The 57,671-nt window shown below is 69.8% G+C and carries 45 protein-coding genes and 1 pseudogene (1 of these 46 running past the window's edge); 22 read left to right on the top strand and 24 right to left on the bottom strand.

Annotated features, from left to right (window positions below; genetic code table 11):
- Positions 1–227: 227 nt before the first annotated feature.
- Positions 228–1,634 (bottom strand): oligosaccharide flippase family protein, encoded by a 1,407-nt coding sequence (locus tag GGD89_RS14995; RefSeq protein ID WP_184046733.1) that lies wholly within the window; start codon positions 1,632–1,634, stop codon positions 228–230.
- Positions 1,635–2,519: 885 nt separating this feature from the next.
- Between GGD89_RS14995 and GGD89_RS15000 the strand changes: the two genes are divergently transcribed.
- Together GGD89_RS15000 and GGD89_RS15005 are read left to right on the top strand one after the other, a co-directional pair.
- Positions 2,520–3,566 carry a polysaccharide biosynthesis/export family protein gene (locus GGD89_RS15000; RefSeq protein WP_184046736.1) on the top strand — a complete coding sequence of 349 codons (1,047 nt, stop codon included), beginning with the start codon at positions 2,520–2,522 and terminating at the stop codon, positions 3,564–3,566.
- A 199-nt stretch (positions 3,567–3,765) separates the two neighbouring features.
- The gene (locus GGD89_RS15005) at positions 3,766–4,854 is read left to right on the top strand and encodes a hypothetical protein (RefSeq protein ID WP_246423145.1); all 1,089 of its coding nucleotides are present in this window, start codon (positions 3,766–3,768) and stop codon (positions 4,852–4,854) included.
- On the opposite strand, the gene GGD89_RS15010 is transcribed toward GGD89_RS15005, so the two are convergent.
- From GGD89_RS15010 to GGD89_RS15030, 5 genes are all read right to left on the bottom strand, one after another.
- A complete protein-coding gene (locus GGD89_RS15010; RefSeq protein ID WP_184046738.1) occupies positions 4,767–7,883 on the bottom strand; it encodes an efflux RND transporter permease subunit in 3,117 nt (1,038 codons plus the stop codon). The two genes, GGD89_RS15005 and GGD89_RS15010, sit on opposite strands and share 88 nt — an antisense overlap.
- A gap of 10 nt (positions 7,884–7,893) precedes the next feature.
- Positions 7,894–9,078: an efflux RND transporter periplasmic adaptor subunit gene (locus tag GGD89_RS15015; protein WP_184046739.1), complete on the bottom strand. Its 1,185-nt coding sequence runs from the start codon at positions 9,076–9,078 to the stop codon at positions 7,894–7,896.
- A gap of 119 nt (positions 9,079–9,197) precedes the next feature.
- A complete protein-coding gene (rpe, locus tag GGD89_RS15020; RefSeq protein ID WP_184046741.1) occupies positions 9,198–9,893 on the bottom strand; it encodes a ribulose-phosphate 3-epimerase in 696 nt (231 codons plus the stop codon).
- Between the two features lie 123 nt (positions 9,894–10,016).
- Positions 10,017–10,898: a phosphoribulokinase gene (locus GGD89_RS15025; RefSeq protein WP_184046743.1), complete on the bottom strand. Its 882-nt coding sequence runs from the start codon at positions 10,896–10,898 to the stop codon at positions 10,017–10,019.
- A 69-nt stretch (positions 10,899–10,967) separates the two neighbouring features.
- Positions 10,968–11,984 (bottom strand): class 1 fructose-bisphosphatase, encoded by a 1,017-nt coding sequence (locus GGD89_RS15030; RefSeq protein ID WP_184046745.1) that lies wholly within the window; start codon positions 11,982–11,984, stop codon positions 10,968–10,970.
- Positions 11,985–12,098: 114 nt separating this feature from the next.
- Between GGD89_RS15030 and GGD89_RS15035 the strand changes: the two genes are divergently transcribed.
- On the top strand, positions 12,099–13,019 hold the full coding sequence (locus tag GGD89_RS15035) for a LysR family transcriptional regulator (protein ID WP_184046747.1): 921 nt from the start codon (positions 12,099–12,101) through the stop codon (positions 13,017–13,019).
- Between the two features lie 70 nt (positions 13,020–13,089).
- On the opposite strand, the gene GGD89_RS15040 is transcribed toward GGD89_RS15035, so the two are convergent.
- The gene (locus GGD89_RS15040; protein ID WP_184046749.1) at positions 13,090–14,526 is read right to left on the bottom strand and encodes a catalase; all 1,437 of its coding nucleotides are present in this window, start codon (positions 14,524–14,526) and stop codon (positions 13,090–13,092) included.
- A 240-nt stretch (positions 14,527–14,766) separates the two neighbouring features.
- Here GGD89_RS15040 and GGD89_RS15045 point away from each other — a divergent pair, with 240 nt between their 5' ends.
- From GGD89_RS15045 to GGD89_RS15055, 3 genes are all read left to right on the top strand, one after another.
- The gene (locus GGD89_RS15045) at positions 14,767–16,359 is read left to right on the top strand and encodes a YifB family Mg chelatase-like AAA ATPase (RefSeq protein WP_184046750.1); all 1,593 of its coding nucleotides are present in this window, start codon (positions 14,767–14,769) and stop codon (positions 16,357–16,359) included.
- Between the two features lie 155 nt (positions 16,360–16,514).
- Positions 16,515–18,140, top strand: coding sequence for a response regulator (locus tag GGD89_RS15050; protein WP_184046752.1), 1,626 nt, complete (start codon positions 16,515–16,517; stop codon positions 18,138–18,140).
- A gap of 2 nt (positions 18,141–18,142) precedes the next feature.
- The gene (locus GGD89_RS15055; RefSeq protein ID WP_246423146.1) at positions 18,143–20,371 is read left to right on the top strand and encodes an alpha-amylase family glycosyl hydrolase; all 2,229 of its coding nucleotides are present in this window, start codon (positions 18,143–18,145) and stop codon (positions 20,369–20,371) included.
- 33 nt (positions 20,372–20,404) lie between these two features.
- Here the strand turns inward: GGD89_RS15055 and GGD89_RS15060 are convergent, their stop codons facing one another.
- The 5 genes from GGD89_RS15060 to GGD89_RS15080 all read right to left on the bottom strand — a co-directional run bounded on the left by GGD89_RS15060 (position 20,405) and on the right by GGD89_RS15080 (position 27,812).
- Positions 20,405–22,444 (bottom strand): ATP-binding cassette domain-containing protein, encoded by a 2,040-nt coding sequence (locus tag GGD89_RS15060; RefSeq protein WP_184046756.1) that lies wholly within the window; start codon positions 22,442–22,444, stop codon positions 20,405–20,407.
- Between the two features lie 39 nt (positions 22,445–22,483).
- Positions 22,484–24,226 carry an ABC transporter transmembrane domain-containing protein gene (locus tag GGD89_RS15065; RefSeq protein ID WP_184046758.1) on the bottom strand — a complete coding sequence of 581 codons (1,743 nt, stop codon included), beginning with the start codon at positions 24,224–24,226 and terminating at the stop codon, positions 22,484–22,486.
- 201 nt (positions 24,227–24,427) lie between these two features.
- Complete coding sequence (locus tag GGD89_RS15070; protein ID WP_184046760.1) at positions 24,428–25,198, bottom strand: SDR family NAD(P)-dependent oxidoreductase; 771 nt, start codon at positions 25,196–25,198, stop codon at positions 24,428–24,430.
- Between the two features lie 134 nt (positions 25,199–25,332).
- Positions 25,333–26,286 carry an EamA family transporter gene (locus tag GGD89_RS15075; RefSeq protein ID WP_184046762.1) on the bottom strand — a complete coding sequence of 318 codons (954 nt, stop codon included), beginning with the start codon at positions 26,284–26,286 and terminating at the stop codon, positions 25,333–25,335.
- A 188-nt stretch (positions 26,287–26,474) separates the two neighbouring features.
- On the bottom strand, positions 26,475–27,812 hold the full coding sequence (locus GGD89_RS15080; RefSeq protein ID WP_184046764.1) for a class I SAM-dependent RNA methyltransferase: 1,338 nt from the start codon (positions 27,810–27,812) through the stop codon (positions 26,475–26,477).
- 107 nt (positions 27,813–27,919) lie between these two features.
- On the opposite strand from GGD89_RS15080, the gene GGD89_RS15085 reads away from it, so the two are divergent.
- Positions 27,920–29,035 (top strand): CaiB/BaiF CoA transferase family protein, encoded by a 1,116-nt coding sequence (locus GGD89_RS15085; RefSeq protein WP_184046766.1) that lies wholly within the window; start codon positions 27,920–27,922, stop codon positions 29,033–29,035.
- Between the two features lie 19 nt (positions 29,036–29,054).
- On the opposite strand, the gene GGD89_RS15090 is transcribed toward GGD89_RS15085, so the two are convergent.
- On the bottom strand, positions 29,055–29,612 hold the full coding sequence (locus GGD89_RS15090; RefSeq protein WP_184046768.1) for a CinA family protein: 558 nt from the start codon (positions 29,610–29,612) through the stop codon (positions 29,055–29,057).
- Between the two features lie 737 nt (positions 29,613–30,349).
- On the opposite strand from GGD89_RS15090, the gene GGD89_RS15095 reads away from it, so the two are divergent.
- Both GGD89_RS15095 and GGD89_RS15100 read left to right on the top strand, forming a co-directional pair.
- Complete coding sequence (locus tag GGD89_RS15095) at positions 30,350–31,669, top strand: peptidoglycan DD-metalloendopeptidase family protein (RefSeq protein ID WP_184046770.1); 1,320 nt, start codon at positions 30,350–30,352, stop codon at positions 31,667–31,669.
- Complete coding sequence (locus GGD89_RS15100; protein ID WP_184046772.1) at positions 31,653–32,252, top strand: bactofilin family protein; 600 nt, start codon at positions 31,653–31,655, stop codon at positions 32,250–32,252. The genes GGD89_RS15095 and GGD89_RS15100 overlap by 17 nt, the downstream gene beginning before the upstream one ends.
- Positions 32,253–32,831: 579 nt before the next feature.
- On the opposite strand, the gene GGD89_RS15105 is transcribed toward GGD89_RS15100, so the two are convergent.
- Both GGD89_RS15105 and GGD89_RS15110 read right to left on the bottom strand, forming a co-directional pair.
- Positions 32,832–33,845: a glycosyltransferase family 9 protein gene (locus tag GGD89_RS15105; RefSeq protein ID WP_184046775.1), complete on the bottom strand. Its 1,014-nt coding sequence runs from the start codon at positions 33,843–33,845 to the stop codon at positions 32,832–32,834.
- Positions 33,838–35,073: a glycosyltransferase family 4 protein gene (locus GGD89_RS15110; protein WP_343058619.1), complete on the bottom strand. Its 1,236-nt coding sequence runs from the start codon at positions 35,071–35,073 to the stop codon at positions 33,838–33,840. Before GGD89_RS15110 ends, GGD89_RS15105 begins: the two co-directional genes overlap by 8 nt.
- Before the next feature lie 72 nt (positions 35,074–35,145).
- Here GGD89_RS15110 and GGD89_RS15115 point away from each other — a divergent pair, with 72 nt between their 5' ends.
- Both GGD89_RS15115 and GGD89_RS15120 read left to right on the top strand, forming a co-directional pair.
- Entirely contained in the window at positions 35,146–35,961 is an 816-nt protein-coding gene (locus tag GGD89_RS15115) for an alpha/beta fold hydrolase (protein ID WP_184046779.1), read from the top strand.
- A gap of 169 nt (positions 35,962–36,130) precedes the next feature.
- Positions 36,131–37,258 (top strand): glycosyltransferase, encoded by a 1,128-nt coding sequence (locus GGD89_RS15120; protein WP_343058620.1) that lies wholly within the window; start codon positions 36,131–36,133, stop codon positions 37,256–37,258.
- A gap of 58 nt (positions 37,259–37,316) precedes the next feature.
- Here the strand turns inward: GGD89_RS15120 and GGD89_RS15125 are convergent, their stop codons facing one another.
- Positions 37,317–38,090 carry an SDR family NAD(P)-dependent oxidoreductase gene (locus tag GGD89_RS15125; RefSeq protein WP_184046781.1) on the bottom strand — a complete coding sequence of 258 codons (774 nt, stop codon included), beginning with the start codon at positions 38,088–38,090 and terminating at the stop codon, positions 37,317–37,319.
- 84 nt (positions 38,091–38,174) lie between these two features.
- Positions 38,175–38,729, bottom strand: coding sequence for a hypothetical protein (locus tag GGD89_RS15130; protein ID WP_184046783.1), 555 nt, complete (start codon positions 38,727–38,729; stop codon positions 38,175–38,177).
- A gap of 653 nt (positions 38,730–39,382) precedes the next feature.
- On the opposite strand from GGD89_RS15130, the gene GGD89_RS15135 reads away from it, so the two are divergent.
- On the top strand, positions 39,383–40,912 hold the full coding sequence (locus tag GGD89_RS15135) for an alkaline phosphatase D family protein (RefSeq protein WP_221238501.1): 1,530 nt from the start codon (positions 39,383–39,385) through the stop codon (positions 40,910–40,912).
- On the top strand, positions 40,912–41,226 hold the full coding sequence (locus GGD89_RS15140) for a hypothetical protein (protein WP_184046787.1): 315 nt from the start codon (positions 40,912–40,914) through the stop codon (positions 41,224–41,226). The genes GGD89_RS15135 and GGD89_RS15140 overlap by 1 nt, the downstream gene beginning before the upstream one ends.
- 21 nt (positions 41,227–41,247) lie before the next feature.
- On the opposite strand, the gene GGD89_RS15145 is transcribed toward GGD89_RS15140, so the two are convergent.
- Both GGD89_RS15145 and GGD89_RS15150 read right to left on the bottom strand, forming a co-directional pair.
- Positions 41,248–42,417, bottom strand: coding sequence for an aminotransferase (locus GGD89_RS15145; RefSeq protein ID WP_184046788.1), 1,170 nt, complete (start codon positions 42,415–42,417; stop codon positions 41,248–41,250).
- Positions 42,418–42,452: 35 nt separating this feature from the next.
- The gene (locus GGD89_RS15150; RefSeq protein ID WP_184046790.1) at positions 42,453–42,791 is read right to left on the bottom strand and encodes a hypothetical protein; all 339 of its coding nucleotides are present in this window, start codon (positions 42,789–42,791) and stop codon (positions 42,453–42,455) included.
- 315 nt (positions 42,792–43,106) lie between these two features.
- Between GGD89_RS15150 and GGD89_RS15155 the strand changes: the two genes are divergently transcribed.
- The 7 genes from GGD89_RS15155 (at position 43,107) to GGD89_RS15185 (ending at position 51,087) form a co-directional block, all read left to right on the top strand.
- Positions 43,107–43,445, top strand: a complete 339-nt coding sequence (locus GGD89_RS15155; protein WP_184046792.1) for a P-II family nitrogen regulator — start codon at positions 43,107–43,109, stop codon at positions 43,443–43,445.
- A gap of 230 nt (positions 43,446–43,675) precedes the next feature.
- Positions 43,676–45,085, top strand: a complete 1,410-nt coding sequence (gene glnA / locus GGD89_RS15160) for a type I glutamate--ammonia ligase (RefSeq protein WP_184046794.1) — start codon at positions 43,676–43,678, stop codon at positions 45,083–45,085.
- Positions 45,086–45,725: 640 nt separating this feature from the next.
- Positions 45,726–46,745, top strand: a complete 1,020-nt coding sequence (locus GGD89_RS15165; protein ID WP_184046796.1) for an amino acid ABC transporter substrate-binding protein — start codon at positions 45,726–45,728, stop codon at positions 46,743–46,745.
- A 203-nt stretch (positions 46,746–46,948) separates the two neighbouring features.
- Complete coding sequence (locus tag GGD89_RS15170; RefSeq protein ID WP_184046798.1) at positions 46,949–48,163, top strand: amino acid ABC transporter permease; 1,215 nt, start codon at positions 46,949–46,951, stop codon at positions 48,161–48,163.
- Positions 48,164–48,166: 3 nt separating this feature from the next.
- Positions 48,167–49,294 (top strand): amino acid ABC transporter permease, encoded by a 1,128-nt coding sequence (locus GGD89_RS15175; RefSeq protein WP_184046800.1) that lies wholly within the window; start codon positions 48,167–48,169, stop codon positions 49,292–49,294.
- Positions 49,295–49,391: 97 nt separating this feature from the next.
- On the top strand, positions 49,392–50,120 hold the full coding sequence (locus tag GGD89_RS15180; RefSeq protein WP_184046830.1) for an amino acid ABC transporter ATP-binding protein: 729 nt from the start codon (positions 49,392–49,394) through the stop codon (positions 50,118–50,120).
- A gap of 82 nt (positions 50,121–50,202) precedes the next feature.
- Positions 50,203–51,087, top strand: a complete 885-nt coding sequence (locus GGD89_RS15185; protein WP_184046802.1) for an alpha/beta fold hydrolase — start codon at positions 50,203–50,205, stop codon at positions 51,085–51,087.
- 190 nt (positions 51,088–51,277) lie between these two features.
- On the opposite strand, the gene GGD89_RS15190 is transcribed toward GGD89_RS15185, so the two are convergent.
- Positions 51,278–52,060, bottom strand: a complete 783-nt coding sequence (locus GGD89_RS15190; RefSeq protein ID WP_184046804.1) for a 3-hydroxybutyrate dehydrogenase — start codon at positions 52,058–52,060, stop codon at positions 51,278–51,280.
- 262 nt (positions 52,061–52,322) lie between these two features.
- The gene (locus tag GGD89_RS15195; protein WP_221238502.1) at positions 52,323–52,514 is read right to left on the bottom strand and encodes a DUF1192 domain-containing protein; all 192 of its coding nucleotides are present in this window, start codon (positions 52,512–52,514) and stop codon (positions 52,323–52,325) included.
- A gap of 161 nt (positions 52,515–52,675) precedes the next feature.
- Here GGD89_RS15195 and GGD89_RS15200 point away from each other — a divergent pair, with 161 nt between their 5' ends.
- Positions 52,676–53,689, top strand: coding sequence for an NAD(P)H-quinone oxidoreductase (locus GGD89_RS15200; RefSeq protein ID WP_184046806.1), 1,014 nt, complete (start codon positions 52,676–52,678; stop codon positions 53,687–53,689).
- Positions 53,690–53,929: 240 nt separating this feature from the next.
- A pseudogene (locus GGD89_RS20190) lies at positions 53,930–54,448 on the top strand (DUF1013 domain-containing protein); the annotation flags it as partial.
- A gap of 390 nt (positions 54,449–54,838) precedes the next feature.
- Here GGD89_RS20190 and GGD89_RS15210 read toward each other — a convergent pair.
- From GGD89_RS15210 to GGD89_RS15220, 3 genes are all read right to left on the bottom strand, one after another.
- The gene (locus GGD89_RS15210) at positions 54,839–55,087 is read right to left on the bottom strand and encodes a hypothetical protein (protein ID WP_184046834.1); all 249 of its coding nucleotides are present in this window, start codon (positions 55,085–55,087) and stop codon (positions 54,839–54,841) included.
- A 139-nt stretch (positions 55,088–55,226) separates the two neighbouring features.
- Entirely contained in the window at positions 55,227–56,213 is a 987-nt protein-coding gene (locus GGD89_RS15215) for a glycosyltransferase family 2 protein (protein WP_184046809.1), read from the bottom strand.
- A protein-coding gene (locus tag GGD89_RS15220) for a hypothetical protein (RefSeq protein WP_221238503.1) crosses the window boundary here: on the bottom strand, positions 56,210–57,671 show its 3' portion. 128 nt of this gene lie beyond the right edge of the window; the window shows 1,462 of its 1,590 coding nt (coding positions 129–1,590); the start codon falls outside the window, past its right edge; the stop codon is at positions 56,210–56,212. Before GGD89_RS15220 ends, GGD89_RS15215 begins: the two co-directional genes overlap by 4 nt.

Genomic DNA, 57,671 nt, shown 5'->3' on the forward strand with positions numbered 1-57,671 from the left:
GCGCCGCGATTTGCTCTTCAAGCCACCTCACCCAGAGGGTGAATCACATCCCGAGTCCCGTGTCCAAGCCTTTCAGCTCAAAATGAGAACTGCTGGACAAGATCATCCGCAATACTCGGACTAGTGCAAACGGCCTATAAAATCAAAAGTTGTTTTATGTGCGCGCGTCCTGGGTTCGGCTCTGTCCGGCGCGGCGAGGGTGGGGCTCCCGGCCGGTGTCGCGATCATCACGGCCGGGACGCGGCCGGTTGCGTCCACGAGGCCGGCAGGGGGAAGGCGACCGTCGCCACGCCCAGGGTGCGCCAGGCGACCACCATCAGCGTCACCTTCCACGGCAGAATCGCCAGGGCCGAGGCGACCGCCGCGCCCTCCATGCCGAAAGGGGGCACCAGGGCGGCGTTGAGGCCGACATTGACCACCGCGAAGACCATGTTGATGCGGCTCACCGGCCGTTCATGACCGGTCATCATCAACAGTTCCGTCGCCGGCCCCATGGCCATTTCCAGCAGGAACGTGGTGGCGATGATCATCAGCACGGTGTACCCCGCCGCCATCTCCGGCCCGAAGATGCCGAGAAGCCAGGGACCGAACAGCAGGAACACCAGCCACAGGCCCACCGCCGGGATCAGGCCCAGAAGTCCCATGCCGCGCACCAGGGTGCGCAGGCGGGCGACGTCCTGCTCCATGTGGGCGCCGACGAAGCGGTGCAGGCCGACCGCCACCACGGCGGTGTAGAAAAAGGTCATAAAGCCCGAGATGCGCCGCGCCACGTGATAGATGCCCACGGCCGCCGGGGTGGCGAAGGCGCCCAGCATCAGAATGTCGGTTTCGGACAGCACCAGGAAGAACACCGGCGTGACCATCATGGTGACCGCCCGGCGCATCCAGCGCGGCGACAGGCTCACGCAGCGGCGCGCGGCGACGGTCGTGATGGCGCCGCGACCCACCCGGCGGAAGGCGGCCGTGGCCATGACGGCCGCCGCGCCGAGGGCGCCGATGACGTTCCCGTACAGCGCCAGGTTGGGGGTCGCCGTAACACCCAGGTAGACCGGCACGCCGATGCAGGCGAAGGCCAGCACCCGCTGAAGCACCTGTTCGCCGTAGGCGGCCACGGTGGTGCGCTCCAGCGCGCGGTTGGTCAGGGTGTAGAGCTGGACCAGCGCCGCGCCGACCGAAAAGGCCAGCACGGCGGCCAGATCGAAGGGCTGGAACGCCGTCCCGCCGGCCAGCGTTACCCACAGCCAGATCGCCACGGTGCCCAGCAGGGGACCGACGATCGTGACGCCCGTGGCCAGCAGCAGGAAAGCGCGCAGCCGCGTGCGGCGTGCCGTGCGGCGATAGCGGGCCACGTAGTAACTGGAGACGGTGGGCAGGCCCAGGCCCCCCACCAGCGAAACGAAGAAGGTGATCGAGAGAACGTAGACGTAACGGCCGTAGTCCTCCGGGCCGAGCAGGCGGACCAGGATCAGGGTCCATACCAGAACCAGCGCCACACCGGCGATGCGGGCGCTGAAGTCCATCGCGCCCCGCAGGAACAGGAAGCGCCCGTCCGCGTGGTCGCCGTCGCGGTCCCCCAGCAAACGGCTGACCTGGGCAATGAGCGCGGTGGGGAGCGCGGTGGGCAGGTTGAGCATGGCGGGGTCCCGGGGAGCCGGCGAAGGGCGTGCCGGCCTCTGCCGCGCGACCCTGGCCCTGGTTCGTGAGAGAGCCCGTCCGGCGCGTTCCGGAAAACGCGCGGCGGGGTGTTTGGTTCCCCTGTCCCCATCCCGGACGGAGTGTACGTCGGGGTGTCCCATAGAGACACGGCTGTCATACCAGCGGCGGATGAGTGTGACTCATCCGCCCCCGGGCGCCTTGCAGGCGCCCGGATGGTCCAGATCTTGGCACCGCGAAGCGGTGCCAGGCCGGCCACGGACTGCAACGGTCATTCTCAATGACCGTTGGTATCTCACAGACACTGCTGACGGCGCACGGTTCGCCGGCATCCGGCAGCATATGTGAACGGCCCGGCGACCCGAAGGGACGCCGTTGGGTTTGCTGGCTGGCCTCGGGGCCACGACGCCGCATCCCGACGAGGACCATGCCACACTCGGGACGGTCAACATTACGTTAACGACCCGCCGCCATCCGTCGATGACGGGGCGGTCGGGCGTCCAGGTGTCCCGAGCTTCGGTGTTATTGTCGACGATGCACCCGAAAAACGCGAAACATATGTGCCAGGATGATCACGCTTTTCAAGCGTGTGGTCGGTTCGCGGCATCCCGTCGCGGCGGGCGAGCCTGACCCTGGATCAGGCATCTTTCGGAAAATAATGCATTTTCTCAATAGTCTGTTATTATTTGTTCAGGTACCGTGTAAGCGAATGGGTCAATCATGACCCCTATCCGTGTCGCGATTTGCCAGGGAATGCCATGCCGCGCCGGGCTTTTGCGCATGCAGTCGGGTCCCACGGCGATGCCCGAGTCATCGGGCACCGCCGGGATGGCTGGCCCGCGCGATTCTCCCCCCGGAGTCCGGGCATGCTTGCGTGCGTGGCCGGACTGGCGCTGCTGCTGCTTCTGCCGGGGTGCGCGTCGCGATCCTACGAACTGAGTCCGGGCGGCGAGCCGGTGTATTTCGAGGACATCGACGAGGGCCGCAAGCTCGCCTTGCGCCAGGCCGTCCTCGACAGCCTGAATCGGGGCCAGTCGGCCCAGCGGCTGCGGGTGGGCGATACGCTGGAGGTCATGTACCACGTGCGCGAGCAACCCACCGTCGAGCGCTATCGCATCGCGGTGGGCGATCGTCTGTCCGTGGCGTTCGGCGACGACAGCGGCCTCGATTTCGCGACGGGTGTGCAGCCGGACGGGTGGATCACCTTGCCGGACACCGACGACGTTCGCGTGGCCGGCCTGACGGTGGCCGAGGTCAACCGCCAGGTCAGCCGCCAGTACGCCGACCTGTTGGTGGATCCCCGCGTCACGGTGCGCCTGGAGGAATGGACCGGCGAGGCCGAGCGCCTGGCGGAAGACATCGCCACCTTCGAGGCCGGGCGGGCGAAGCGAGTCGCGGTGCTGCGCGACGGGTCGATCACGCTGCCGTTCCTGCCGCCGCTGATGGCGCAAGGGCACACCGTCGGCGAGATGCGCGCGCGTATCAAGGCCGCCTACGATGCCCTGGGGTTGGACCTGGACATCAGCGTGTTGCTGGCGGACTCGCCGGGGGACCGGGTGTTCGTGCTGGGCGCGGTGCAGGAACCGGGCGTCCTGACCACGGATCGGCCGATCACCGTGTTGATGGCCCTGGCCCAGGCGGGCGGCCCCAACCCCGACGGCTCGCTGTCGGACGTGCGCGTGGTCTACATGGATGCCGAGGGGGTGCCGCGCCTGCGCAAGGTGAACCTGCTCAACGTGCTCACGACGCTGGCGTTGGAGGAGGACATGGTGCTGCCCGACAACGCCATCATCTACGTGCCGCCCACCGTTCTGGCGCAGACCGGCAAGATGCTCGACCTGATCCTGAACCAGATCCTGTTCTATCGCGGCTTCTCGATCTCCACGAGTTACGAGATCCTCGGGGGCGATTGAGCCTTAATTCCGCAGTTGGGCGCCAAGGTTTTGAGCTACTTGGGATTTTGCGTCATGTTGGGATTTTGCGTCATGCCAGGGTGGGAAGGCGTCTTCGGGTTTCTCGATTGGTTTCAACGCACTGAGGTCTGATCGAGCGTCCAACTGCGGAATGTGGGTTGAGAAGGGATCGGATCACACACGGGGAAGGCGCCTCGCCATGGGTCTGACGACGCGATTCGATCATCCCGTTCCGGTGGCGGCGGGCGCGGTGGGGCTGGTGTTCGCGCTGGCCCTGGCGATGGCCCCGGTGCGGGCCGCCCATGCCGGCGATCCGGCCCCAGGGGTCACCCAGGGGATCGTGCTGGGCAGTTTCGCCAGCGGGGCGGCGGCCCGGCACGCCGAGGCGTCGGCGCGGCACGGCCTGCCGGACAGTGTGCCGCCGGCCGTGATCTGCGCCCTGGACGGGATCGCCGACGGTCCCGCGCGGCTGGTGATTCCCGCCCGGGATGCCACCCAGGCCCTGGACCTGTGCCGGGCGATCGCCGCGGCCGGACGATCCTGCCGTCCGATGGCCGGGCCGTGCTCCAGTGACGGCCGGAGGCTGGATCCGCCGGCGGTCGCCGCGGGCGGGTCGGCGCCGCAGGGCGCCTGGCGGGCCCTGGCCGAGGACCTGTCGGACTGGCCGCCCGCCGTCACGGGCGATCCGGACGCCGGGGCATCCGTCGGGGCGCTCCCCGAGCCATCACCCCAGGCATCTCCCCAGACATTTCCCCAGACATTTCCCCAGACATTTCCCCAGACATTTCCTGGGGCGTCCGTGGCCTCCGGCGATGGTCCCGGCGTGGTCGACGAGGCGACCATGGCCGCCGCCACCCGCGCCGTGCGGGACGGTGATCCGGCGGCGGCGGTGGCGTTGCTGACGCCGCGCGCCGAGGCCGGCGATCCCGTCGCCGCGCACAACCTGGCGATCCTCCTGGCCCGGGGGCTCGGCGCCCCCAGGGACGACCATGCCGCCGCCCGCTGGATGGCCCAGGCGGCCGAGGCCGGCCTGATCAGCGCCCAGAACACCCTGGCGCTGATGTACCTGCACGGGCGCGGCGTGGACCGGGACCCGCGCGCGGCGGTGCGCTGGCTGGCCCAGGCCGCGCGCGGTGGTCACCCGCTGGCCCAGGCCAACCTGGTGGAGATCATGCGCACCCGTCTGGCGGCCTCCGGTGGTCAGGCCGGCGAGGTCGGCGCGGGGGCCGGCGCGGACGCCCCGTCACCGGACGCGCGCCGACCAGACCTGGGCGGCGTGATGCCATAGAACAGGCTGTAGAGCACCGGCACCGCCACCAGGGTCAGGATGGTGGCGAAGGCCAGGCCGCCCGAGATGGTCACCGCCATGGAGGCGAAGAAGGCGTCGGTGAGCAGCGGCAGCATGCCCAGGATGGTGGTCCCGGCCGCCAGCACCACCGGCCGCAGACGACTCACGCCCGCCCGAACCACGGCGTCGAAGCGGTCCGTCTGCTCCTCCAGTTGTAAATCGATCTCCTCCACCAGGACGATGGCGTTCTTGATGAGCATCCCCGACAGGCTGAGGACGCCCAGCAGCGACATGAAGTCGAACGCGAGCCCGGTACCCAGCAGCCCCAGCGTCACCCCGCAGATGGACATGGGCACCACCAGCCAGATGATCAGCGGCTCGCGCACGGTGCCGAACAGCGCCACGGTGATCAGCACCATCACCAGGAAACCGACCGGAACCTGGCTCATCAACGCGGTCTGGGCCTCGACGGTGTCCTCGATCTCGCCGCCCCATTCGAAGGTGTAGCCGGTGGGCAGGGGAATGGCCTCAATGGCGTCCTTGATGCGGCCATGCACCTGGGCGGCGCTCTGATCGCCGATCGGGTCCCCCTGGACGTTGAGGGTGCGGACGCGGTCGTCCCGACGGATCAACGCGTCCTCGGCGGTCACCTCGAAGCCGTCGAGGATCTGCCCCACCGGCACGTACTGACTCTGGCCGGCGCTCCACACCAGGCGGTCGCCCAGGGCCGCCAGGTCGTCGCGTTCGCCCTCGGGGGCGCGGATGATGATGGGGATCAGTTCATCGCCATCGCGGAAGGTTGCGATCTGGTTGCCGTCGGTGAAGTAGCGCAGGGTCAGGGCCAGGTCGGTGCGGCTGACACCGGCGACGCGGGCGCGGGACTCGGCGAACAGCGGGTGGATGACCTTCTCGCGCTCGCGCCAGTCGGTGCGGATGTCCTGAAGGCCGCCGTCGGCGCGGAACACGGCTTCCGCCTCGGCCGCCAGCGCGCGCAGCATGTCGGCGTCCGGGCCGGAGAAGCGGGCCTCGATCTTGGCGCCGCCACCGGGGCCGAACACCAGGCGCTCGGTGAACACCCGCGCCGAGGGAAAGCGGTCGCCCAGGGTGGCGCGGATGTCCGGGATCAGCGCTGGGATCTGGTCGCGCCTCGCGGTGCGCACGATCATGTGTCCGAAGGCTGGGTTGGCCGCCTCCGGCGCGTAGGTGAGCATGAAGCGCGCCGCGCCCTGGCCCACGAAGGTCGAGACGGACTCCACCCCCGGCTGGTCGAGGATGTAGCGCTCGGCCTCGGCCATGGCGTCGTCGACGGCGCGGATGTCCGTGCCCTGGGGCATCCAGACGTTCACGTAGAACATCGGCGTGTTGGAGTAGGGAAAGAACCCCTGCTTGACCCAGCCGAAGCCGACCAGGCAGGCCGCCGTCACCCCCACCAGCGCCAGCACGGTGAGCAGGCGGTGCCGCAGGGCGCCGGTCAGGACGGCGCGATAGATCGAGAACAGCATGCCCCGGTAAGGGTCGTCGGGGGCTTCGCCGTCCGCCGCCGGCTTACCCTGCTTGAACAGACCGGCGCCGAACAGCGGTGTGACCATGACCGCCAGGATCCAGCTCAGCAGCAAGGAAATGCCGATCACCGCGAACAGCGAGAACAGGAACTCCCCGGTGGTGTCCGGCGACAGACCGATGCCCGAGAACGCCATGATGCCGATGACGGTGGCGCCCAGCAGCGGCCATTGTGTCTGCCGGGTGACCTCGCTGGCGGCGCGCAAGGCGGTCTGGCCGCGACGCATGTTGATCAGCATGCCCTCGGCGACGACGATGGCGTTGTCCACCAGCATGCCCATGGCGATGATCAACGCGCCGAGGGAGATGCGTTCCAACTCGATGCCCGCCAGCCACAGGAAGAAGACGGTGCCGAACACGGTCAGGAACAGGATGGAGCCGACCACCACACCGGCGCGCCAGCCCATGAACAGGCACAGGGCGCCGATGACGATGGAGACGGACGCCAGCAAGTTCACCAGGAAGCCCTGAACCGCCTCGTCCACCACCGTCGCCTGATCATAGATGGTGTGGATCTCGACGCCGACCGGCAGGACCGGGGTCAGGCTGTCCAGCTTGGCGCGCACCGCCTGGCCGACGTCCACCACGTTGGCGTCGGCGATCGCCGCGACGGCCAGCGTGACCGCCGGCGCGCCGTTGAAGCGGATCAGGTGATCGGGCGGGTCCTGCCGTCCCAGGCCGACCGTGGCCACGTCGCGCAGGCGGACCATGGCGGTGCTGCCGGGGGTGCCCAGCATCAGGGTTTCGACCGCCTCGACCGAGTCGAAGGCGTCGGTGACGGACAGGCGCACGCGCTCGTCGCCGATGGTGGCCATGCCATTGGGCTGAACGGCGTTTTCCACGTCCAGGAGGGTGAGGCCCTCGTTCAGCGACACCCCCAGGCGGGCCAGCTTGTCCTGACCGATCTCGATGTGGATCTCCGGGGTCGGCTCGCCGGCGGTTTCCACCTTGGCCACGCCGGGCACGGTCAGCACCTCGCGGCGCAGTTCCTTGGCGATCTCGATGATCTCCAGGTCCGAGTAGCCCGGCGCGGTGACGGCGTAGTAGATGCCGAACACGTCGCCATAATCGTCGAGGATCTGCGATGTGCCCGCGTTCTCCGGCAGGGTGCCGCGTGCGTCGGCCACCTTGCGCCGCAATTCGTCCCAGATTTGCGCCAGGTCGTCGCCCTTGTAGATGTCCTGGATCTCGACGGTGATTTCGGAGATCCCCGGCCGGGAGACGGACGTGATCGAGTCCAGTTCTCCCAGCTGCTGGATCGCGGACTCCAGCGGTTCGGTGATTTCCTCCTCGACCTCGACGGCGGATGCGCCGGGGTAGGCGGTGATGACCTTGGCTTCCTTGATGGTGAAGGCCGGGTCTTCCAGGCGGCCCACGCTCAACAGCCCGTAGAGGCCGCCAAGCAGGCAGATGAGAACGATCAGCCAGGTGTTGACCGGCTTCTCGATCGAGGTGCGCGCCACGTCCATGTGTCGGGTCCTACTCGCTGCGCAGCGGCTTGACGCGCATGCCGTCACGCAGCTGATGCACGCCGGCGGTCACCACGGGGTCTCCGGCGCGCAGTCCGGACAGCACGGTGACGGTGCGGTTGTCCATGTGTCCGATCGTCACCGGCCGGCGCGAAACGGCGCCGGACGACGGATCGACGGCCCAGACGAAGAACGCCCCCTCGGCGGCGTCGCCCCCGGCCTCCCCATCGACCGCCCCATCGGCATCCCGTGTGGGTCGCGCCGGCACCAGGGCGCCGGCCGGGATGGTCACGGCGTCATGGGGCTGGTCGGGGAACGAGACGGTGGCCCGCACCTTGGCCGTCATGCCCGGGAGGATGTTGGCCGCCTCGGGCCGGGGCATGCCGAACTCGATGCGATAGGTCTGGGCGACGTCGTTGGCGTCGGTGGAGATTTCCCGGAACGCCAGCGGGAAGCGGAGATCATCCAGGAACGGGAAGATGGCCTCGACCGTGGGCGTGTTCTCGGTGTGGTGGCGGGCGACAAGGTGCTCGGGGATGTCGGCGGCCACGCGGATCTCGCTGACGTCCTGAAGGCGCATGATCTGCTGGCCGGCCTGGACGTTGGTGAAGCTTTCCACCAGACGGCGGCTGATGATGGCGTCGAAGGGGGCTTCCAGGCGCGTGTACTCCAGGTCCTGGCGGGCCTTGTCCACGGCCACCTCGGCCAGTTCCACGGCGGTCTTGGCATCATCGAACGCCTGGCGGGACACCACGTTGCGGTTCACGAGGTCCTGCTTGCGCGCGAAGTCCTGGCGCGCGCTTTTCAGGTTGACCTCGGCTTCGCGCAGCGCAAGGGCGAAGTCGGTGTCGTCCAGGGCCGCCACCAGCGTGCCCATGGGCACCAGTTCTCCCTCGGTGATGGGAAGCTGATTCAGCAACCCCGCCACCCGGAACGACAGGTCCACCTCCTGCACGGCCTCGGTGCGGGCGGGGAATTCATGCACCTCGGTGCCCTGCGACGGTTCGGCGATGGCCAGGCGGGCGGGGCGCGCCACCTCCTCGGTGGGCGTGGCCGCGTCGGCGGGGGCGTCGGGCTCGTCGCAGGCCGCCAGCGCCAGGGGCAGGAGGAGAAGCAGGCTCAGCACGCCGGGCAGGGGCGGCGACAACACGGGCTGGCGTCGCGCGCGGGCGGGACGCTCCGATCGAGGAGTCATGGGGGTATCCCTGAGCGATCTTGAACGGGAAGCCCGCACTCTACTCGCACGGCCGGCGCGTGGAAAGCCGTTCGGCCGACCACGGCGTGGCCGGCCGTCATTCTCATGAGCCGTCGAGCTTATGCCGCTCGCGCCTTGGCCACGCTCTCGCGGATGGCGCGCATGTTGGCGCCGTAGGGCGCCGGGTTGTCCACCGAGCCGCCCTTGAACACCGCCGAGCCGGCGACCAGCGCATCGGCACCGGCCCCGGCCACCAGCGGCGCGGTTTCCGGCGTCACGCCGCCGTCCACCTGGATGTGGATCGGGCGATCGCCGATCATGGCGCGCACGCGGCGCACCTTCTCCACGGCGGCCGGGATGAAGCTCTGTCCGCCGAAGCCGGGGTTGACGCTCATCACCAGCACCAGGTCCACGGTGTCCAGCACGTGCTCGATCACGCTTTCGTGGGTGGCGGGGTTGAGCGCCACGCCGGCCTTGCAGCCCAGCGAGCGGATCAGCCGCAGCGAGCGGTCCAGGTGCGGGCCGGCCTCCGGATGGATGGTCAGCACGTCGGCGCCGGCCTTGGCGAAGTCCTCCAGGTACGGATCCGCCGGGGCGATCATCAGATGCACGTCCATGACGGTCTTGATGTGCGGGCGGATCGCCTTGCACATGGCGGGGCCGAAGGTGATGTTCGGCACGAAGTGGCCATCCATCACGTCCACATGCACCCAGTCGCAGCCCTCGGCCTCGATGGCGCGGCATTCGGCGCCGAAGTTGGCGAAGTCGGCGGACAGGATCGACGGGGCGATCTTCAGCGAGCGGTCGAAGGTCATGGAACGGCGGTCCTTACCCTGGAGAATCGGCGGTGGGGCGGCGCCGCGCCGTGCGGCGCCCGGGCGCGGCGGCGAGGCCCGTCCGCGGGGAGCGCGGACCGGGCCGCGACTCACGCCCGGATGCTAGAGCTTGCGGGCGCGGCGCGCGCGCTCGACGATGCGTTCGATCATCGGTGTCAGGATCAACTGCATGGCCAGATCGAGCTTGTTGCCCGGAATGACGATGGAGTTGGCCCGCGACATCCAGCTGTCGTGCAGCATCGACGTCAGGTAGGCGAAGTCGATGCCGCGCGGGTTGCGGAAGCGGATCACCACCAGCGATTCGTCGGCCGTGGGGATCCAGCGGGCCACGAACGGGTTGGAGGTGTCCACCACCGGCACCCGCTGGAAGTTGATGTCCGTCTGGGTGAACTGCGGCGTGATCTCGTGGGCATAGGAATACATGCGCCGCAGGATGACGTCCTGCACGGCCTCGGTGGTGTAGCCCCGGGTGGCGCGGTCGCGGTGGATTTTCTGGATCCACTCCAGGTTGATGACGGGCACGACGCCGATCTTCATGTCCGCGTACTGGGCGACGTTCACGGCATCCGTGGCCACCGCGCCATGCAGGCCCTCATAGAACAGCAGGTCACAGTCCTCGCCGATGTCCCGCCACTCGGTGAAGTGGCCCGGCGGCACGCCGTACTTCTGGGCCTCGTCGGTGTCGTGCACGTAGTTTCGGGTGCGTCCGCGTCCGGTCTCGGAGAAGGCTCGGAAGGAGTTCTCCAACTCCGACAGCAGGTTGGCGTCCAGGCTGAAGTGGCTGAAGGTGTGGTCGCCGGCATTGTTGCGGCGTTCCACCTCGGCCTTCATCTCCATGCGGTTGAAGCGGTGGAAGGCGTCGCCCTCGATCATCGCGGCGTTCACGCCCTCACGGCGGAAAATCTGTTCGAAGGTGTGCTTGACGGTCGAGGTGCCGGCGCCCGACGAGCCGACGACGGAAATGACGGGGTATTTCTGAGACATAACGAGGTCCCTCCCTGGCCTTGGGTCATTTGTTGACTTGATTGTGGAGGTCCGGTGTCGGGCCGGCCCTCAGGCTCGGAACAACCCGCGCGTGCCGAACAGCGGTGCCGCGGAACTGAAGGACTCCGGATCGGTGTGATAGCGCTGCACCCGCCGCACCTTTTCGCGCGATCCGAACACCAGCGGCGCGCGGGCGTGCAGGCCGCGCGGCACCCGTTCCAGGACGCGGCCCGTGCCGTCGATGGCGCCGCCGCCGGCCTGCTCGGTGACGAAGGCGATGGGTGCCACGTCGAACACGTGACGCAGCGTGCCGGCCTCATGACCGGGCCGGTCGTCCCGGGGATACAGGAACACCCCGCCCAGGGTCAGGATGCGATGGGTCTCGGCCACCAGGGACGCCACCCAGCGCATCTTGAACTCCTTGCCGCGCGGTCCGGCGGCGCCCTCCACGCAGTCGTCGATGTAGGCGCGCACCGGTGCGTCCCAGTGCCGATAATTGGCGGCGTTGATGGCGTAGGCGGCGGCGTCCTCGGGGGTCGTCAGGGCCGTCTGCGTGAGGATGAAGGCCGCGCTGTCCGGGTCCAGGGTGAACACGCTGGTGCCCGCGCCCAGGGTCAGGACCAGGAGTGTGGCCGGGCCGTGCATCACGTACCCGGCGGCGATCTGTTCGTCGCCGGGGCGCAGGAACGATGCTTCGGGGCTTTCGGCGCGGGGAAACAGCGAGAAGATGGTGCCGGTGGAGGCGTTGCCGTCGATGCTCGACGCGCCGTCCAGCGGATCGACCGCCAGGGCCAGCGGCGCGCCGTCGTCCATGATCACGACGTCGTCCAGGTCCTCGGAGGCATAGTGAGCCACCGGGGCGCTGCGCGCGGTGTCGATCAGGATGGCGTTGGCCTGGCCGTCGATGGCGGTGCGGATGGACAGCGGATCGTCCGGGTGGGGCAACAACGGCCCGGTGCGGGTCAGGTGGCCGATGCGCGCGGCGGCCTCGCCCAGGGCCCCCAGGGTCTGGGCCAGGGCCACCCCGAGATCGCTGTCATCGGTGTTGGCGGCCAGCCAATCGGCGAGTGTCGTTCTGTCAGCCATGGATCGTGATCCTCCCCGGCGTGAAAGCCCTTGTTCAATTGTTGGGTTTCACCTTGGCCCAGGTGTTCTGCAAAAATCTATTGAAAGTTTTTATCAGCATCCTAAAATTTTTTTATGCCCTTCGAACGCGACGTGACCCTGAAGCAACTGCGTGGCTATGCCGAGGTGCTGCGGCGGGGCAGCATCGCCGCCGCCGCCGCGCGCCTGCATGTGACCCCGCCCGCGATCTCCACCCAGCTCAAGGCACTGGAGACCATGGCCGGCGGGCCGATCCTGCACCGGATGGGGGACACTATCCGCCCCACCGAGACCGGCGAGGAAATCTTGCGCGCCGCCGGGTTGATCGAGGCGGCCCTGGTCCGCGCCGGTGCGCGCATGGCGGCGCTGCGGGCCGGGGCGGCCGGTCTGGTGCGGCTGGGCGTGGTCAGCACCGGCAAGTACTTCGCTCCCGGCCTGGTGGCCTGCTTCCAGCGGGCGCGGCCGGAAATCGCCCTGACCCTGACCATCGGCAACCGGGGCGCCATCATCGAGGCGCTGGCCACGCGTGGCATCGACATGGCGGTGATGGGGCGCGCGCCGGAGGGGCTGGAGGTGACCGCCTACCACCTGGGACCGCATCCCCACGTGGTGATCGCGCCGCCCGACCACCGGCTTGCCGCGCGGGCCGAGGTGGAGGCCGCCGACTTGCTGGCCGAGACGTTTCTGGCGCGCGAGGCGGGCTCGGGGACCCGCACCCTGATGACCCGGGTGCTGGATCACCTGGGCGGCGGGCGGTCCTACACGGTCGTCGAGATGGCGTCCAACGAGACCATCAAGCAGGCGGTCATGGCCGGCCTGGGCATCGCCTTCCTGTCGGCCCACACCGCCCATGTGGAACTGGCCGAGGGCAAGCTGGTGGCGCTGGCCGTGCCCGGCCTGCCGGTGATGCGCGACTGGTACCTGATCCAGTTGACCGAGGAACAGCCGACCGCCGCCGCCGTCGTGTTTCGCGACTTCGTCGTCGGCCTGGAGGGCTCGTTCCTGCCGCGGATTTGAGCGGTGGGGTGACAGCGAAACGGGCCGGGCGCGGGGCCCGGCCCGCTTGGCGGGCGCCGACTCGGCGGTCCTATGTCTTCAATCGCGTCGCGATTCCACCCCCATAGGCCGGGTCGGCCTTGTGGAAGTGGGCCAGTTGCCGCTCCGCGATCTCCCCGGGCACGCCGGCCAGCAGCCCGGCGATGGTATCCATCAAACGCTCCTGTTGCTCCGCGTCCATCAGGCGGAACAGGTCCCCGGCCTGGGTGTAGTCATCGTTGCCGTCGCGATGATCGAAGCGGTCGGCCACGGCGCCGATGGCCTGCGGCGGGTCCTTCACCGACGGATCCTCGACCGGGCCGCCGGCGCTGTTGGGCTCGTAGTTGACCGATCCGCCGCCGTTGCCGTCGAAGCGCATGGCGCCGTCCCGCTGGTAGGTGTGCACCGGACAGCGCGCGGCGTTCACCGGCAGGCTCTGGTGGTTGACGCCCAGGCGGTAGCGGTGGGCGTCGCCATAGCTGACGATCCGCATCTGCAGCATCTTGTCGGGGCTGTGGCCGATGCCCGGAACGATGTTGGCCGGCGTGAAGGCGGCCTGCTCGACCTCGGCGAAGTAGTTCTCGGGGTTGCGGTTCAACTCCAACTCGCCGACGTCGATCAGCGGATAGTCACCATGCGGCCACACCTTGGTGAGGTCGAACGGATTGTAAGGCGTCTTGTCGGCGTCGGCCTCGGGCATGACCTGCACGCACACGCGCCAGCGCGGGAAATCCTGCCGTTCAATGGCCTCGTACAGGTCGCGCTGGTGGCTTTCCCGGTCGCCGCCGATGATCTCGGCGACCTGATCGTTGGTGTTGGAGCGGTGGCCCTGGCGGGTCTTGAAGTGGAATTTGCACCAGAACCGCTCGCCCTGGGCATTGATCAGGCTGTAGGTGTGCGAGCCGTAGCCGTTCATGTGCCGGTAGCTGGCCGGCGTGCCCCGGTCGGACATGAGAATGGTGACCTGGTGCAGGGATTCGGGCGACAGGGACCAGAAGTCCCATTGCATGGCGTCGCTGCGCAGGTTGGTGCGCGGGTCGCGCTTCTGGCTGTGGATGAAGTCCATGAACTTGTAGGGATCGCGCACGAAGAACACGGGCGTGTTGTTGCCCACTACGTCCCAGTTGCCGTCCTCGGTGTAGAACTTCGCCGAGAAGCCGCGCACGTCCCGCTCGGCATCGGCGGCGCCGCGTTCGCCGGCGACCGTGGAGAAGCGCAGGAAGCAGTCGGTGGTCTTGCCGACCTCGGAAAACACCTTGGCCTTCGAGTAGCGGGTGATGTCCCCGGTGACGGTGAACGTGCCGTAGGCGCCCGATCCCTTGGCGTGCACCACCCGCTCCGGGATTCGCTCGCGGTTGAAGTGGGCGTGCTTCTCGAACAGCGGCCAGTCCTGGGCCAGCAGCGGGCCGCGCGGGCCGGCGGTCAGGCTGTTCTGGTTGTCGCTCACCGGGCATCCCGAGGCGGTGGTCATGGTCGGTCGATCTGCCATGGTCTGGTGTTCCTTTATTATGGTCTCGTGGTCTGAGGGGCGTCTTGAAAACGGATGGTAGGGAAGAGCGTGACGCCGCTCTAATGGATTAATTTTGTGCGATTGATCGACCATATGAATGAAAGACGGGGCCGTGATCCTGCGGTCGCGACTCAACGGCCAGGGCGTCACGGGGCTGGTGTGGGATCGGCGCGAGCCCTACACTGATCTGCAACTAAGGCGCCCGAAAGTATACACGTTATGGTCGCGCACGTCCACACGATCGCCTTCTCTGGCGTGGAGGTCCTGCCCATCCAGGTCCAGGTCTCGCTGACCGGGGGCCTGCCGGCCTTCACGATCGTGGGCTTGCCCGACAAGGCGGTGGCGGAAAGCCGCGAGCGGGTGCGCGCGGCCCTCACGGCCATCGGCCTGGCGCTGCCGCCCAAGCGCATCGTCGTCAACCTGGCGCCCGCCGACCTCCAGAAGGAGGGCAGCCACTACGACCTTCCGGTCGCCTGTGGCGTGCTGACCGCCATGGGGGTGCTGCCGGCGGAGGAGATGGACGGCTACATGATCCTGGGCGAGGTGGGGCTGGACGGCTCCATCGCGCCGGTGGCCGGCGTGTTGCCGGCGGCCCTGGCGGCGCGACGGGAGGAGCGCGGATTGATCTGCCCGGCCCAGCAGGGAGGCGAGGCCGCCTGGGCCGGCGATGATGTCGAGGTGCTGGCGCCGGCGGGCCTGCTGGAACTGATCAATCACCTGAAGGGCGCCCAGGCGTTGGGCCGGCCCCGACCGGCCGTCCGTGACGACGAGCCGCCGCCGCTGGACCTGGCCGACGTCAAGGGTCAGGAGAGCGCCCGGCGCGCCCTGGAGGTGGCGGCGGCCGGCGGCCATTCCATGCTGATGACCGGCCCGCCCGGCGCCGGCAAGTCCATGCTGGCGGCGCGCCTGCCGGGTATCCTGCCGCCACTGGCGCCCGACGAGGCGCTGGAGGTCTCCATGATCCATTCGGTGGCCGGGCATCTGGCCGAGGGGCGCCTGATCACCCGCCGGCCCTTCCGGGCGCCGCACCATTCGGCCAGCATGCCGGCGCTGGTGGGCGGCGGCCTGCGCGCCCGGCCCGGCGAGATCAGCCTGGCCCACAACGGCGTGCTGTTCCTGGACGAACTGCCCGAGTTCTCGCGCCCGGCGCTGGAGGCGCTGCGCCAGCCCCTGGAGACCGGCCGCGTGGCCATCGCCCGCGCCAATGGCCATGTGACCTACCCGGCGTGCGTACAACTCGTCGCCGCCATGAATCCCTGCAAGTGCGGCTACCTGGACGACCCGGCGCTGGCCTGTTCCAAGGCGCCGCGCTGTGGCGAGGACTATCGGGGGCGGCTGTCCGGCCCGCTGCTCGATCGTGTAGACCTGCATGTGTCGGTGCCGGCGGTGGATCCCTTCGCCCTGGTGCCCGACGCGTCCCCCGAGGGATCCGGGCCGGTGGCCGCGCGGGTGCGGGCGGCGCGCGAGGGCCAGTGGGAGCGGGCGGCGGCGCTGTCGCGGACCAGCCGGGGCGGGACGGTGCCCCGCCTGAACGCGCGGCTGGACGGGGAAGCGCTGGAGCATGTCGCCGCGCCCGACGCGGCGGGCCGTCGCCTGATGGGCGAGGCGGCGGAACGGCTGCGCCTGTCGGCCCGGGCCTATCACCGCCTGTTGCGCGTGGCCCGGACCCTGGCCGACCTGGACGGCCGCGACGGCGTCGGGCGGCTGCATGTGGCCGAGGCCCTCAGCTACCGCGCCGCGCCTCCGGCGGGGGCCGGCGCCGGGACGCCGGAGTCGGGCGCGGGGCGTCGTCGCCGTGGGCGGGCCGGGTAGGCGCCGATCGCGGGCGGGGCCGGCCGGCCCGGCCGGCGCGCCGTCGAATCGCCGCGATGTTTCCTCTATCATGACGCCGGTGCCGCGAGAGGGCGGGCGATGTCGCGGAGCGGCCCATCGGGCCAGGGGACGACGGAGAGGAGAGAGGTGAGTGCATGGATCCCGTTGACCATAAGGACAGGTCCTTTCAGGGCGCCTTGCGGGCCATCCGGCACGACCTGCGGGGACTGATCGGCCTGATCATCGGGTTCGAGGGCTTTTTGCGCGAGGCGGCCGAGGACGGTGGCCGGGCGGAGGCGCAGGGGGATCTGCGTCGCATTCGCGAGGCCGCCGACCGCCTGCTGGAGATCGTCATGAACCGCCTGGGGGGCGGCGCGCACACGGGACCCGATGACGAGGACTGGGAGGCCGTGGGCCGGCGGTTGCGCGCCGAGGTCGCGGTGATCGACGACCATCGTCGTGCCGTGGCCCGTGTCCTGGACGCGCCGGTCGATGGGGCTGAACCGGGCGACTCGGACGACCTGACCGAAAGCCGCGAGGACCTGGACAAGATCGCCACGGCCTGCCAGGGCGTGCTGGATCGCTATGACGCCTGGATGGCGCAGGTGCGGGCGGCCGAGTGGCGCCCAACGGGGCCGCGGGCGTCGTCGGAGTCGCCCCGGCCCGAGGTCTCCCTCTCCGGCCATGCCGAGGCGGCGCCGCCCGCCGGCTCGGCGGAGCGGGCGACGGCCCATGGGCAGCGCGTGGGCGTGCTGGGGGAGGGCGGACGGCTCCTGCTGGTGGACGACGATCCGGCGACGCTGGAGATCCTGACGCGCCTGGTGCGGTCCTGGGGGTACGTGCCGCTCCGCGCCGGGTCCGGCGACGAGGCGTTGGACATCCTGGCCCGCGAGCAGGACGTGGACCTCGTGCTGATGGACATGGTGATGCCCGGCCTATCCGGCGGCGCGACACTGCGCCGGCTGAAGGCCGACCCGGCGCTGCGCGGTGTGCCGGTCATCATGCTGACCGGCATCGACGACCAGACCGACGTGGTGCGCTGCATCCTGGACGGCGCCGAGGACTACATCCTGAAGCCGCCGAACCCGGTGCTGCTGCGCGCCCGTATCAGCGCCAGCCTGGAAAAGAAACGGCTACGCCAGAAGCTGGCGACGGTGCTGAAGGTGTTCGTCTCCTCGCCCGGCGACGTCGAGGAAGAACGGGCCTTGACCAAGACGGTGATCGACAAGCTCAACGTGCTCTTCCAGGGGCAGTTGTTCCTGTATGATTACAACTGGGAGCAGGAACCCCTGTTCGCCCACGATACCTTTCAGAGCCAGATCATGAGCCCCGCCGAGGCCGACATCTATGTGGGCATCTTCTGGTCGCGGCTGGGCTCGCCGCTGCCCGCGCGCATCACCCGGCCGGACGGCAGCCGCTACCTGTCGGGGTCGGAGTACGAGTTCGAGCAGGCGGTGCAGGCCTTCCAGGATACCGGCCGTCCGCAGATGCTCATCTATCGCAAGATGGCCGTGCCCGTGGCGCCCCTGACCGATCGACGCGCGGTTCTGGAGGCCCTGGACCAGCACGAAAGGCTTGAGTCCTTCCTTCACAAGTGGTTCAAGTCCGACGACGGTCAGGGGTTTGAACGCGCCTTCCACCCATTCGCCGACGGTCAGCGGTTCGCCGCGCTGTTGCTCGAGCACCTGAAGCGGCTGGCCTACGACAGGTTGGAGAAGGACCACGTGGAAGAACGGGTGAGCGAGTTCGACCGGCGTTCCGGCGGCGTCCTGGGGTCGTGACCATGGATTGGACGGTGCATCCGGCGGCGCCCCGGGACACCCTATCGGCGGGCCGTCCGCCCGGGCCCGACGGTCCGGTCGAGTCCTCGGACCGGATCCGCGAACTGTTTACCGACCCCACGCTGGTTCCCGCCCGCTGGCTGTTTCCGCCGGGCGCGGTCGTCGACATCCTGTTCGGCGTGCGCGGCTGCGATGGCGCCGAGGTTCGTTTGCGCCACGACCTGTCATGCGAGCCGGGCGTGTGGCACGAGATCCCGGCCCAGCGGGTGCCCGAGGACGTTGCGCCCCGTCATCCCGCGTTGCAGCAGGGCGACGCCGCCTACCATGTGCGCCTCCAGGGTCCGGCGCGCGAGGGGGCGATGCGCTACCAGGTGGGCACCGTGTCGCCGTCGGGCGTGGTCACCTGGATGCCCCAGGCCCGCCTGCTGGTGTTCGCGCGCTCACCGTGGCGCAGCGACATGGTGGGGGCGGCGGCGATGGCCATGGAGGGCGGTCGCAAGGTGAGCGGTCCGGTGCCGCGCACGACCATGACGCCGGGACCCACGGACTGGCGGCGGCGGCTGTTCTATAGCCTGATGCTGGACCGCTTCGCCCGCGATGCCCGCGCGGCGCCCGAACACAGCTTCGTGCGCCACGATCCGTCCAGCCTGTTCGCCTCGCATGGCGGTACCCTGGCCGGCGCGCGCGACCGCCTGGACTATTTGGCGGCCCTGGGCGTCGGGGCGGTCATCCTCAGCCCGGTCTACGTCAACGATCCGGATGGCTACCACGGTTATCATCCGCTGTCGCTGTACACCGTCGATCCGCGCCTGGGCACCATGGCCGATCTGCGGACCCTGGTGCGCGAGGCCCACAAGCGCGACATCGCCGTGGTGCTGGACGTGGTGGTCAATCACATGGCGCCGTCGCTGGTGTGGTCGCGCGGCGCGGACGGCGCCATGAACGCCACGTTCCGCTATGTGACCGGGGACCTGGACACGCCGCTGTTCCTGCCCGAGGACTTCCGGGACCCCGCCTTCTTCCACCCGCCCCCGCCCGACGGCGATGCGGCGGCGGACGGTGACGGCAGCGACGACGGCGATGGCGATGGCCTGGTGGGTGTGCCGCTGTTCGGGTTCCTGGACGACTGGCGCACCGAGATGCCCGATGTGCGCGCCATGCTGATCGCCCACCTCAAGTACTGGATCGCCCAGACCGACATCGACGGCTTCCGCCTGGACGCCGTCCGCCACGTCGACCTGGATTTCTGGACGACGGCCATCCGCGATGTCTCGGCCTATGCCCGGGCCATCGGCAAGACCGGCTTCCTGACGCTGGGCGAGCATGCCGGCGAGGACCCGGCGGCGGTGGGCGTCTACAGCAAGCAGGCCGGGTTCTCCGGCATGATCGACTATCCCCTGTTCTATCGCCTGACCCGGGCGGTGGTGCATCGCGCGGCGCCGTTGGACACCCTGCGCCGCTACTGGCGGGATGACGTGTGGTGCTATCGGGACTCGCGCTACAATCTGGGCTTCATCGACAACCAGGACACCAGCCGCTTCCTGCATGCCTGGGGGCGCCGGTTCGGGGACCGGGACACCGCCCGCGCGGCCCTGGCGGCGGCGCTGGCCGTGCTGGTGCTGGGGCCGGGCCTGGCGGCCGTCTACTACGGCACCGAACAGGAGTTCAGCGGCGAGTGCGGCACCTGGATCGACGCCGACGGGGATGCCCATCCCCATGACGCCTATGTGCGCGAGGACATGTTCCCCAATCCGGACTGCGCCTGGGTGCATGGCCCACTGAACACGCCCGCGTTCCCACCCTACGACACCGACACACCCACCTTCCGCACCATCGCCCACCTGGCGGCGGCGCGCCGGCGGACGCCGGCCGTGTACGCCGGCAACCGGTACGCGGCCCTGCCCTGGGAGCCGGATATCCTGGCCTGGTTCATGGTGCCGGAGGACGACACGGCCGAGGCCGTGCTGGTGCTGGTGGACCTGCTTGGCATCGGTCCCTGGGCGGGGGCGCCCGTCGATCCCGTGGACCTGGCCCGCGACCTGCCGCAACCGCACGCCCGGCGTATCGTCTGTGGGGCCTCGGCGGGCGACGCCCGGCTGCTGGTGTCGCTTGGCGACGGGGTCGCCTGCGAGCGGGACGAGGGCGGCCGGCTGCGCTTCCGGCTGGGACGCCATGGCGTGGCGATGGTCGGATTTTCGGCGTCCGGACCGGGGCTCGGGCTCGTAGCCTGAGTGCCGTCGCGGTCGGGCGGGCGCCGGCCGCGACTACGCCTCGAACGGCCCGTCCAGGGCGGCCAGGGGCAGGCCCAGGGCGCCGAACGGTCCGTCCGCCCGCACCTGGCCCTGATCGAGAAGAATCACGCGGTCGGCCGCGCGCATCGCCGCCTCCTGGTGGGTTACCAGAACGCCGGTGGTGCCGGTGGCCCGGAGGCGGGCCACCACCTGTTCGACCTCGGCGCGGCCGAAGGTGTCGGTGACCTCGTCCAGGAACAGCAGGTCCGGTTGCCCGGCGGCGGCGCGGGCCAGGGCCACGCGCACCCGCAGGCCCGCCGTGGCGTCGGCGTCGCGCACCGGCATCGCCAGGCCCGCCGGCGTGGGGTCCAGGCCGGCCAGCCGGGCGGCGGCGTCCACCTCCTCGTCGATGATGTCCGCGCGACCGTTGCGAATGTTGTCGCCGATGGTGTCGAACAGCAACGGCGCGTCCTGCAGCACCACGCCGATGCGCCGGCACAGGGAGGCCGTGTCCATCTCCTCGTGGGGCTGGCCGCCGATCACGATGGCGCCAGCGGGCGGACGTTCCAGGCCCAGCAGAAGGTGCAGAAGCGTGGACTTGCCCGACCCCGACGGGCCGGTGAGGGCGACGATCTCGCCCGCGTCGATGTGCAGCGAGACGTCGCGCAGGGCGGGCGCCGCCGTGGACTCGAAGTGGAAGGTCAGGCCGTGCACGTCGATGGAGGCGGTCTCGAAGCTGGCGGGGCGCAGGCCGACGTCGGACTCGGGCCGCTGCTCCAGGATGGGCAGCATGCGGCGGTAGGGGGCGACCACGCGGACCACGGCGGTGCCCGCCTCGGCGAAGCTCATGAAGGCGAACAGCAGTTGCCCGAAGGCGGCGTTGAAGGCCAGCAGCGCGCCGGTCTCCAGGGTGGTCGGGGCCAGCAGGATCACGCCGAACAGGCCGGCCGGGGCCAGCAGCATGGACGACTGGCGCAGCGCCGAGACCAGGCTCACGGTGCGCAGCAGCGCGCGCATGTCGCGCTGAACGGCCCCATGGTGGCGGCGCCATGCCTGGAAGGCGCGGCGCTCGGCGGCGCGCTCGCGCAGGAACGCCAGGTTCGCCAGCCCCTGGGTGAGCACCGTGGAGGCCGCCGCCTCGCCGGTCATGACCCGGGTCTCGCCCGCCGCCTGGCGCCGCAGCAACGCCCAGATGGCCAGCCCGAAGCCGGCGGCCAGGGGCAGGGACATCAGCGCTAGCGGGGGGCTCAGCCAAACCATGTAGCCCAGGTTGGCGGTGGCGAAGGCGATGGCCACGACCCCGGTCAGCACCATCGGCCCCACCACCTGGCGGATGGTGCCGACGTCCAGGGTCTGGGCCACCAGATCGGCCACTCCGAAGCGGCGGTGGAAGGCGAGCGGCGCGCGCAGCAGCCGGTCATAAAGGCCCAGGCTCAGCCGCCGGTCGATGCGCAGGACGAGGGTCATCAACAGCACCGAGCGGCCGTAGTCCAGGGCCGCCAGCACCACGGCCAGGCCGCTCAGCCCGACCACCACCAGGGCCAGGCGGTCGTAGCGTTCCTCCGGAATGATGCTGTCGAACACCCAGTTGGTGGCCATCGGCAGGGCCAGGCCCAGCAGCGCCGACACCACCGCCGCCGCCATCATCAGGACGATGCGGTGCCGCTGGCCCGGCAGCATGGCGCGCAGCACGCCCAGCAGCCCCGGGGCCGGCGGCCCTGGCAACTGGCGCACCACCGAGGCACCGTCGCGGCCCAGGCGGGTGGCGGTTTCGGCGTCGGCCGGCCTGACCCGGCGGGAGTCGGGATCGAACACCTTGCGCGCGCCGCCGGCGCCGCCCAGAACCGCCATCGGTCTGTCATGGGGGCCGACCAGCGCCGCCACCTCGATGGGATCGGGGGCGTGCCAGTCCTCGGGCAACGTCACCGGCCGCAGGGTGGCCAGGGGCCGCCGCTGCCACCAGGCCCGGGGGCGGTCGCCGCGCGCCTGAAGGATGCTCACGCCCAGCCGATCCTCCAGGTGGCGGATGGCGGTCAGGCGATGGTCCGTCAGGGGGCGGCGGTGGCGGCGCATGGGGGCGGTCGGGTCCCGGTTCGTCGGATGCAGGGGTTGTCAGGTGTAGAGTTCGATGGTGCCGCCGGCATGCCAGCGGCCGGCGGCGCGGATGCGGTCGGGCTCGACGATGACGGCATCGTCGCAGGCGGCCAGGACCTCCCGGCGGGTGCTGGCCACCAGCACCAGCAGGCCGTCGCGGCGCAGGCCGGCCAGGATGTGCCGCGCCAGGCGGCTTTCCAGGGGCTCCAGGGCGCCGTTGATGACCAGCACCCGGGGATCATGAAGCAGCACGCGCGCCAGGGCCAGCCGCTGGCGCTGACCGCCGCTGAGATTGCGGCCGCCCTCGGCCAGCGGGGTGTCAAGGCCGTCCGGCCGGGCGCCGATGACCTCGGCCAGATCGGCGCGGCGCAACACCCTCCACAGGGCGGCGTCGGGGACGGTGGCGTCCCACAGGGTGAGATTGTCGCGCACGCTGGCGGAGAACACCGTTGCGTGCCGCTCCAGCAGGGCCACCGTGCCCAGGCGGTCGAACGGCGACAGGGCGGCCACCGGCCGGCCGTCGACGGTCACGCCGGGTCCGGGGCCGGTGTCGGCGGGCATCAGGCCCGCCAGGGTTCGGCAGAACCGGGTGCGGGGTCCCTCGGGGGCGCCGGCGATGGCGATCACGCCCGGTCCCTCCAGGGCCAGCGACCCGACCCGCCGCGCCGCCGGGCCGTCCACCGGCTGGGGGATGGTCAGCCGCGCGCCCGGGCCGGGGGGCGGGCGGTCCGGGACCGCCGCCGCGTCTTGCCCGCGTGTTGCCCGTACCCGGTTGGTCGGTGGGCGACCCTCGGCCAGCAGGGCCTCGCGGCGACGCCAGTCGGCGGACAGGTCCTGGATGGCGGTGCTCAGGTCCACGAAGCGGCGGATGGGGTCGTTGATGCCGAACAGCAGGGTCTGGCAGGCGACGAAGGCGCCGGGGGTCAGCGAGCCGTCCAGGATCAGCACCGCGCCCAGGCCCAGCGTCAGCGCCGTGGTGATGCCCGAGATCACCGCCGGTCCGGCGGCCAGGATCTCGGACAGGCGGCCGAGCCGGAGACTCTGGCGGTGGTAGGTTTCGTGACGCGTGGCCCAACGCGTGAAGGTCTGGTTTTCCAGCGAGGTGGCCCGCAGCATGGCGATGGCCGACAGGCTGTCCGTCAGCGCCTGCGCCATGCGCCCCCGGGCCAGGCCGACCTGATCGCCGATGGGGGTCTGGCGGGCGTTGATGGTCCGCAACACGAGGGCATTGACCCCCGTCAGCAGCAGCGCCGCCAGCGCCAGCCGGACATCGAAGGCGGCCATGACCAGGAACAGGACCGGCACCGCCATCAGGTCCAGGAAGGCCGGGATCACCTCTGACAGCAGCCGGCGCGCCAGCCGGTCGTTCTGCCGCACCACGGCGGCGAGGTCCCCGGCGCCATAGCGCGCCACCCAGGCGGGATCCGCGTCCAGGAACCGCCGCGTCGTTCGCGTGGACGAGCGCGTGGCGTAGCGCACCTGCATGGCATGCGCGCCGCGGCTGACCGCCAGGCTGAGGCCCGCCCGAAGCAGACCGGCGGCTATCATCAGGGCCACCAGGCCGGCCAGCGTCAGGGACGGGCCATCGGCCAGGTAGCCGTCAATGAACACCTGGGAGAAGATCGGCAGCAGCAGGCCGGTCAGCACCAGGCCCAGCGCCGCGCTCACCAGGGTCGCGCGGATGCCCTCCACCTCCCGCAGGAGCTGGGCCAGCGCCGCGAAGTCCAGGTGGCGCAGGACGGTGGTGAAGGTCAGGCGCATGACGACGCAGCCAGGTTGGGGCAGGTTGGGGCAGGCTGGGGCAAGCCCGGGGGGGGCGCCGGGGCCGCGCGGTGCCCGCTAGTGCAGCGACGCATTCAAGGGGTTCCCCCTTGAATGCGTCGCTGCACAAAACATTGTTTCTCGTGCACTTTCGATCCAGACAAAAGAATGTGGACTGCATCTTTTGTCTGGATCAGTGCACTAGCGGGGCTCCAGGCGCAGGGCGCCGTCCAGGCGGGTGATGCTGCCGTTCATCATCGGGGTCTCGATCAGCGCCCGCACCATGCGTCCGAACTCCTCGGGGCGGCCCATGCGGTGCGGGTGCAGCGTCTTCTTGATCAGGGCGTCATAGACGTCCTGGGGCAGGCCCTCCATCATCGGCGTCAGGAACAGTCCGGGGGCGATGCAGGCCACGCGCACGCCCGAGCGGGCCAGGTCGCGCGCCGCCGGCAGGGTGAGCGACGCGACGCCGCCCTTGGACGCGGCATAGGCCACCTGGCCCACCTGGCCCTCGGTGGCGGCGATGGAGGCGGTGTTGATGATGACGCCGCGCTCATGGTCGTCCCCGTCCAGATCCCCCAGGCCGACCATGGCGGCCGCCGCCTGGCTCATGACGTTGAAGGTGCCGATCAGGTTGATGGCGATGACGCGGGAGAACACCGCCAGGTCGTGGGGCGCGCCGTCCTTGCCCACCACACGGCCGCCGGCGACGATGCCGGCGCAGTTGACGCAGATGCGCGCCGGGCCATGGGCCGCCTCGGCCTGGCGCAGGGCGTCGCTCACGGACTCGGCGCTGGTGACGTCGCAGGCCACGCCCAGGCCGTCGATCGCGCGGGCGGCGGCGCGGGCGCCGTCCTCGTTCACGTCCAGGATGGTGACGCGGGCGCCGGCTTCGGCCAGCACGTGCGCGGTGGCCTGGCCCAGGCCCGAAGCCGCGCCGGTGACGATGGCGGCCTGACCCTTGATCTGCATGGGGGCGAGTCTCCCTGGTCCGGTTTTCTTGGTTTGTCCCCGTGGCGTCTGTCCGGGTGGTGTCTTCCGGGTGACGTGTGTCCGGGGGGCTTGGCCAAGCACTACCGAAAAGCGGTCCGGCGCGCCAGCGGGGATTAACGGGTCGCGGGTCCGCCGGCGTCGGGGTCCGGTCCCGGCACGTCTCCGCCATGCGGGGGCACGGGCCGGCCCAACTGGGCCTCGCGGTGCATGATGTAGAGCGCCGAGCCGATGATGATCGCCGCGCCCACCAGCGTCCACGTGTCCGGTACCTCGGCGAACACCAGGACGCCGATCAGGGTGGCCCAGAGGATCTGGGAGTAGTCGAAGGGGGTGACCAGGGTGGCCTCGCCCTCGCGATAGGCCCGGACCGCCAGATACTGGCCCAGGCTGGCGGCGGCCCCGATGAGCACCGCCAGCACCCAGGTCCAGGGTTCCGGCCAGCGCCAGACCATCAGCGCCGGTCCCGCCGAGACGATCACCGCGCCGGTCGCGAACCACATCAGGATGGTCAGCGGCCGGTCCGTCGCCGACAGGATCTTGACCAGGGTCATCGCCCCGGCCACCAGCGCCGCAGAGGCCAGGGCGGCCAGCGCGTCGATGTCAAGCGACCCGGGGTCGGGGCGCATGACCACCAGCACGCCCAGGAACCCCACCAGGGTCGCCAGGCCGCGCCGCCAGCGCACCACCTCGCCCAGGACCAGGATCGCCAGCAGGATCATGAACAGCGGGCGGGCGTAGGTGATGCTGATCGCGGCCGCCAGGTCCATGTGGGTGACGGCATGGAACAGGGCGAACATGGCCGAGATGCCCACCGTGACCCGCAGGGCATGGAGCCAGGGCCGGCGCGTCTGGTACACGCGCCATCCCTGTCCGCGCAGGAACAGAACCAGGGTCAGCAGGCCGAACAGGCAGCGGAAGAACACGATCTGGAAGGTATGCAATTCGCCGCCGACATACTTGATCATCCCGCCCATGGCGGAGAACACCAGGGCGCTCAGCAGGATGAAGAGGATCCCCCGGGCGTTGCACGACAGGGCACCCCATTTGGCGACCAGGCGAGGGGGCACGGGGAGCCTCGAATGGTGGGGAGGGCGGTGGACGCCTCCGGCGGGGGCGGTCGAGGCCAACGCCGAGAATGCGACAGCCTCAGTCTAGAGGGGCGGGACGGCCCACGGCGAGGGAATACCGGCCGGACGCCCGCTGGGCCGCCATGCGTGATCCGCATGGTGGAGGGGCTGTCGGCGCGCCGTCTCGCCTATGCCGGTCGGCGAAGGGCCGCCACCATCTCGACATGCGCCGACCAGGGGAACTGATCGATGGGGGTGACGGTCTCCAGCCGATAACCGCCGTCCACCAGGAGACGCGCGTCGCGGGCGAAGGTGGCCGGATTGCAGGATACGGCGATCACCGTGGCGGGTCCGGCGGCGGCCAGGGCCTCCGCCTGGGCCCGTGCCCCGGCGCGCGGCGGGTCGACCACAACCACGTCGGCGTCCGCCAGCGTCGGGGCCGTCAGGGGATCGCGGGCCAGGTCGCGGGTCTCGGCGGAGACACGTCCGCCGGCCGGGACGGGCGCGGCGGCCAGGGCGGCCATCGCCGCGCCCGCCCCGTCCACGGCCCGCACCGACAGCCCGCGCGCGGCCAGCGGCAGGCTGAAGGTGCCCAGGCCGGCGAACAGGTCGAGCGCCCGGGTCGCGGTACCGGGCAGGCGGTCCAGGATGGCGGCGGTGATGGCCGCCTCGCCCTCGGGCGACGGTTGCAGGAAGGCCAGCGGCGGCAGCGTCACCGGCATCCCGGCGAAGCGCACCTGGGGTGGGCGCCGGGCCGCCACCGGCTCCCAGGCGGTCCCGATGCGCACGCCCAGCCGTGCCGGGTCGACGGTCTCGGCGAAGGCCGCCAGCCGCTCGCGGCCGTCCAGGTCGGGCGGCGCGGGCAGGTCCAGGGTAAGGTCGAGGCCGGTGTCCGTCTCGGTCACGATCACCGCGCCGCGCGTCCCGGGTGTCGCCAGCGCCGCCAGGAGGGGTCTCAGGGGGCCGTCGGCGCCCACCAGGGCGACCAGGGCCGGCGCCAGCAGGGCACAGCCGCGCAGGTCTTCCAGCCGATGGCTGGCCGCGCCGTGGAAGCCCAGGCTCAGGCCCGCGCGGGTCCGCACCCAGCCCAGGGTGGCCCGGCGGCGGCTGCCCGGCGGGATGGCGATCACCGGGCCGACCGGCGTTTCCCCCAGCCCGCGATGGCCGAGGGCGCGGCCGATGGCCTCCCGTTTCCAGGCGGTCAGGGCGTCGGGCGCCAGATGCTGCAGGGTACAGCCCCCGCAGGATCCGAAGTGGGGGCAGGGCGGGGGAACGCGATCCGGCGACGGCGTGACCACCGCCTCCAGCGCGCCGCGCGCGTCGGCCGGGCCGCGTCCCCCGATCCGGGCGCGCACCCGGTCCCCGGGCAGGGCGCCGGGCAGGATGATCCGCCGTCCCTGGTGGGCGGCCAGGCCGTCCCCGTGGGCGCCCAGGGCATCGACGGTGACCTCCACGGTCTCGGTCGGGCGTGCGCGGGCGGCGGCGGATCGGCGCGGCGGGCGGGGGCTGTGTCGGCGTGCGGTCATGCCCGGGGCTTACGGCCTGGCGCCGTGCCTGACAAGGGGTCCCGGCGCGCGGGCGGGCGGCGTATAGTCGCGCTCTTGCCGTTTCAACCCCCACGGGAGCGCGCGCCATGCTGACCGATGCCATGAAGGGCCTGCGGGTTCTGGACCTGTCCCAGTATATCCCCGGCCCGTTCGCCACCCTGCTGCTGTCCGACCTCGGGGCCGAGGTGGTCAAGGTTGAGCCGCCGGCTGGCGATCCCATGCGCGGCTTCGGTCCGGCCGGGGCCGACGGCGTGTCGGGTTTCTACACCGTCCTGAACCGCAACAAGACGGTGGTGCGGGTGGATCTCAAGACCGAGGACGGCCGCCGCGCCATGGAAGACCTGATCCGGGGCAGCCATGTCCTGCTGGAGAGCTATCGCCCCGGTACCCTGGAGCGTCTGGGCCTGGGGCGGGACCGGCTCCAGGAGATCGCTCCCCACCTGGTGCACTGTGCCCTGTCGGGGTACGGCCAGGACGGCCCGTTGCGGTTGCGCGCCGGCCACGACCTCACCTATCTGGCCCTGAGCGGCGCGCTGGCGGCCACCGGACCGGCGGAGCGTCCGGTGATGCCGTTTCCGCCGCTGGCCGACCATGCCGGGGCGCTGATGGCGGTGATCGCCATTCTGGGCGCATTGCTGCGGCGCCTGCGCAGCGGGCGGGGCGCCTATCTGGACGTCAGCCTGTTCGAGGCGGCCGCCGGCCTGAACGCCGTTGGCCTGGTGCTGGGGCGCCTGACCGGGGGACCGATCCGGGAGGGCGAGGCGCTGACCGGCGGCGGCGCGTACTATCGCTGTTACCGGACGGCGGATGATCGCTTCATGGCGCTGGCGGCCATCGAACCCAAGTTCTGGGCGGCCTTCTGCCGTGCCGTCGACCGGCCCGCCTGGATCACGCGCCAGGACGAGCCGGTGCCCCAAGAGGCGCTGATCGCCGAGGTCGAGGCGCTGTTCGCCACGCGCACGCAGGCCGACTGGCGGGCGGTGCTGGCCGAGGTCGACTGCTGTTGCGAGCCCGTGCTGACGTCGATGGAGGCGCCGGACCATCCGCACGTGGCGGCGCGGGGCCTGATGGGCGAGGGCGCGGAGGGGCTCGCGGACGTCCTCTTGCCCATCATGCTGGATGGCGCGGCCCCATCGCCCCGACGCCCCCTCAGGGAGGCCGAGGCGACCGATGTCCTGTCCGGTTGGGCGGCGCCGCGCTGAGCGCCGCCGCGCCGGCGCCTCACGAGGTCGGGGGCTGGACGTCCGTGGCGGCCCCGTCCTCCTCCTCCTCGTCCTCGTCCGGCAGGGTGGCCAGTTCCAGCAGCAGGTCGAGGCCCGCGTGCACGCTGGCCAGGCGGATGTCGTCGCGGGTGCCGGCGAACACGTAGCGCTTGGGCCGTACCAGGCCGTCCTGACGGGCGGCCGCCAGATGCACCAGGCCCACCGGCTTCTCGGGCGTGCCGCCGGCCGGGCCGGCGATGCCGGTGATGGCCAGTGACAGGGTGGCGCCGGAGGCGGCCAGCGCGCCGAGCGCCATGGCCACCGCGACCTCCTCGCTGACCGCGCCGACGGTCTCCAGCAACTCGCCTTCCACGCCCAGGAGTTGCATCTTGGCGGCGTTGGAGTAGGTCACGAAGCCGCGATCCAGCACCGCGCTGGATCCCGGCACGGCGGTCAGGCTGGTGGACGCCAATCCCCCGGTGCAGGACTCCGCCGTCGTCACGGTCAGATCCTGGTCGCGACACAGGGTGATGACGGCGCGGGCGTGGTCGACCAGGGCCTTGGGAAGGACGCTCATGGGTGGGCTCCGTCGTCTGATGCAAACGGCGGATGAATGTGACTCATCCGCCCAGGGGCACCTTGCAGGCGCCGCGTTTCAAGAAACCGGCACCGCGACGCGGTGCTTGGGCCGGCCACGGATTTCGACGGCCATTGACCATGACCGTTGGTATGACTGCGGCGCGAGGGGGTGGTGCCGGGCCAGGAGCCTAGACCGGATCCCCCGCGCTGGGAACCGCCGCCGTGGATGGATCGCGGGGCCGCGACGGCACGCCGCGATGGCCCGATTCGCGCCCTGGTTCGCCACGATGTCGCCAAAAAAGCTGGTGGTTTCGGCCCGGGGAGTCCAGTTGTCTCCGGGCCTTGGCGGAGTCGGGTTGCGTGTGCGCGGCTTTCCCCCTATGCCTTTGAACATGCGGCGGGGATCCATGATGCGCCGGGACGAACGGGCATCATGAGAGGGTTGCGGAAGACGCCAATGAGGCGGAACCGGGGCGGTATCTGGTCGTGACGGTGGCGCGTCCGCCGCCGGGCCGGAGGCCGGAGTCGCTTGTTGTCGAGATGTGCGGTCGGGGTGTGCGGTCGGGGCGCCCGGGGCCATGGGACAGGCTATCGAACACCGCGTCGCGGCACCCATCGGGGATGCCGGGCCGGGTCCATTGGCCGTCGTCCGGCCATTGATCAGGCCGTCTCAGGGGCCGTCGCGGGCATCGCCCGCGTGCGGGACGCCATAGCCATTTACGGGAAGAGAGCGTCATGTCGGAATTCGATCCACAGGAACTGAGCCTGTCGGCGTGGCGGCGTGCCCTGCGCCGCGCGTTTCCAGAGCGTCATGTGATGGTGCGCGCCGACACGGGCGGTTTCCGGTCCTGGACACTGGGCAGCGTGTTCCAGGCGACCGTGGCGGGAGTCGCGGTCATTCTGCTGGGGGTGTTCACCTACGGTGTCGCCACGGCGGTCTGGGTGGATGCGCTGATCGACGCCAAGAACGCCGAGGTGAGCCACGCCGAGGACAACTACAAGCAGCTTCTGGCCGAGGTGGCGCTCTATCGCGATCAGGTCGCGGTGGTCACCCGTGGGCTGGAGGACAACCACGCGGTGCTGGCCCGCTACATGGATCACGTCGATCCCGAGGCGGCGGAGGCGGGGACACCGGCCGGCCCGTCGACCACGGAGGACACGCTGGCCGAGGCGGGACGGGCCCGCGACGCGCTGCTGGCGCAACTGGCCACCATGGAAGAGGGCATGGCGGAGCTGTCGGAGGCGCACCAGTTGCTGAGCCAGTTCGACAATTTCGAGCTGGAAATGCGCAAGATGGTGTTGCAGCGCGATCTGGCCCTGGATGAGAACAAGGCGCTGACCGACCGGGTGGGTGACCTGGAAGGCCTGGTCATCGAAATGGAGACCGCCCAGGCGGCCTTGCTGGAGCATTTCGGGTCCGTGGCCCAGACACGCATCGCCGACCTGGAAACCACGCTGTCCGATGCCGGCCTGGACGTCGAGCACCTGCTGGAGCAGGCGCTGGCCAACACGGACGGCCAGGGCGGCCCGTTCGTGCCGGCCGGCCTGCCGATGCTCGACCGCGCCGCGTTCAAGGATACCGTGGTCAGCCTCAACCATCATGTGGATCGCCTGGGGGCCTTGAAGGGTCTGACCGATCAGTTGCCGCTCACCCGGCCGGTGGTGTCCGGATACCGGGTGTCCAGCCCGTTCGGCGTGCGGCAGGACCCGATCAACGGGCGCATGGCCCGCCACGAGGGGATTGATTATGCCGCCGCCTCTGGGACGCCGGTGCTGGCGCCGGCCGCCGGAAAGGTGGTTTACGTCGGCTGGCGGCGCGGCTATGGTCGGACCATAGAGATCAGCCACGGCCTGGGACTGACCACCCGGTACGGGCATCTGTCGGCCGCGACCGTGTCCGCCGGCGATCTGGTCACGCGAGGGCAGCAGGTCGGGCGGATCGGAAACACCGGGCGCAGCACTGGATCCCATCTCCACTACGAGATCCGGGTGAATGGTCATCCCCGGAATCCGGCCAGGTTCATCGAGGCGGGAAAACATGTTTTCCAGGGGTAACACCAAGCCAACGGCGGCCACGCCCGCGCCCGTGCCGAGTTCCGAGCGTCGCAGCGACCGCCGGCTGGGCGACGGAGGTGGGGAGCGCGCCGTGCCGTCCATCGTCAGCGCCGACCTGACCGTCACCGGCGATCTGGTGAGCGCCGGTGAAATCCAGATCGACGGCCGGGTCGAAGGCGACATCAAGTGCGCGTCGCTGATCATCGGCATTTCCGGAGCCGTGACCGGCGAGGTCAGCGCCCAGACCGTGCGCATGCACGGATCCGTCAGCGGTCAGGTGATCGCCAAGTCGGTGTTCCTGGCCAGCACCGCGCGCATGGTGGGCGACGTGACCCATGAAAGCCTGGCCATCGAGCCGGGTGCCTTCATGGAGGGGCATTGCCGCCGCATGGCCGAGGTGCCGGATCTGGCCCTGCCCGAGACCCGGGCGGCCGCCACGGCGGCGGTGCCGCGCCTGACTGCGACGGCTGGAGACGCCGGCGCGGATGGTCAGGCCAAGGGGGGTGACGCCAAGGACTCCTCCGGGAACGAGACGGGCGCCGCCGCGTCCGGTATCGACGGCCGCAAGAAGACCGGGTCCTGATCCTCCGGGTGTCCCGAGGCCGTGGAGGCCCGGGCCGACATCGGGGCGTTGCCGGCTGGCGTCCCGCCGTTCGGGTCCGGGATGAGCCGGCGGCGAGGATCGATCTTTCCATCACCATGACGGGCGCGCGGCGACGACCGTGACAGCCGATGGACCTGCGGGGTGATTCGCGGGCCTGTTTCGCGTTGGGGGCCGACTGGCTGGCGACGGGCGGCGTCACCGGATGGTCTCAGGGGCCGCCGGTCACCAACAACCCCCGGTCCGGCCATGCCGTCCGGCAGAGGCCGCGGCTTTCCGGCCGGGGGCCCGGGCCGTCAGGACACGGTCGCGGGACGGCGGCGATCCACCTCGGGGGCGCGCGAGCCTGCGCGGTCGTTGGCCGGTGTCCCGGCCTGGGGGCGCGGCGCCACGGGGCCGGGCGCGGGAGCGGGACGTGATCCGGCACCCGAGCGCATCATTTCCACCAGGGCCGTGGAGCCCACGCCTCGCCAGATCATCATCGCACCGTCTCCCCTCGCGGTATGTCCATGACGTCGACAGGGGATTATACCGGGGCGGCCTTGTTTATGCAAGTAAGTATCAATTGCGAATGACGGCCGAAGACCCGAAGCTCGGATCGGTGGGGGGATCCACGCGCACCCGCGTCGCGGCCTCCAGCACCGTCTCGACCGGCAGGTCGGCGAGCGGCGCGCGGCGCAGCCAGACCACCGCCGGACCGCGCGGGCGGTGCTTGTCCGGGATCGAGGCGCCCGAGAACAGCGCCACGGTGGGGCATCCGGCCAGGGCGATCATGTGCAGCGGGCCGGTGTCGTTGCCCACCGCCAGGGCGGCCCGGTGACCCAGCGCCGGGATGTCCAGCAGGCCGGTGCGGCCGACCAGGGAGATCGCCGCCGGGCACCGGGCCTGGATGGCCGCGATCGCGGGGGCCTCGGCGTCCGTGCCCAGCAGGACCGGCGTGAGTCCCTCGGCCATCAGCGCTTGCGCCAGCGCCCCGAAGCAGGCCGCCGGCCATCGCTTCTCGGGCCGATGGGCCGATCCGCCGGGCACCAGCAGGGCGATCCGGTCGGGCAGGTCCAGCCGGTCGATCTCGGCGGCGCGCGGTCCGGACCAGGTGAACGACAGGTCGGGAACGGCCGACCCCGGCAGGCCGGCGAGACGCAACTGTTCCGCCTGGCGCTCCAGGGTGTGCAGGCGGGTGCGCTGGGGCGTGTCGTGGCGGAAGGCGCAGCCCGGAGCGATGCCGCTCCACGGGGGAGCGGCGCCCATCGCCCGCAGGGCCCGGAAGTAGGCGGTGGTGCGCCCCGAGGTCTGCAGGTCGTAGACCCGGTCGAATCGGGTCCGGGCGATGCGCCGGATCAGCCTCCACCAGGCGAGCGGCCGGGACAGGGCGCCGGCGCGCGGGTCGATCCACACCGCGTCTGCGAGCCCGCTGGCCTCGATCAGCGTCCGATAGGCGGGCGTGGTGAGCACGACGAGGCGCGCGGCCGGGTGGTGGCGCCGGATCGCGGCCAGCGGACCCAGCGCCAGCACCACGTCGCCCAGGGCCGAAAGCTTGATGACCAGGACGGATCCGGCCGCCCGGGGTTCAGTCATGGCCGCGCCATATGGTTTCCAGGGGCGGAGCGCCGTACAATAATTCCTTGTAGGTCGCCATCGTGCGCCTGATCATGGTGGCCTTCGAGAACGTCTGCCGGGTGTGCGCCATGCCGCGCCGGGTCACGGCGTCGCGGGTGGCGACGTCCAGGTCCAGCGCCAGCACCAGGTGGTCGGCCAGGCTGGCGGGGTTGCCCGGCTCGAACAGCCAGCCGGTGACCCCGTTCTCGACGATTTCCCGCGCCCCGCCATGACGCGGCGCCAGCACCACCCGGCCCATGGCCTGGGCCTCGGCGGGCACGCGTCCGAAGGCCTCGGGCTCGGTCGAGGCCGAGACCACGACACTGGCCAGCCGGTAGGCCGCCGGCATGTCGTCGCAGTGGTCCAGGATGTGGACCTGCGCCGTCAGGCCGTGGCGGCGAACCAGCTCCTCCAGGTCGGCGCGGTAGCCGGCGCGCCCCTGGTCGGAGCCCACCAGCAGGCAGCGGACATCCGGCCGGGCCAGCCGGGCCATGGCCTCGATCAGCAGCGCCTGACCCTTCCAGCGGGTCAGTCGGCCGGGCAGCAGCACCACCTTGGCGTCCTCGGGCAGCCGCCACGCGGTGGCCAGGCGGGCGATGCGATGGCTGCTGACCACCTCGGGCGCGAATCGCGCCAGGTCCACGCCCCGGGGCACGACGCGGATGATGCCCGGATCGGTGGCGTAATGGGTGCGCACATGCTCGGCGATGAACCAGGAAATGGCGATCACGCGGTCGCCCAGGGTCATGACCCGGTTGTAGGGGATCTTCATCCCCAGCGGACCCCGCCCGTAGGTGCCGTGAAAGGTGGTCACCAACGGAATGCCGGTGGCGCGGGCGGCCCACAGGGCGCTCCAGGCCGGGGCGCGGCTGCGGGCGTGGATCAGCGAGACCCCGCGCGCGTGGATCAGGTCCGCCAGGCGGCCGGCATTGCGGCGGAGCGCCAGCGGCGCCTTGGTGGCCAGGGGCAGGGTGACGTGCCGGGCCCCGACGCGGCCCAGGTCACGCTCCAGCCGGCCGCCCTCGGAGGCCACAAGGGCCGTCCATCCGCCATCCGTCAGGCCCTGGGCGATGTCGACGGCGCCGCGTTCGACGCCCCCGGTCTCCAGCGCCGGCAACACCTGAAGCACCACCGGCGCGCGTGTCGTGGCCCGTGGTTTGGGCGGGGATGCGCCCGGTGTATCGTCGGTGTTACCGTGCGTGACCACGCAAGCCCCTCGCCTCCGTCGCGTCCCCGCCCGGGGCGCTGGCATGGCCCGCCGCAAGGAGACCCCGAGCCCATGACCGAGACCCTCTCTCAACCCCAGGCCCAACCCCATGCCCAACCCCATGCCCGACCCCAGGCCGAGGCCCGGCGCCTGACCCGGCCGGATGGCGCCACCATCGCCTATCACTCCGTGCCGGGCAAGGGGCCGGGCGTGGTGTTTATCCACGGGTTCATGTCGGACATGACCGGCGGCAAGGCGGTGTTCCTGGAGGACTGGGCCCGGCGCGCGGGCCGGGCCTTCGTGCGCTTCGACCAGCGCGGCCATGGCCAGTCGGACCAGCGCTTCGAGGAGGGCACCATCGGCGCCTGGGCCGACGACGTGGTCCAGGTCCTGGACCACCTGACCGAGGGGCCGCAGGTGCTGGTGGGCAGTTCCATGGGCGGCTGGCTGATGCTGCTGGCGGCGCTGGCCCGGCCGGAGCGGGTGGCCGCCCTGGTGGGCATCGCCGCCGCCCCGGACTTCACCGAGGAACTGATGTGGACCCTGTTCGATGACGCGGCGCGCGAGACGCTGGCCCGGGACGGGGTGCTGACGGTGCCCTCGGACTACGGCGACGACCCCTATCCCATCACCCGGGCGCTGATCGAGGAGGCTCGCGATCACCTGCTGCTTGGCGGTCCCATTCCGCTGACCTGTCCGGTGCGGCTGATCCAGGGCATGAAGGACGAGTCGGTGCCCTGGGAGACCGCGCCGCGCCTGCTGGAGCGGCTGGCGAGCCCGGACGTCGAACTCACCCTGATCAAGTCGGGGGACCACCGCCTGTCCGAGCCTCACGACCTGGCCCGGCTCCAAGGCGTGCTGGAGGGTGTTCTGAAGCGCGTTGGGTAGGGGCCGCTGGTCCGTGGCGGTCCGTCGCGGGCTGGCCCCGTGGACGGCGTCTGGACGGCGCCATGGGGGTGGTGTATCAGGGGGGCCCTTCGGTCGCCGGGTCGGACGCCGCCCGGCGCCGATCCGGCGGCTTTCCCCATCTTTCCCGACCCGAGGCCATCCCCCGCCCGTGCCCTATCAACTCGCGGTCATCGTCCCCACCCTGAACGAACGCGACAACGTCGAGCCGCTGGTGGACCTGCTGGATCAGGCCCTGGCGGGTGAGTCCTGGCAGGTGGTGTTCGTGGACGACGACTCCACCGATGGCACGCTGGACGTGCTGCATCGGCTGGCCGGCGACCGCGCCAACGTCTCGGTGATCCACCGGGTGGGGCGTCGTGGCCTGTCGTCGGCCTGCATCGAGGGCATGCAGGCGACCACCGCGCCCTTCCTGGCGGTGATGGATGCCGACCTGCAACATGACGAGACCCTGTTGCCGCGCATGCTGCGCCTGGCGCGGGACGAGGACGTGGAGATCGTCGTCGCCAGCCGGTTCGCCGACGGGGCCAGCGCCGATGGCCTGTCCTCCGGCATGCGGCGCACGGCCAGCCGCGTGGGCAACGCGGTGTCGCGTCTGATCACCCGGGCGCCGCTGACCGATCCGCTGTCGGGGTTCTTCCTGCTGCGCCGGACGCTGCTGGACCGGGTGGCCCCCGCGCTGTCGGGGCGGGGCTTCAAGATCCTGCTGGACATCTTCGCCTCCAGCCCCAGGCCGCCGCGCTACGCCGAACTGGGCTTCACCTTCCGCGCCCGCGTCGCCGGGGACAGCAAGCTCGACACCCAGGTGTTGTGGGAGTTCGGCATGCTGCTCGCCGACAAGACGCTGGGGCGTTGGGCGCTGGTGCGCTGGATCCCCATCCGCTTTTTCATGTTCGTGGCCGTCGGCCTGCTGGGCGTGGGCGTGCACCTGGGCGTTCTGGGCGGCCTGCTGCACATGACCGTGCCCTTCCTGTGGGCGCAGTCGGTGGCGACGCTGGTGGCCATGACCTCCAACTTCACCATCAACAACAGCTTCACCTACCGCGACCGGCGGCTGAGGGGCGCGCGCTTCCTGACCGGACTGGTGTCGTTCTACCTGATCTGCGCCATCGGCGCGGTGATCAACGTGACCCTCGCCGACCTGGTGTACCAGCAGGGCGCGCACTGGGCGCTGAGCGGCGTCCTCGGGGCAGGCGTCGGGGCGGTGTGGAACTATGGCGTGTCCGCCACCATCACCTGGGGATCGTGGTGGCGCCGCCGGACCGGGACCGACGGGTAGCGGCCGGCCGTCATCCTGCCGCGCGGTGACATGACCCATCCGTCGTGATGCTCTCGCGTCAGCCTTTTCGGGGCAGGCCCCGGGTCAGCCGGTCCACCAGGGCGTCGGGCAGGGCGCCGGCCATCCAGGCCCCGAAGGCCATGGGCCAGGGGAAGGCGATGCGGCCCCGGTTGTTCGCCAGACCGCGCTTCATGATCCGCGCCGCCCGTTCGGCATCCATCAGGAAGGGCATGGGGAAGCGGTTCACCGCCGTCATGGGGGTGCGCACATAGCCGGGGCAGAGCACCGACACCCGGACGCCGTCGGCGGCCAGCCAGCCGCGCAGGCTTTCCCCCCAGACCTTCACCGCCGCCTTGCTGGCGCAGTAGGCCGGCGCGCCGGGAAATCCCCGATACCCGGCGAGCGAGGCCATCAGGGCGATCTGGCCCCGGCCTCGCGCCCGCATCCGGGGCAACACCGGTTGCACCGTGTTCAGGACCCCCACCAGGTTGACGGCGAAGATGTCGCGGGTCTGGTCCTCCGGTTCCGTGCCGCCGCCGGTGCCGCCGGAGACGCCGGCGTTGGCGATCAGCAAGTCCAGCGGCGCCGCGTCGTCGGCGGCCAGGACGTGGCCGGCCGTCGCCGCGCGGTCGGTCACGTCCACCCGGGCCGTCTCGACCCGCGCGCCCCGGGCGCGGCAGCGCTCGGCGACCGTTTCCAGGCGGGCAAGGTCGCGTCCCCACAGGACCAGGGAGACGCCGGGGGCGGCGTAAGCCTCGGCGAGGGCGGCACCGAGACCGCTGGAGGCTCCGGAGATCAGGATACGGCGGGGGGTGGGGGGCGTGCTGGGCATTATCTCCGGCGGACGCAAAAGGGACCGCCATGATCTGGCGGTCCCGTGTGACCTGGGGTGCTGTCGGCGGCGGCGTCGCCCGGATCAGGCGGCGTCATCCTCCGGAATGGCGTCGCAGAAGGCTTCCAGCCATGCCTGACCGCGTTCGGCCTCGGTGATCTCGTGGGCCAGCCACTGGGCGAATGGCCCGCCCCGGTCGCCGTGGGCGCGGCGCATGTCCAGCAGGCGGTTCAACTCGGTCTCGCGGGCGTCCAGCAGCAATTCGGCCTGCGCCCGGCGATCCTCGGCCGGCAGCAGGTGCAGGAAGCGGAACTTGAGGGCCGTGACCAGCTTCGACAAGTCCGACGACGCGCGCAGGTTGGCGGTCAGAAGGCGGCGCAATTCCTCGCGACCCGCGTCGGTGATCTCCAGTTCGGCGGTGTCCTCGGGGGCGTCCTCGGGGATCGAGCGGACCAGCCCCTCGACTTGCAGCAGCTCCATGGAGCTGCCCAGCAGGTCCAGCGAGGGGCCGGTGATGCGGGTGATGAACTCGCGGATGGTGCGGGCGATGTCGGCGTAGGTGCCCGGCTGGTCGGCGATCATGCCCAGCGCGCACAGGCGCACGGACTCGCGTGGGGTCAGCGTCTTGTCGGCGAACATGGTGGCCCCTCCTGATCCCTTGTCTCTCAACCCTGCGGGTGTCCCTGGCCTTGCGGGCTCGTGACCCTCTGGGCGACCGCGCGATCACGTCCGCGCCGTGTCCCGGAAGGACGGTGCCCAAAGGCTGCCTGTGACTCCGCCGCGTCGGGCTCAAGACCGTTTTTCAAACCTACGACCGTGCGACCGCCGTGGATCACCCGGGTGTTCCATGACACCCGAACATCCTTCGATACCGTCCATCGATAGCCCATCCTACCATTGACGCATGGAAAAGGCCATGGGCGGCGTGCGGTTTGTGATCGCCTCGCAGGCACTGGCGCCCGCCGTGGATGCTTTCTGAGCACGTGGGGTGCGGTTCCGGCGATGGCAAGGGGGGGTGGCACGACCGTCGGGTGATCACGCCCATTCTGGGTGTGTAAACGCCAGGAAAGCGGTCCGTGCACCGACGAGAAGCCCCCCATCGCGTCATGACGGCCCGACCTCTTCCGCCTGACGTTGTCCGGACCCCAGCGGGCGGGGGACCCAAGGGGCTGTCATGGGAAGTTCAAGGCGCTGTCATGGGGCCGCAACGGTGGGTGCGTAAGGTTCCCAGGCCGGGCGGCGGGTCTCGATCCCGCCGGTCGTCTGCCGTTCACTCCCTCGGAGGATCCGTCGTGACCCCATGGTCCCATCTCGGTCTGGGTGCCGCCGCCCTGTGCGCTGCCCTGGCCACGTCCCCGTCCCTTCCCCTGGCCGCCGATGGCCCCGGCCAGCCTTACGGCATCATGAGCGGTGACGTCACCGCCGACTCGGCCGTCATCTGGGGCCGCGCCGACCGCTCCGCGCGCATGATCGTCGAGTGGGCCACGGCCGAGGATTTCGCCGACGCCACCCGCGTCGTCGGCCCCGCCGTGCTGGAGGACAGCGACCACACCGGCAAGGTGATCGTCTCCGGTCTGTCGAGCGGCAGCCTCATTCACTATCGCGTGCGGTTCCAGGACCTGGAGGACCAGACGGTCGAGGGCGCGGCGGTCACCGGCTCGTTCAAGACCGCGCCGGTCGAGGCCGCGCCCATCCGGTTCGTGTGGTCGGGCGACACGGCCGGCCAGGGCTGGGGCATCAATCGCGCCTGGGGGGGCATGAAGATCTACGAGGTCATGCGCCAGGCCGAGCCCGATTTCTTCATCCATTCGGGCGACTACATCTACGCCGACGGTCCCATCAAGGCCGAGGTGCCGTTGCCGGATGGCAGCACCTGGACCAACGTGGTCATCCCCGAGAAGGAAAAGGTCGCCGAGACCCTGGACGAGTTCAGGGGCAACTACCGCTACAACCTGATGGACGAGAACCTGCGCGCCTTCCATGCCGAGGTGCCGGTGTTCGCCCAGTGGGACGACCACGAAACCACCAACAACTGGTATCCCCAGGAGATGTTGACCGGCGACGACCGCTACGAGGTCAAGAGCGCCGCGCTGCTGTCCGCCCGCGCCAAGCAGGCGTTCGCCGAATACACCCCCAGCCGCATCACCTCCACCGACGAGCGCGTCTACCGGTCGTTCTCCTTCGGGCCGCTGATGGACGTGTTCTTCATCGACATGCGCACCTATCGCGGTCCGAACACCGCCAACATGCAGGAGGATCCGTCGGACGAGACCGCCTTTCTGGGCGCCGGGCAGGTGGCTTGGCTGAAGCGGGCGCTGGCCGAGTCCGAGGCCACCTGGAAGGTGATCGCCTCGGACATGCCGATCGGTCTGGTGGTGCGTGACGGCGACATGTTCGAGAACATGGCCAACGCCGACGACGGCGCCCCCAAGGGCCGCGAACTGGAGATGGCCGACATCCTCTCCACGATCAAGGCCGAGGGCGTCCAGAACGTCGTGTGGTTCACCGCCGACGTACACTACACCGCCGCCCACTACTACAACCCGGAAACCGCGGGCTTCCAGGACTTCACCGGGTTCTGGGAGTTCGTGTCCGGGCCGCTGAACGCCGGCACCTTCGGGCCGAACGACAAGGACCGCACCTTCGGCATCGAGGTGGACTTCGAGAAGGCGCCGGAGGACGGTCAGGTCAACCTGCCGCCGTCGGCCGGTCTTCAGTTCTTCGGTCAGGTGGACGTCGCCGCCGACGGCACCATGACCGTGCGCCTCAAGGACCTGACCGGCGCGACCCTGCACACGGTCACCCTGACGCCGGACGCGTGATGATCGCTCGGGCCGTGATCGGCCTGGCGGTGGTGGGGGGGATCGCCGTGGCGGCGGTCCTTCCCGCGCTGTCGGGGACGGTAGACGAAGAGCGCACCGGGGCCTCGGCGGAGCGCCTCATTCAGGTGCATTGCGCGCGGTGTCATCCGCCCTTGCCGGACGGCGGCTGGACCCAGATGACGCTGGTCCGGCGGGACCGGGCCGGCTGGATGGCGGTCATGGGGCGCATGGTCACCGACTACCAGACCGCCGCCGGTATCGAGGACCGGCGGCGCCTGGCCGACTACCTGGCGGAGCACTGGGGCGTGGAGTAGCCCGCGAATCGGCGCCTCCCGTCATCCCGGCCGGACGTGCCGCCGCAGCCGCGTGACGGCCTCGTCGAGGGCCCTGTCGAGTTTGGCGAAGCAGAAACGCGCATAGTGACGCGGCGCGGTCCGCTGATCCTGGTAGAACGCCGAGAAGGGCACGGCGGTGACTCCCGCCGCCTCCGTGATGTGACGGCAGAAGTCCTCGTCCGTGCCGTCGAAGCCCACCCCCCGAATGTCGGCGGTCAGGAAGTAGGTGCCGGCGCTGTGCAGCACCGGAAAGCCGATGTCGCGCAAGCCCTCGGCCAGGCGGTCGCGGCGCGCCGCCATGTCCACCGCCAGATGGTCCAGGACGGCCGGTTCCTGGCCGAGCCCGACGGCGACCGCGTGTTGCAGGCAGGTGGGGGTGGTGAAAGTGAGGAACTGGTGCGCCTTGGCCACCGGCGCCAGCAGCGCCGGGGCCGCCACCACGTAGCCCACCTTCCAGCTTGTCACCGAGAAGGTCTTGCCGGCCGAGCCAATGCGCAGGCAGCGGTCGCGCATGCCCGGCAGCGTGATCAGGGGCCGGTGGCGGCGGCCGTCGAACACCAGGTGCTCGTAAACCTCGTCGCACACGGCGTAGGCGTCGTGGCGGAGGACCAACTCGGCGAGAAAGGCCAAGTCGTCGTCGTCGAACACCTTGGCCGAGGGGTTCATGGGGCTGTTGAGCAGCACCAGCTTGGTGCGCTCCGAGAACGCCTCGGCCAGGGCCTGACGCGGCAGTGTCCAGTCGGGCGGCGCCACCCGCACCAGACGGGGGATGCCGCCGGCGCGGCGCACGATGGGAAGGTAGCTGTCGTACAGCGGCTCGATCAGCACCACCTCGTCGCCGGGCTCGATCAGGCCGAACAGGCAGTCGGCCAGGGCCTCCGTGGCGCCGGAGGTGACCATGACCTCGGTCTCCGGATCCACGTCGAGGCCATAGAAATGACGGTCATGGGCGGCGATGGCCTGGCGAAGCGCCGGGATGCCCATCATCGGCGGGTACTGGTGCGGGCCGGCCTCGGCGGCCTCGGCGGCGGCGCGCAGCACCGCCGGCGGCTCCAGCCCCTCGGGGAAGCCCTGGCCCAGGTTGATGGCGCCGTGCTTCTGCGCGAGCGTCGACATGACCGTGAAAATCGTCGTGCCGTAGGACGACAGGACCGCGTTGGCCGCTTTCACTGTATCCGGCTCCTCTTCGACGGGGGCGGGTGGCGTCAGGCGCCGGATCCGTTGCGGCGTCCACCCAGCAGCAGATCCATGTACAGCGCCACGATTTCGCGCGCCAGATCCTCCATGGCGGGGCTGTCCAGGCCCTCAAGCTGGGAGCCGCGGGTGGCGATGGCCCCCGCGGCCCCCTCGGGGTCGTGGCGGGCGAGGGTCTCGCGCAGTGTTTCGATCCGCGCGCGGGTCGCCTCGGGCTCCACCGCCGTGGTGTCCAGCGGCTGGAGGCAGCGGCGGTGGACCACGCACAGGCGATGGCTCAGGTCGGCGTCCATCGACGCCAGGATCTCGATGGCGGAGAACAGCGCGGCGAAGGCTTGGGCAAGGGACATGGAGGATCTCCGGGATAACGGGCGCCGATGGTGGAGTCGGACGGTGAGGGGGGCGGCCCCATGCCTGGCGTTTGTGCCCATGGATTAGGCGATGTGCAACCCCGTTGGGCAGGATCGATGCGTCCCGGACCGGCAAAACCGCCGGAAAAGCGGGGGTATGCCCGGCGCGGGGCTGAGTGTGGCCAGTTGGCACGCTGCGTGATAATGGTCCAGTCGAGACGACGGGCCGTCGGCGGAAGCGTCCCGGCCCGCCCGGCCGCGACGCAAGGGGGCGCGGCGGAGTTTGGCACGGCAAGGGCGGAGACACCGGGACCCATGAAGAAGATCGAGGCGATCATCAAGCCGTTCAAGCTGGACGAGGTGAAGGAAGCCCTTCACGAGATCGGTTTGCAGGGCATCACCGTGACCGAGGCAAAAGGATTCGGCCGCCAGAAGGGGCACACGGAACTCTATCGCGGCGCCGAGTACGTGGTCGACTTCCTGCCCAAGGTGAAGATCGAACTGGTCATCGAGGATGACCTGGTGGAGCGGGCCGTGGAGGCCATTCAGCAGGCCGCCCAGACCGGGCGCATCGGCGATGGCAAGATCTTCATCTCCTCCGTGGAGGAAGCCATCCGCATCCGCACGGGAGAACGCGGCAGCGACGCGATTTGAACCCGACGGCCGATCCCAGGCGCGGCCACGGGCGAACCACCGAACACCGCACCGGACGACACGAGGGTCCGGGGCGACCACACGACCACGGACGCGTCATCCAGGACGCGACCGCGTAACGCCCGGGGCGCGGGGACTCCCGCCGCTCCGGCCTGGCGCCGCCGGAGGTCCGGTCGGCGCGCTTATCCGGCATCGAAAGAGCGCCAAGACACACGAGGGAATGAAGGGTCATGTCCGACGTCAGCAGCATTCTCGAAATGATCAAGGAAAACGACGTCAAGTTCGTCGATTTCCGCTTTACCGACCCCAAGGGCAAGTGGCAGCACACGGCCCAGCACGTGTCCACCATCGACGAGGACACGCTGACCGAAGGCATCATGTTCGATGGCTCGTCCATCGCCGGCTGGAAGTCGATCAACGAGTCCGACATGATCCTCAAGCCGGATCTGTCCACCGCCACCATCGATCCGTTCGCCGCCCAGCCGTTGCTGGTGCTGTTCTGCGACATCATCGAACCGTCGACCGGTCAGCCCTATGACCGTGATCCGCGCTCCGTGGCCAAGAAGGCGCTGGCCTACATGCAGTCGGCCGGCATCGGCGACACCGCGTTCTTCGGTCCGGAGGCGGAGTTCTTCGTGTTCGACGACGTGCGCTACTCGGTCAACATGAACAAGTGCGCCTACGAGATCGACTCCGAGGAAGGTCCCTACACCAGCGACAAGGACATGCCCGAGGGCAACTACGGCCACCGTCCGACGGTCAAGGGCGGATACTTCCCTGTGCCGCCCGTGGACAGCGCCCAGGACCTGCGGGCCGAAATGGTCACCGTCATGGCCGAGATGGGCCTGGAAATGGAGAAGCACCACCACGAGGTGGCGCCGTCGCAGCATGAACTGGGCCTGAAGTTCAGCACGCTGATCGAGTCCGCCGATGCGATGCAGATCTACAAGTACGTGGTGCATCAGGTGGCGGCCGCCTATGGCAAGACCGCGACCTTCATGCCCAAGCCGGTGATGGGCGACAACGGGTCGGGCATGCACGTTCACCAGTCCATCTGGAAGGACGGCAAGCCGCTGTTCGCCGGGTCCAGCTACGCCGACCTGTCGGAGACCGCGCTGTTCTACATCGGCGGCATCATCAAGCACGCGCGGGCCATCAACGCCTTCACCAACCCGACCACCAACAGCTACAAGCGCCTGATCCCCGGGTTCGAGGCGCCGGTGCTGCTGGCCTATTCGGCGCGCAACCGGTCGGCTTCCTGCCGCATTCCCTATGTGACCAACCCCAAGGGCAAGCGGGTCGAGGTGCGCTTCCCCGATCCGTCGGCCAACCCCTATCTGGCCTTCACCGCGATGATGATGGCCGGTCTCGATGGCATCGAGAACAAGATCCATCCGGGCGATCCGATGGACAAGAACCTGTACGACCTGCCGCCGGAAGAGCTGCAGGGCGTGCCGACCGTCTGCGGCAGCCTGCGTCAGGCCCTGAACGCGCTGGATGCCGATCGCGACTTCCTCAAGAAGGGGGACGTGATGACCGATGACATGATCGACGGGTATCTGGAACTGAAGTGGGAGGAGGTCTATGCCTTCGAACACACGCCGCACCCGGTCGAATACTACATGTACTACAGCGTGTAAGGTGTGAGCGGGGTCGGCACCCGGGCCGTCTCACGCCCGTGTGCCGACCATCCGGCGCGTCCGCGCCGGCGCGCCGTCAAGGAGCATCTGTCCCGGGTCCTGACGCGCCAGGACCGGGGACGGCCGGTCTCGAAAGCCAACGCGTCCGGCCGTGCCACGCCGGGCGCGTTTTTCTTTGGAGTTGGGGCTGTTTGTGGAGTCGGGCGATGTCTGTCGTCCGACGCGCCCTTTGCGTGCGGAATGGGGGTGCCGTGCCGTCAGCCGGAAACCCGCCGAGGTCGTCTCGCGCCACCTGGACCATGCCCACGGCCACGCGTGTCGGCATTGTGCACAACTCGAGGGCAGATGCCTTCGGTCAGCTTGGGCTTTGCCCAAATTTTCCCAAAGATTGCTTTTCCAGGCCGGTCAGGATCGCTAAGCTATCCAATGAACGCATATCTGGATTGCATCAAACGACGCATCATTCTCTCTTGGATTGAAGTGACAAGGCGAAGCCACCAGAAGGCGTTTCACCCCACGGTGCCGTGCCCGACGCGCCGGCCGCCCGACCGCTCCGGTCTGGCCCGTTTCCTGTGTGGACGATGCCGTTCGTCCGTCTCCATCGACCGACCGTTCGACAGCCACCAGAATGAGGACTTCCATGATCAAGACCAAAGCCGCCCTGGCCGCCGGCCTCGCCGCCGCCGTCCTGACCGCGCCCGCCCTGGCCGCCGAGACCCTGGACGCGGTGAAGAGCCGCGGCGAACTGGTCTGTGGCGTGTCCACCGGACTGCCCGGGTTCTCCAGCCCGGATGACGCCGGCAACTGGACCGGCATCGACGTGGACGTCTGCCGCGCGGTCGCCGCCGCCGTGCTGGGCGACGCCGACGCCGTCAAGTTCGTGCCGCTGACCGCCAAGGAGCGCTTCACCGCCCTGCAGTCCGGTGAGATCGACGTGCTGTCGCGCAACACCACCTGGACCCACACCCGCGACACGTCGCTGGGCCTCAACTTCGCCGGCGTGAACTACTACGACGGCCAGGGGTTCCTGGTGAAAAAGGACCTGGGTGTCGCCAGCGCCACCGAACTGGATGGCGCGTCGGTCTGCATCCAGGCCGGCACCACCACCGAACTGAACCTGGCCGACTACTTCCGCTTCAAGGGCATGGACTACAGCCCGGTCGTGTTCGACACCTCGGACCAGACCGTGCAGGGCTTCGCCTCCGGCCGCTGTGACGTGCTGACCTCGGATCAGTCGCAGCTCTACGGCCTGCGGACCAAGCTGGACAACCCGGACAGCGCCGTCGTGCTGCCCGAGGTCATCTCCAAGGAGCCGCTGGGTCCGGTGGTCCGCCAGGGGGACGACGAGTGGTTCAACATCGTCAAGTGGACCCTGTTCGCGCAGGTCAACGCCGAGGAACTGGGCGTGACCTCCGAGAACGTCGAGGACATGAAGACCTCCGACAACCCCGCCGTCAAGCGCCTGGTCGGCACCGACGGCGACATGGGCGAGAAGTTGGGCCTGTCCGCCGACTGGGCGGCCATGGTCGTCGCCCAGGTGGGCAACTATGGGGAGATGTTCGAACGCAACGTCGGTGAGACCACGCCCCTGAACATCTCGCGCGGCCTGAACGCGCTGTGGAGTGATGGCGGCATTCAGTACGCGCCGCCCATCCGATAAGCCTTTTCACAGGGTCGTTCCCGGGGGCGTCTCCTGGGAGAGCGGGCGGGCCGCGGGACGGTCCGCCTTCCTCCCGGGCATTCCCGCCCGGCCATCGTGATGTCGCGAGCCGCCGCCGGCCGTCGGCCCCCTGGGTGACGCCGCCCCCGTCATTCGCTTTTCACATCGCCGTTCCTTGCCGTCGTTCACGGAGGCGCGCCCCCATGGCCGATCCGGCCGCCCGCACCCCGGCTCGCCCCGCCGCGCTCCACGCCGCGCCCAAGGGGCCGCCCCCCTGGAACAATCCGCGCGTGCGCGCGGTGGTCTTCCAGATCGTCGCCCTGGGCCTGGTGGTCTGGTTCGGCTGGACGATCTTCAACAACACCCTGACCAACATGGAAAGCCGGGGCATCACCACCGGCTTCGGGTTCCTGGACAACACGGCCGGCTTCGGCATCCTGTTCAGCCTCATTCCCTATGACGAGTCCAACACCTACGGCCGCACCTTCGTCGTCGGGCTGTTGAACACCCTGCTGGTCGCGTTTTTGGGCATCCTGTTCGCCACCCTGATCGGCTTCCTGCTGGGCGTGGCGCGGCTGTCCTCCAACTGGCTGATCGCCAAGATGGCGCTGGTCTACATCGAGATCACGCGCAACATCCCGCCGCTGCTGCAAATCTTCTTCTGGTACTACGCGGTGCTGCGCACCCTGCCGGGGCCGCGCCAGAGCCTGGACCTGCTGGGCGCGGTCCATCTCAACAATCGCGGCCTGTACATTCCCTGGCCGCACCCGGAAACCGGCTTCTGGGCGGTTGGCGTGGCGCTGGCGGTGGCCGTGACGGGCGCGGCCCTGCTGCTGCGCTGGGCGCGGCGGCGCCAGGACCAGACCGGCCGGCGCTTTCCGGCCGGATGGGCCTCGTTCGGACTGGTTCTCGGCCTGCCCCTGGCGGTGTTCTGGCTGACCGGCGGTCCGGTGGCCTGGGACCTGCCCGCGCTGGACGGCTTCAACTTCAAGGGTGGCGCCCGCCTGATTCCCGAATTCATCGCCCTGTGGGCGGCGCTGACCATCTACACCGCCAGCTTCATCGCCGAGATCGTCCGCTCCGGTATCGAGGCCGTCAGCCACGGCCAGACCGAGGCCGCCCAGGCCCTGGGCCTGAAACGCGGTCCGGCGCTGCGGCTGATCATCATCCCCCAGGCCCTGCGCGTGATCATCCCGCCGCTGACCAGCCAGTACCTGAACCTGACCAAGAACTCCTCGCTGGCCACGGCCATCGGCTACCCCGATCTGGTGGGCGTGTTCATGGGCACCACCTTGAACCAGACCGGCCAGGCGGTGGAGATCGTCGCCATGACCATGGCGGTCTACCTGACCATCAGCCTGTCCATCGCCTTCCTGATGAACCTGTACAACCGGGCCGTGACCCTGAGGGAGCGCTAGGCCATGCCCGCGACGGACCATCCCGCCGCCGGCGGGGAAACCTTCCGCCCGCTGCCGCCACGGCCACCGCCGTCCAGCACCATCGGCCCGCTGCGCTGGGCCCGGGACAACCTGTTCTCGTCCCCGCTCAACGTGATGCTGACGGTGTTTGGCCTGTATCTGGCCTGGCTGATTGTGCCGTACCTGGTGGACTGGGCGATCCTGTCGGCGGACTTCACGGGCTCCACCTGGGACGACTGCCCGAGCGACGGGGCCTGCTGGGTGTTCGTCGGCGCCCGGCTGGACTTCTTCATCTACGGTCACTATCCGCCGGCCGAGCGCTGGCGGGTGGACATCGTGTTCCTGTTGCTGGCCGTGGTGCTGGTGCCGCAGTTCATCCCCCGGTGCCCCGGGCGCCTGTGGCTGGGCGTGTTCGGCCTGACGCTCTATCCGGTGATCACCGGCGCGCTGCTGCTGGGCGGCGTGTTCGGCCTGGAGGCGGTGGAGACCGGATCCTGGGGTGGGCTGATGCTGACCCTGGTGCTGTCCTACGTGGGCATCGTCGCCGCCCTGCCCATCGGGATTCTGCTGGCGCTGGGGCGGCGGTCGTCCATGCCGGTGATCCGCAGCCTCTGCGTGGTGTTCATCGAGCTGTGGCGCGGCGTGCCGCTGATCTCGGTGCTGTTCATGGCCTCGGTCATGCTGCCGCTGTTCCTGCCCGACGGGGTGAACTTCGACAAGCTGCTGCGCGCCCTGATCGGCATCGTCATGTTCCAGTCGGCCTACATGGCCGAGGTGATCCGCGGCGGCCTGCAAGGGATCCCCAAGGGCCAGTACGAGGCCGCCGCCGCCCTCGGCCTGGGCTACTGGCGGGCGACCGGGCTGATCATCCTGCCGCAGGCGCTGAAGATGGTGATCCCGGGCATCGTCAACACCTTCATCTCGCTGTTCAAGGACACCACCCTGGTGCTGATCATCGGCCTGTTCGACCTCCTGGGCACGGTGCAGTCCTCCATCGTCGATCCCGCCTGGGGGCCGGTGGCGGTCGAGGGGTATGTGTTCGCCGCCTTCTGCTTCTGGGTCTTCTGCTTCGGCATGTCCCGCTACAGCCAGACCCTGGAACGCAAGCTGCACACCGGCCACAAGCGATGACCGAGGACACCCCCGCATGACCGAGATCCAATCCGCGCAACAGCCACGGGCCCTGGTGGAGGGGCATGACCTGTCCCACCAGGTGGGCGCCGAGGTCATGGTGCAGATGACCGATATGAACAAATGGTACGGCCCGTTCCACGTGCTCCGGGACATCACCCTGACGGTGCATCGGGGCGAGCGGATTGTCGTGTGCGGTCCCTCGGGGTCGGGCAAGTCCACCATGATCCGCTGCATCAACCGTCTGGAGGAGCACCAGACCGGGCGCATCACCGTGGACGGCATCGAGTTGACCGACGACGTCAAGAAGATCGAGATCATCCGCCGCGAGGTCGGCATGGTGTTCCAGCACTTCAACCTGTTCCCTCACCTGACGGTGTTGGAGAACTGTGTGCTGGCGCCCATCTGGGTGCGCAAGGAACCCCGCCGCCAGGCCGAGGAGCGGGCCATGGCGCTGCTGGAGCGGGTCAAGATTCCGGAGCAGGCGAAGAAGTACCCCGGGCAGCTGTCCGGCGGTCAGCAGCAACGCGTGGCCATCGCCCGGGCGCTGTGCATGACCCCGAAGCTGATGCTGTTCGACGAACCGACCTCGGCCCTCGACCCGGAGATGATCAAGGAGGTCCTGGACACCATGGTCGCGCTCGCCGAAAGTGGCATGACCATGGTCTGCGTCACCCATGAGATGGGCTTCGCCAAGACCGTCGCCGACCGGGTCGTGTTCATGGACGAGGGTCAGATCGTCGAACAGGCCCCCCCCAGCGACTTCTTCGCCAACCCCAGGAGCGAGCGCACCCGGCTGTTCCTGAGCCAGATCCTGAAGCACTGATCGCGCCCTCGGGGGAGGACGGCACGACGTCCCGGCGTCCGATGGGGGCACGGGCTCCGGACCGGACGTGGAGACGCACATCATGGCGGTTGCCTTCACCGACCAGACCCTGACGGTGGGAGACTCGCGGCTTTACATCTCCACGGGAGGCGAGGGGCCGCCGCTGCTCTTGCTGCACGGCTTTCCGCAAACCCATCTGGCGTGGCGACCGGTGGCCGAGCGTCTGGCGGATGACTTCACCGTCGTCCTGCCCGACCTGCCCGGCTATGGCCGCAGCACCGGGCCGGTGCCCGACGCTGTCCACCAGGCGTACTCCAAGCGCGCCATGGCCGAGACCCTGCTGGCCTGCATGCGCGCCCTGGGTCACGGCCGGTTTTTCGTGGCCGGGCACGACCGGGGCGGACGCGTGGCCTATCGCCTGGCCCTGGACCATCCGGATCGCGTCCCGCGCCTGGCGGTGGTCGATATCGTGCCGACCGCCGAGGCATGGGCCGCCATGACGGCCCGAAAGGCGCTGGCCACTCACCACTGGATGTTTCTCGCCCAGCCGGCGCCGCTGCCGGAGCGGATGATCGGTGCCAATCCGGATCTCTACATCGGTCATCTGCTGGACACCTGGGCCGGACGACCCGGTGCCCTGGAGCCGGCCGCGCGAGCGGCCTACATCGACCAGTTCCGGGGCCCGGCGGTGGTGGCCGCCGCCTGCGCCGACTATCGCGCCGGGGCCACCGTGGACTGGGACCTGGACGCGGCGGACCAGGCGGCGGGCCGGCGCATCCGCTGCCCGACCGCCGTCATCTGGGGCACCGGTTACCTGTCCAACACGGTCGAACGCTCCCCGGCGGAGATCTGGCGGGCATGGTGCGCGGCGCCGGTGACGGACACCGTGATTCCTTGCGGCCACTTCGTGCCGGAAGAGGCTCCGGATCCGTGCGCTGCGGCCCTGCGGTCGTTTTTCCTCGGCTGATACCGCCCGGCTGAAGACAAGACCTGATCGACGAAAGGAAATCGGCGCGGGCGTCGGGTGGCGCCGACCGGACCCGCACCCGGGGCGGGGCCGGCGCAGCCCACGCCCCCGCCTCGCGGTGCCCGATTCTGAAGATGGGGCGCCCTCAAGGCGCCCCCGGGCCATGAGTCACGCTCCTCCGCCGCTGGTCTCAGTGCGTCGTGAACGCGCCGTCCATGGGGAAGGCGGCCCCGGTGGTGACGTCGGCGGCCTCGCTGCACAGGAAGACGGTCATCTCGCCCAGTTGCTCGGGCGTGACGAAGCGTTCGGTGGGCTGGCGCTCGCCCAGCAACCGGCGCGCGGCCTCCTCGACCTCCAGGCCATCGGCCTGGGCGCGGGCCTCGATCTGGCGCTCCACCAAGGGGGTGCGCACCCAGCCCGGGCAGATGGCGTTGACCGTGACGTGGCGCTTGGCGTTCTCCAGCGCCGCCACCTTGGTCAGACCGATCAGGCCATGCTTGGCGGCCACGTAGGCGGCCTTGAAGGGGCTGGCCACCAGGCCATGGGCGGAGGCGATGTTGACCACCCGGCCCCAGTCGCGGGCCTGCATGCCGGGCAGGGAGGCGCGCATGGTGTGGAAGCAGGCCGACAGGTTGATGGCGAGGATGGCGTCCCACTTCTCGACCGGGAAGTCCTCGATGCGGTCGGTGTGCTGGATCCCTGCGTTGTTCACCAGGATGTCCACGGGTCCCAGATCGTTCTCGGCGCGCTTGACCAGCGCATAGGCTTCGTCCGGGCTGGACAGGTCGGCGTGAACGTAGACGACCCGTACCCCGTGATCGGCCGCAAGGTTGGTGCGGATGGTTTCGATCTCGGCGGGGTCGCCAAAGCCGTTGAGCACGATGTGGGCGCCGTTGCGCGCCAGCGCTTCAGCGATCCCCAGGCCGATTCCGCTTGTCGAGCCGGTGACCAGGGCGATCTTGCCGTTCAGCATTTTAAGGTCCCTCCTGTCGTCGTCGTGCGGGCGTCGGGCTTGTTCAGGCGACGATCCGCGCCTTGGAGAGTTGAGACCGTTGGGACCGGACTCCGCAAGGGGGTGTGTGCGGCGCAGCGGGCGCGACGGACGATTTCGGTGCGGCGGCATGTCCGGATACCGTCCGGTTGTGCCCGCCGGCGGCGCTGCATCCGTGTCCGAGGGGGGCGCGTGAAGCGCGCGGCGGGACGATGCCGGCGAGTCTTCCGGTCCGCCGCCGGTGTCATGGCGCCCTGAACACCGACTCGGCCGCCGCCCGGGCGCCGCCCTTGGAGTCGATCATGGCATGGGCACGGGTGATCTCGGCCTCAAGCTGGGTGATGTAGTGCCGCAGGTCGGCCACGGACATCAGCTCCATGTTGGGTGGCGTCGCCAGGACGGGGCGTGGGGCCAGGTCGTCGGTGTCGATGGGCATGGGGTGGGTCCGGCGCTGGGGGCGATGGGAACGCACGACTGTATCAAGCCGGACCCGGACGGGAAACGAAGACCGGACGCCGTTGGCCGCCGCTTGTGTCCCCCGTGCCCTTGTCGCTAGGCTTCGCACCCTATCCTCCCAGACTGGCCGGAGCCCCGATCATGACCGATACCGCCTTGTCCGCCACCATGCCCTGCGTCGAGATCAGCCGGCCCGGCGGACCGGAGGTTCTGGTGCCGACGGAGCGGCCGGTGCCCAGCCCCGGAGAGGGCGAGGTGCTGATCAAGGTGCGGGCCGCCGGGATCAATCGCCCGGACGTGATCCAGCGCCAGGGGCACTACCCCGCGCCCAAGGGGGCATCGGACCTGCCGGGGCTGGAGGTGGCCGGCGAGATCGTGGCGCTGGGCGGCGGCGACACCGGCGACCTGGCGGTGGGCGATACGGTGTGTGCGCTGCTGGCCGGCGGCGGTTACGCCGCCTATGCCACCGCGCCGGCGCCGCAGGTGCTGCCGGTGCCCAAGGGGTTCGACATGGTTCAGGCGGCGGCCGTGCCCGAGACCTTCTTCACCGTCTGGCACAACGTGTTCGAGAGGGGCGCCCTTGCCCCCGGCGAGCGCTTCCTGGTGCACGGCGGCTCCAGCGGCATCGGCACCACGGCCATCCAGCTTGCCAAGGCGTTCGGCGCCACCGTCTACACCACGGCGGGCTCGGCCGAGAAATGTGCCGCCTGTCGCGACCTGGGCGCCGACCTGGCCGTGAACTACGCCGAGGAGGACTATGTCGCCGCCATCAAGGACGCCACCGGCGGCAAGGGCGTCGACGTCATCCTCGACATGGTCGGCGGCGATTACCTGCCGCGCAACGTGGCCCTGCTGGCCCCCGACGGCCGGCACGTCTCCATCGCCTTCCTGGCGCGGTCGACGGTGGAAATGAACTTCATGCCGGTGATGCTCAAGCGGCTGACGCTGACCGGATCCACCCTGCGGCCCCAGCCGGTGGCCGCCAAGGCCCGCATCGCCGCCGCGTTGCGCGTGCATGTCTGGCCGCTGCTGGAGGCGGGCACGGTGGCGCCGCGCCTTCACGCCACCTTCGCCCTGGCCGAGGCGGCGGCCGCGCATGCCCTGATGGACTCGAGCGCGCACGTGGGCAAGATTATCTTGACCGTGGCCGATTGAACGAACACATATGAGGCAGCGTCCCGGCGCCACTGGAACAGAGTGCGCGGTCGGGGACGCGGACGCTCACTCACGCACGTCAGGCCGGAGGATGGGGGTCCGCCGGGTCCAGCCGGATCCGGAGGCCAAACCCCCGGCTGTGTCGCTTGACGGTGTCTGGGTTGTTGAGCGGGACTCGTGGGCCGGCCAGCGGGCAAACGCGCTGACCGCGGATTTGAAAACGCTAGGGAGACCGAAACGATGGCTTTGCCGCTCATGCCCAAGGCCACCGCCGTCTGGCTGGTGGAAAACACCGCGCTGACCTTCGAGCAGATCGCGGCGTTCTGTGGCATGCACGAGCTGGAAGTGCAGGCCATCGCCGATGGCGAGGTGGCGGTGGGCATCACCGGCCTGGATCCCCTGGCCAATGGACAGTTGAGCCAGGCGGAGCTGGATCGCTGCCAAAAGGATCCCGACGCCCGCCTGCGGCTGCATCGTGGTGACAACCCGGTCCCGCAGTCGCGGCAGAAGGGCGCGCGCTACACCCCGGTGTCCAAGCGCCACGACCGGCCGGACGGCATCGCCTGGCTGATCAAGAACCATCCGGAACTGTCGGACGCGCAGATCTGCAAGCTGCTGGGCACCACCAAGCCGACCATTCAGGGTATTCGCGACCGCACCCACTGGAACGCGCCCAACATCAAGCCGCGCAATCCCGTCATCCTGGGTCTGTGCAGCGAGGCCGACATGGAAAAGGCCATCGTCATCGCGCGTGGGCGGGCCCAACGGGCCGGCGTGGTCGTCGAGGCGGCGGACCCCGTGGACGCCGGGTCGGACGCGGGATCGGACAGTGGGCCCGAGGCCGGGATGGATGCCGGGACCGAGGTCGCACCGGATGCCGGGATCGAGGTCGAGACCGTCGCGGGCGTGCCGGCCGAGACGGATGACGAAACCGAGACCGAGACCGAGACCGAAACCGAGACTGCGGAGACGGCGGCGCCGGCTCCCGCGGAGCACGAGGACCCGGACGCGCAGATGCCCGCGACGCCCCCCGATGATCAGCGGTAACCGGGGCAAAAGTGCCGGCGGTCAGGCCTGATGGCGCAGGGCGACGCCGCGCGCGGCGTCCTTGGAGAGATGACCGAACTGGGCGCGGGTCGATGGCCCACATCACGTTCGGCGCCGCCGTGATGATGGGGCGGTCGTGGGGGGCGGCGCGGCGCGATAGGCCTTCAGGTCGGCGTAGCCCCACCAGATCAGGGACCGGACCGTTTCCTTGGCCGCGCGGGCGGCCTCGGTGAAGGTGTCGAGCTTGTGAACCAGCCGCTCGGCGTGGACCCAGCAGAGCGCGTGCTCGCCGACCTTGAACTGCCCGGCGTCGTCGGAGAGGATGACGGCGCCCTGAGTCTGCGCAACCAAATGTGAGTCGCGACGCCGCCACCGCCCGCACTTCTGCCCCGATTACAAAGTTCTTAGATAGGAGTTTGTAATCCCTGTATTTTTCGGTATTCCTCCCAAAATCCCTGTTCCTGCAAACTCAAGTGGCAGTCAACAGCCATCAGGGGGCATCCCGACGATGCGGCCCGTCGATGCGGGCGGAGGACGTCTCCAGGTGCTGCTGCAACTGTCGCCGGCGAATCTCGGCCAGCAGCACGCGATTGGCGGCGATCATGTCGGACAGCACGCCGGCGGAGAAGATCACCACGGATGAAACGATGAGGATCGCAACCAGGATCAGCGACTGGATGTTGCCGCTTCCCTGACCGAGCATGAAGAAGTAGAGGAAACGGAGCCCAAGGACCAGTCCCGGAATCGCCACCAAGGCCCCGATCAGGGCGAAGAACCGCATGGGCTTGTAGAGGACGAAAATCCGGAAAATGGTCGCCATCGACCGGAGCACGTAGGATCGCATCGAGCGAAACAGACGAGAGGGACGTGTCGGCGCATGGGTGCGGATCGGCACCCAGGTCACCGTCATGCCCAGACGACCGGCCTGGATCAGGGTTTCCAGGGTATACGTGTAGGCATTGAAGACATAGAGGCTGAGCGCCGCGTCACGACTGAAGGCGCGGAATCCGCTGGGCGCGTCGGGAACCGGCGTGCCACTGGCCACGCGCACGACCCAACTGCCGATCCTTTGCAGCAGCTTCTTGGCCAACGGAAAGTCCGTCGTGTCCATGATCGGCCGGGCGCCGACCACCATCACGGCGCGGCCCTCCAGGATCGGCGCGACCAGGTCGGGGATGCAGGACGCGTCGTACTGATTGTCGGCATCCGTGTTCACGATCACGTCCGCGCCCCGCTCCAGGGCGGCCAGCACGCCCACCATGAAGGCGTTGGCCAAGCCGCGATTGGCGGGCAGCCGTATGACGTGATCGACGCCATGGGCGCGGGCGACGGCGCTGGTTCCGTCGGTGCTGCCATCGTCGGTGACCAGCCACTCGACCCGGTCGAAGCCCGCCACCGCGCGCGGCAGGTCCGCCAGGGTTTGCGGCAGGACATCCGCTTCGTTGTAGCACGGGATGTGGATGATCAGTTTTCTCAAGACTCTCCATCCTGTGCCCGGTGTACTCGAAAGACGCGGACGGCGTCGCTGACGCTATCCGGTGTGGGCAGCGGGGTCAGCCAGTCGGGTTCGTCGCCTTGCAACAGTCGGGTCTTGAACGGTGGGCGTGGCAGTGTCGGATCTCGCACGTCCGTGTCGATCGCGACGTCGCAGATCACGAGGATGTCCACCTGGGCGTCCGTGGCCCGGGCCAAGGCGTCGTCGTCCGTCGGCGCCGATATCACCTCCAGGCGCGTCGCGAAGCCCGGTTGCAGCCTGTGATTCGGGATGGCGTAGACCCTGTGCGGTGTCCAGTACATCAAGGCCGCGCCCATGTCGGCCAGCGCCATGATGTTCAGGGGTGGGGCGGGCGGCAACGTGGCGCCGAGCCAGCGGGTCAGGTCGTCGACGCTGCAGTGCGTCAGCACGTTCGGGTTTTTCTCCTTGTCCGCCGTGTGCGTGATGGCCTGGACGACAAAGGGGCCGACCAGGACCGCGCTGGCCAGGGCAACACGCAGCGGCATCCGGACGAGCAGGCGCGCCCGGGGACACGCCGACACGGCCATGGCCGCGATCAGGCCCTGGCCGGGCAGAAGGAAGAACAGGATCATCGGCATCCATGCCGCGACCGGCGGCCATGTGACCAGGAGCATGGTGACGGCGACGACCAGCAGGCTTCCCCAGACCCACCGTCGCTCGGGTCCGCCACGGACCAGCAGGATGAGCATGCCCACGACCGAGATGATCAGGGGGAGGAGATATCCTGTCTGGGTGGCCACGGCCGACAGGACGGTCCACGCGGACTCAAAGTCCGCCGCGTCGATCAGGGGATAGTATTCTTCGATACGAAGCAGGCGGACACCGACATACAGGGGGTCGATCGCGATACCGTGGTCGGGCGCCAGCACCTGGGGAAAGGCCACCAGCAAGGCTCCGACGCCGACCAGCGCCAGAGGTATCGCCGGTACCAACCGCGAGACGGCGCCGCGATCGATGGCGGGCCACCTCTGCTCAACCGTCCGAATCCCGGTCCAGAACAGGACAATGGCCAGGAAGACGCAAAGGTGCCAGACGGATACCCGGTCGAACTCGACGACGCTCACGGTATCCAACGGGGGACGCTCGACAAAGAGGATCACCAGACAGGTCGCGCTGGCCACGGCCGCGACACGCTGGTTGAGCTGTGACCAGGCCCCGCCCGCGACCAGCCATCGCACCCCGAGGGCAACAGGAAAAAGCAACGCGGCAAGAACACCGCTGATGTTCACCCACACGGCCAAGGGCAAGGCGATCCCCACAAGGGTCGCGCCATGCCGCCCATACGGGGAGGTGGCCATGAGGACCAGACCCCAGACGATCAGGGCCAGAACGGGAATCAGGGCCGCATAGTGGTCGGGTCGCCCGGGGAGGAAGGTGGCGAGAAGCGGGGTAACGCAAATCAGCGAAACGATCGTCATC

The sequence above is a fragment of the Roseospira visakhapatnamensis genome (assembly GCF_014197915.1).
Classification (GTDB): domain Bacteria; phylum Pseudomonadota; class Alphaproteobacteria; order Rhodospirillales; family Rhodospirillaceae; genus Rhodospira; species Rhodospira visakhapatnamensis.

What these genes read in the sequence shown, in the direction of transcription:
- GGD89_RS15165 (WP_184046796.1), top strand. Translation starts at nt 45,726, where the DNA reads ATGATCAAGACCAAAGCCGCCCTGGCCGCCGGCCTCGCCGCCGCCGTC.
- GGD89_RS15030 (WP_184046745.1), bottom strand. Translation starts at nt 11,984, where the DNA reads ATGGCTGACAGAACGACACTCGCCGATTGGCTGGCCGCCAACACCGAT.
- GGD89_RS15015 (WP_184046739.1), bottom strand. Translation starts at nt 9,078, where the DNA reads ATGACTCCTCGATCGGAGCGTCCCGCCCGCGCGCGACGCCAGCCCGTG.
- GGD89_RS15200 (WP_184046806.1), top strand. Translation starts at nt 52,676, where the DNA reads ATGACCGATACCGCCTTGTCCGCCACCATGCCCTGCGTCGAGATCAGC.
- GGD89_RS15055 (WP_246423146.1), top strand. Translation starts at nt 18,143, where the DNA reads ATGGATTGGACGGTGCATCCGGCGGCGCCCCGGGACACCCTATCGGCG.
- GGD89_RS15005 (WP_246423145.1), top strand. Translation starts at nt 3,766, where the DNA reads ATGGGTCTGACGACGCGATTCGATCATCCCGTTCCGGTGGCGGCGGGC.
- GGD89_RS15195 (WP_221238502.1), bottom strand. Translation starts at nt 52,514, where the DNA reads ATGCCCATCGACACCGACGACCTGGCCCCACGCCCCGTCCTGGCGACG.
- GGD89_RS15150 (WP_184046790.1), bottom strand. Translation starts at nt 42,791, where the DNA reads ATGTCCCTTGCCCAAGCCTTCGCCGCGCTGTTCTCCGCCATCGAGATC.
- glnA (WP_184046794.1), top strand. Translation starts at nt 43,676, where the DNA reads ATGTCCGACGTCAGCAGCATTCTCGAAATGATCAAGGAAAACGACGTC.
- GGD89_RS15090 (WP_184046768.1), bottom strand. Translation starts at nt 29,612, where the DNA reads ATGAGCGTCCTTCCCAAGGCCCTGGTCGACCACGCCCGCGCCGTCATC.
- GGD89_RS15190 (WP_184046804.1), bottom strand. Translation starts at nt 52,060, where the DNA reads ATGCTGAACGGCAAGATCGCCCTGGTCACCGGCTCGACAAGCGGAATC.
- GGD89_RS15180 (WP_184046830.1), top strand. Translation starts at nt 49,392, where the DNA reads ATGGTGCAGATGACCGATATGAACAAATGGTACGGCCCGTTCCACGTG.
- GGD89_RS15045 (WP_184046750.1), top strand. Translation starts at nt 14,767, where the DNA reads ATGGTCGCGCACGTCCACACGATCGCCTTCTCTGGCGTGGAGGTCCTG.
- GGD89_RS15085 (WP_184046766.1), top strand. Translation starts at nt 27,920, where the DNA reads ATGCTGACCGATGCCATGAAGGGCCTGCGGGTTCTGGACCTGTCCCAG.
- GGD89_RS15115 (WP_184046779.1), top strand. Translation starts at nt 35,146, where the DNA reads ATGACCGAGACCCTCTCTCAACCCCAGGCCCAACCCCATGCCCAACCC.
- GGD89_RS15080 (WP_184046764.1), bottom strand. Translation starts at nt 27,812, where the DNA reads ATGACCGCACGCCGACACAGCCCCCGCCCGCCGCGCCGATCCGCCGCC.
- GGD89_RS15095 (WP_184046770.1), top strand. Translation starts at nt 30,350, where the DNA reads ATGTCGGAATTCGATCCACAGGAACTGAGCCTGTCGGCGTGGCGGCGT.
- GGD89_RS15065 (WP_184046758.1), bottom strand. Translation starts at nt 24,226, where the DNA reads ATGCGCCTGACCTTCACCACCGTCCTGCGCCACCTGGACTTCGCGGCG.
- GGD89_RS15155 (WP_184046792.1), top strand. Translation starts at nt 43,107, where the DNA reads ATGAAGAAGATCGAGGCGATCATCAAGCCGTTCAAGCTGGACGAGGTG.
- GGD89_RS15000 (WP_184046736.1), top strand. Translation starts at nt 2,520, where the DNA reads ATGCTTGCGTGCGTGGCCGGACTGGCGCTGCTGCTGCTTCTGCCGGGG.
- GGD89_RS15125 (WP_184046781.1), bottom strand. Translation starts at nt 38,090, where the DNA reads ATGCCCAGCACGCCCCCCACCCCCCGCCGTATCCTGATCTCCGGAGCC.
- GGD89_RS14995 (WP_184046733.1), bottom strand. Translation starts at nt 1,634, where the DNA reads ATGCTCAACCTGCCCACCGCGCTCCCCACCGCGCTCATTGCCCAGGTC.
- GGD89_RS15050 (WP_184046752.1), top strand. Translation starts at nt 16,515, where the DNA reads ATGGATCCCGTTGACCATAAGGACAGGTCCTTTCAGGGCGCCTTGCGG.
- GGD89_RS15060 (WP_184046756.1), bottom strand. Translation starts at nt 22,444, where the DNA reads ATGCGCCGCCACCGCCGCCCCCTGACGGACCATCGCCTGACCGCCATC.
- GGD89_RS15185 (WP_184046802.1), top strand. Translation starts at nt 50,203, where the DNA reads ATGGCGGTTGCCTTCACCGACCAGACCCTGACGGTGGGAGACTCGCGG.
- GGD89_RS15140 (WP_184046787.1), top strand. Translation starts at nt 40,912, where the DNA reads ATGATCGCTCGGGCCGTGATCGGCCTGGCGGTGGTGGGGGGGATCGCC.
- GGD89_RS15100 (WP_184046772.1), top strand. Translation starts at nt 31,653, where the DNA reads ATGTTTTCCAGGGGTAACACCAAGCCAACGGCGGCCACGCCCGCGCCC.
- GGD89_RS15070 (WP_184046760.1), bottom strand. Translation starts at nt 25,198, where the DNA reads ATGCAGATCAAGGGTCAGGCCGCCATCGTCACCGGCGCGGCTTCGGGC.
- GGD89_RS15130 (WP_184046783.1), bottom strand. Translation starts at nt 38,729, where the DNA reads ATGTTCGCCGACAAGACGCTGACCCCACGCGAGTCCGTGCGCCTGTGC.
- GGD89_RS15025 (WP_184046743.1), bottom strand. Translation starts at nt 10,898, where the DNA reads ATGTCTCAGAAATACCCCGTCATTTCCGTCGTCGGCTCGTCGGGCGCC.
- rpe (WP_184046741.1), bottom strand. Translation starts at nt 9,893, where the DNA reads ATGACCTTCGACCGCTCGCTGAAGATCGCCCCGTCGATCCTGTCCGCC.
- GGD89_RS15105 (WP_184046775.1), bottom strand. Translation starts at nt 33,845, where the DNA reads ATGACTGAACCCCGGGCGGCCGGATCCGTCCTGGTCATCAAGCTTTCG.
- GGD89_RS15035 (WP_184046747.1), top strand. Translation starts at nt 12,099, where the DNA reads ATGCCCTTCGAACGCGACGTGACCCTGAAGCAACTGCGTGGCTATGCC.
- GGD89_RS15010 (WP_184046738.1), bottom strand. Translation starts at nt 7,883, where the DNA reads ATGGACGTGGCGCGCACCTCGATCGAGAAGCCGGTCAACACCTGGCTG.
- GGD89_RS15175 (WP_184046800.1), top strand. Translation starts at nt 48,167, where the DNA reads ATGCCCGCGACGGACCATCCCGCCGCCGGCGGGGAAACCTTCCGCCCG.
- GGD89_RS15170 (WP_184046798.1), top strand. Translation starts at nt 46,949, where the DNA reads ATGGCCGATCCGGCCGCCCGCACCCCGGCTCGCCCCGCCGCGCTCCAC.
- GGD89_RS15040 (WP_184046749.1), bottom strand. Translation starts at nt 14,526, where the DNA reads ATGGCAGATCGACCGACCATGACCACCGCCTCGGGATGCCCGGTGAGC.